The 57671-nt window shown below is 36.3% G+C and carries 51 protein-coding genes (2 of these 51 cut by a window edge); 27 read left to right on the top strand and 24 right to left on the bottom strand.

The window, feature by feature from the left end; translation table 11 throughout:
- Positions 1 to 826, bottom strand: the 5' portion of a protein-coding gene (locus AC3CH7_RS21085; protein ID WP_036217775.1) for a YfcC family protein. It extends 587 nt beyond the left edge of the window; only the first 826 of its 1413 coding nucleotides appear in the window; the start codon lies at positions 824 to 826; its stop codon lies beyond the left edge, outside the window.
- Between the two features lie 579 nt (positions 827 to 1405).
- On the opposite strand from AC3CH7_RS21085, the gene helD reads away from it, so the two are divergent.
- Entirely contained in the window at positions 1406 to 3712 is a 2307-nt protein-coding gene (gene helD, locus AC3CH7_RS21080; protein WP_012296128.1) for an RNA polymerase recycling motor HelD, read from the top strand.
- A 118-nt stretch (positions 3713 to 3830) separates the two neighbouring features.
- Here the strand turns inward: helD and AC3CH7_RS21075 are convergent, their stop codons facing one another.
- The 5 genes from AC3CH7_RS21075 to AC3CH7_RS21055 form a co-directional block, all read right to left on the bottom strand.
- Positions 3831 to 4586, bottom strand: coding sequence for an amino acid ABC transporter ATP-binding protein (locus tag AC3CH7_RS21075; RefSeq protein WP_012296129.1), 756 nt, complete (start codon positions 4584 to 4586; stop codon positions 3831 to 3833).
- Between the two features lie 13 nt (positions 4587 to 4599).
- Positions 4600 to 5301, bottom strand: coding sequence for an amino acid ABC transporter permease (locus tag AC3CH7_RS21070; RefSeq protein WP_012296130.1), 702 nt, complete (start codon positions 5299 to 5301; stop codon positions 4600 to 4602).
- Positions 5302 to 5313: 12 nt separating this feature from the next.
- The gene (locus AC3CH7_RS21065) at positions 5314 to 6021 is read right to left on the bottom strand and encodes an amino acid ABC transporter permease (RefSeq protein WP_031416758.1); all 708 of its coding nucleotides are present in this window, start codon (positions 6019 to 6021) and stop codon (positions 5314 to 5316) included.
- Positions 6022 to 6105: 84 nt separating this feature from the next.
- Entirely contained in the window at positions 6106 to 6969 is an 864-nt protein-coding gene (locus AC3CH7_RS21060; RefSeq protein ID WP_012296132.1) for a transporter substrate-binding domain-containing protein, read from the bottom strand.
- A gap of 31 nt (positions 6970 to 7000) precedes the next feature.
- A complete protein-coding gene (locus AC3CH7_RS21055) occupies positions 7001 to 8167 on the bottom strand; it encodes an acyl-CoA dehydrogenase family protein (RefSeq protein WP_197223665.1) in 1167 nt (388 codons plus the stop codon).
- Positions 8168 to 8436: 269 nt separating this feature from the next.
- Between AC3CH7_RS21055 and AC3CH7_RS21050 the strand changes: the two genes are divergently transcribed.
- Entirely contained in the window at positions 8437 to 9183 is a 747-nt protein-coding gene (locus AC3CH7_RS21050) for a hypothetical protein (protein ID WP_099805444.1), read from the top strand.
- A 97-nt stretch (positions 9184 to 9280) separates the two neighbouring features.
- Here AC3CH7_RS21050 and AC3CH7_RS21045 read toward each other — a convergent pair whose 3' ends face one another.
- Complete coding sequence (locus tag AC3CH7_RS21045) at positions 9281 to 9655, bottom strand: VOC family protein (RefSeq protein ID WP_012296135.1); 375 nt, start codon at positions 9653 to 9655, stop codon at positions 9281 to 9283.
- Between the two features lie 205 nt (positions 9656 to 9860).
- Here AC3CH7_RS21045 and AC3CH7_RS21040 point away from each other — a divergent pair, with 205 nt between their 5' ends.
- Together AC3CH7_RS21040 and AC3CH7_RS21035 are read left to right on the top strand one after the other, a co-directional pair.
- Positions 9861 to 11810 (top strand): methyl-accepting chemotaxis protein, encoded by a 1950-nt coding sequence (locus AC3CH7_RS21040; protein ID WP_207889548.1) that lies wholly within the window; start codon positions 9861 to 9863, stop codon positions 11808 to 11810.
- Between the two features lie 255 nt (positions 11811 to 12065).
- Positions 12066 to 14015, top strand: a complete 1950-nt coding sequence (locus tag AC3CH7_RS21035; RefSeq protein ID WP_012296137.1) for a methyl-accepting chemotaxis protein — start codon at positions 12066 to 12068, stop codon at positions 14013 to 14015.
- 44 nt (positions 14016 to 14059) lie between these two features.
- On the opposite strand, the gene AC3CH7_RS21030 is transcribed toward AC3CH7_RS21035, so the two are convergent.
- On the bottom strand, positions 14060 to 14479 hold the full coding sequence (locus tag AC3CH7_RS21030) for a VOC family protein (RefSeq protein ID WP_031416763.1): 420 nt from the start codon (positions 14477 to 14479) through the stop codon (positions 14060 to 14062).
- 236 nt (positions 14480 to 14715) lie between these two features.
- Here AC3CH7_RS21030 and guaC point away from each other — a divergent pair, with 236 nt between their 5' ends.
- Together guaC and AC3CH7_RS21020 are read left to right on the top strand one after the other, a co-directional pair.
- The gene (gene guaC, locus AC3CH7_RS21025; protein WP_012296139.1) at positions 14716 to 15699 is read left to right on the top strand and encodes a GMP reductase; all 984 of its coding nucleotides are present in this window, start codon (positions 14716 to 14718) and stop codon (positions 15697 to 15699) included.
- A 192-nt stretch (positions 15700 to 15891) separates the two neighbouring features.
- Positions 15892 to 17625, top strand: a complete 1734-nt coding sequence (locus AC3CH7_RS21020; RefSeq protein ID WP_447402624.1) for a methyl-accepting chemotaxis protein — start codon at positions 15892 to 15894, stop codon at positions 17623 to 17625.
- A gap of 56 nt (positions 17626 to 17681) precedes the next feature.
- Here AC3CH7_RS21020 and AC3CH7_RS21015 read toward each other — a convergent pair whose 3' ends face one another.
- Positions 17682 to 17906, bottom strand: coding sequence for a hypothetical protein (locus tag AC3CH7_RS21015; RefSeq protein WP_008177853.1), 225 nt, complete (start codon positions 17904 to 17906; stop codon positions 17682 to 17684).
- A gap of 218 nt (positions 17907 to 18124) precedes the next feature.
- On the opposite strand from AC3CH7_RS21015, the gene psiE reads away from it, so the two are divergent.
- Complete coding sequence (gene psiE, locus AC3CH7_RS21010; RefSeq protein WP_036162460.1) at positions 18125 to 18580, top strand: phosphate-starvation-inducible protein PsiE; 456 nt, start codon at positions 18125 to 18127, stop codon at positions 18578 to 18580.
- A 15-nt stretch (positions 18581 to 18595) separates the two neighbouring features.
- Here the strand turns inward: psiE and AC3CH7_RS21005 are convergent, their stop codons facing one another.
- On the bottom strand, positions 18596 to 19891 hold the full coding sequence (locus tag AC3CH7_RS21005) for a GNAT family N-acetyltransferase (protein WP_227256947.1): 1296 nt from the start codon (positions 19889 to 19891) through the stop codon (positions 18596 to 18598).
- A 78-nt stretch (positions 19892 to 19969) separates the two neighbouring features.
- On the opposite strand from AC3CH7_RS21005, the gene AC3CH7_RS21000 reads away from it, so the two are divergent.
- On the top strand, positions 19970 to 21001 hold the full coding sequence (locus AC3CH7_RS21000) for an HAAS signaling domain-containing protein (RefSeq protein ID WP_200990769.1): 1032 nt from the start codon (positions 19970 to 19972) through the stop codon (positions 20999 to 21001).
- Between the two features lie 136 nt (positions 21002 to 21137).
- Positions 21138 to 22283, top strand: a complete 1146-nt coding sequence (locus AC3CH7_RS20995) for a SpoIIE family protein phosphatase (protein ID WP_012296144.1) — start codon at positions 21138 to 21140, stop codon at positions 22281 to 22283.
- Between the two features lie 45 nt (positions 22284 to 22328).
- Here AC3CH7_RS20995 and AC3CH7_RS20990 read toward each other — a convergent pair whose 3' ends face one another.
- Both AC3CH7_RS20990 and AC3CH7_RS20985 read right to left on the bottom strand, forming a co-directional pair.
- A complete protein-coding gene (locus AC3CH7_RS20990; RefSeq protein WP_012296145.1) occupies positions 22329 to 23183 on the bottom strand; it encodes a CheR family methyltransferase in 855 nt (284 codons plus the stop codon).
- A gap of 2 nt (positions 23184 to 23185) precedes the next feature.
- Positions 23186 to 25936, bottom strand: coding sequence for an ATP-binding protein (locus AC3CH7_RS20985; protein ID WP_207889552.1), 2751 nt, complete (start codon positions 25934 to 25936; stop codon positions 23186 to 23188).
- Positions 25937 to 26106: 170 nt separating this feature from the next.
- Between AC3CH7_RS20985 and AC3CH7_RS20980 the strand changes: the two genes are divergently transcribed.
- From AC3CH7_RS20980 to AC3CH7_RS20950, 7 genes are all read left to right on the top strand, one after another.
- Positions 26107 to 27297 (top strand): M14 family metallopeptidase, encoded by a 1191-nt coding sequence (locus tag AC3CH7_RS20980; RefSeq protein WP_031416771.1) that lies wholly within the window; start codon positions 26107 to 26109, stop codon positions 27295 to 27297.
- Positions 27298 to 27471: 174 nt separating this feature from the next.
- Positions 27472 to 27801 carry a PadR family transcriptional regulator gene (locus tag AC3CH7_RS20975; protein WP_012296148.1) on the top strand — a complete coding sequence of 110 codons (330 nt, stop codon included), beginning with the start codon at positions 27472 to 27474 and terminating at the stop codon, positions 27799 to 27801.
- Positions 27798 to 28205, top strand: coding sequence for a permease prefix domain 1-containing protein (locus tag AC3CH7_RS20970; RefSeq protein ID WP_012296149.1), 408 nt, complete (start codon positions 27798 to 27800; stop codon positions 28203 to 28205). The genes AC3CH7_RS20975 and AC3CH7_RS20970 overlap by 4 nt, the downstream gene beginning before the upstream one ends.
- Positions 28206 to 28207: 2 nt before the next feature.
- On the top strand, positions 28208 to 28864 hold the full coding sequence (locus AC3CH7_RS20965) for a hypothetical protein (RefSeq protein ID WP_488381870.1): 657 nt from the start codon (positions 28208 to 28210) through the stop codon (positions 28862 to 28864).
- A gap of 12 nt (positions 28865 to 28876) precedes the next feature.
- On the top strand, positions 28877 to 29908 hold the full coding sequence (locus AC3CH7_RS20960) for an alpha/beta hydrolase (RefSeq protein WP_488381869.1): 1032 nt from the start codon (positions 28877 to 28879) through the stop codon (positions 29906 to 29908).
- Between the two features lie 92 nt (positions 29909 to 30000).
- The gene (locus tag AC3CH7_RS20955) at positions 30001 to 30408 is read left to right on the top strand and encodes a MarR family transcriptional regulator (RefSeq protein ID WP_012296152.1); all 408 of its coding nucleotides are present in this window, start codon (positions 30001 to 30003) and stop codon (positions 30406 to 30408) included.
- A 129-nt stretch (positions 30409 to 30537) separates the two neighbouring features.
- Entirely contained in the window at positions 30538 to 31197 is a 660-nt protein-coding gene (locus AC3CH7_RS20950) for a hypothetical protein (protein ID WP_031416775.1), read from the top strand.
- A 387-nt stretch (positions 31198 to 31584) separates the two neighbouring features.
- Here AC3CH7_RS20950 and AC3CH7_RS20945 read toward each other — a convergent pair whose 3' ends face one another.
- From AC3CH7_RS20945 to AC3CH7_RS20930, 4 genes are all read right to left on the bottom strand, one after another.
- Positions 31585 to 32661, bottom strand: coding sequence for an ankyrin repeat domain-containing protein (locus AC3CH7_RS20945; protein WP_197148776.1), 1077 nt, complete (start codon positions 32659 to 32661; stop codon positions 31585 to 31587).
- Between the two features lie 224 nt (positions 32662 to 32885).
- Positions 32886 to 34367 (bottom strand): malate:quinone oxidoreductase, encoded by a 1482-nt coding sequence (locus AC3CH7_RS20940; protein ID WP_012296155.1) that lies wholly within the window; start codon positions 34365 to 34367, stop codon positions 32886 to 32888.
- 378 nt (positions 34368 to 34745) lie between these two features.
- Positions 34746 to 35519, bottom strand: a complete 774-nt coding sequence (locus AC3CH7_RS20935; RefSeq protein WP_031416778.1) for a nucleotidyltransferase domain-containing protein — start codon at positions 35517 to 35519, stop codon at positions 34746 to 34748.
- A gap of 175 nt (positions 35520 to 35694) precedes the next feature.
- On the bottom strand, positions 35695 to 35844 hold the full coding sequence (locus AC3CH7_RS20930; RefSeq protein WP_227256946.1) for a hypothetical protein: 150 nt from the start codon (positions 35842 to 35844) through the stop codon (positions 35695 to 35697).
- Between the two features lie 152 nt (positions 35845 to 35996).
- On the opposite strand from AC3CH7_RS20930, the gene AC3CH7_RS20925 reads away from it, so the two are divergent.
- A complete protein-coding gene (locus AC3CH7_RS20925; protein ID WP_031416779.1) occupies positions 35997 to 36488 on the top strand; it encodes a hypothetical protein in 492 nt (163 codons plus the stop codon).
- 54 nt (positions 36489 to 36542) lie between these two features.
- On the opposite strand, the gene AC3CH7_RS20920 is transcribed toward AC3CH7_RS20925, so the two are convergent.
- Positions 36543 to 36821 (bottom strand): hypothetical protein, encoded by a 279-nt coding sequence (locus AC3CH7_RS20920; RefSeq protein WP_031416780.1) that lies wholly within the window; start codon positions 36819 to 36821, stop codon positions 36543 to 36545.
- A 176-nt stretch (positions 36822 to 36997) separates the two neighbouring features.
- Positions 36998 to 37207 (bottom strand): hypothetical protein, encoded by a 210-nt coding sequence (locus AC3CH7_RS20915; protein ID WP_241740608.1) that lies wholly within the window; start codon positions 37205 to 37207, stop codon positions 36998 to 37000.
- Positions 37208 to 37442: 235 nt separating this feature from the next.
- Here AC3CH7_RS20915 and AC3CH7_RS20910 point away from each other — a divergent pair, with 235 nt between their 5' ends.
- Genes AC3CH7_RS20910 through gnd form a run of 4 tightly spaced genes read left to right on the top strand, consistent with a single transcriptional unit; the run spans position 37443 to position 42498 of the window.
- On the top strand, positions 37443 to 38174 hold the full coding sequence (locus AC3CH7_RS20910) for a GntR family transcriptional regulator (RefSeq protein ID WP_012296161.1): 732 nt from the start codon (positions 37443 to 37445) through the stop codon (positions 38172 to 38174).
- Positions 38167 to 39708, top strand: coding sequence for a gluconokinase (gene gntK, locus AC3CH7_RS20905; RefSeq protein ID WP_036162469.1), 1542 nt, complete (start codon positions 38167 to 38169; stop codon positions 39706 to 39708). The genes AC3CH7_RS20910 and gntK overlap by 8 nt, the downstream gene beginning before the upstream one ends.
- Before the next feature lie 15 nt (positions 39709 to 39723).
- The gene (locus AC3CH7_RS20900; protein ID WP_036217787.1) at positions 39724 to 41070 is read left to right on the top strand and encodes a GntP family permease; all 1347 of its coding nucleotides are present in this window, start codon (positions 39724 to 39726) and stop codon (positions 41068 to 41070) included.
- Positions 41071 to 41097: 27 nt separating this feature from the next.
- Positions 41098 to 42498: a decarboxylating NADP(+)-dependent phosphogluconate dehydrogenase gene (gene gnd, locus AC3CH7_RS20895; protein ID WP_207889554.1), complete on the top strand. Its 1401-nt coding sequence runs from the start codon at positions 41098 to 41100 to the stop codon at positions 42496 to 42498.
- Here the strand turns inward: gnd and AC3CH7_RS20890 are convergent.
- Together AC3CH7_RS20890 and AC3CH7_RS20885 are read right to left on the bottom strand one after the other, a co-directional pair.
- Positions 42469 to 42801 carry a nucleotidyl cyclase domain-containing protein gene (locus AC3CH7_RS20890; RefSeq protein ID WP_243432637.1) on the bottom strand — a complete coding sequence of 111 codons (333 nt, stop codon included), beginning with the start codon at positions 42799 to 42801 and terminating at the stop codon, positions 42469 to 42471. The genes gnd and AC3CH7_RS20890 overlap by 30 nt on opposite strands.
- A gap of 101 nt (positions 42802 to 42902) precedes the next feature.
- Entirely contained in the window at positions 42903 to 43064 is a 162-nt protein-coding gene (locus AC3CH7_RS20885) for a hypothetical protein (protein ID WP_012296166.1), read from the bottom strand.
- Between the two features lie 398 nt (positions 43065 to 43462).
- Here AC3CH7_RS20885 and AC3CH7_RS20880 point away from each other — a divergent pair, with 398 nt between their 5' ends.
- Positions 43463 to 43792 (top strand): BRCT domain-containing protein, encoded by a 330-nt coding sequence (locus AC3CH7_RS20880; protein ID WP_031416783.1) that lies wholly within the window; start codon positions 43463 to 43465, stop codon positions 43790 to 43792.
- Positions 43793 to 43868: 76 nt separating this feature from the next.
- Here the strand turns inward: AC3CH7_RS20880 and AC3CH7_RS20875 are convergent, their stop codons facing one another.
- Positions 43869 to 44516, bottom strand: coding sequence for a peptidylprolyl isomerase (locus tag AC3CH7_RS20875; protein WP_012296168.1), 648 nt, complete (start codon positions 44514 to 44516; stop codon positions 43869 to 43871).
- A 703-nt stretch (positions 44517 to 45219) separates the two neighbouring features.
- Between AC3CH7_RS20875 and AC3CH7_RS20870 the strand changes: the two genes are divergently transcribed.
- On the top strand, positions 45220 to 47997 hold the full coding sequence (locus AC3CH7_RS20870; protein ID WP_031416784.1) for a bifunctional diguanylate cyclase/phosphodiesterase: 2778 nt from the start codon (positions 45220 to 45222) through the stop codon (positions 47995 to 47997).
- A gap of 33 nt (positions 47998 to 48030) precedes the next feature.
- Positions 48031 to 49671 carry a thiamine pyrophosphate-binding protein gene (locus tag AC3CH7_RS20865; RefSeq protein WP_488381868.1) on the top strand — a complete coding sequence of 547 codons (1641 nt, stop codon included), beginning with the start codon at positions 48031 to 48033 and terminating at the stop codon, positions 49669 to 49671.
- Positions 49672 to 49737: 66 nt separating this feature from the next.
- Here AC3CH7_RS20865 and AC3CH7_RS20860 read toward each other — a convergent pair whose 3' ends face one another.
- Both AC3CH7_RS20860 and AC3CH7_RS20855 read right to left on the bottom strand, forming a co-directional pair.
- A complete protein-coding gene (locus AC3CH7_RS20860) occupies positions 49738 to 50328 on the bottom strand; it encodes a hypothetical protein (RefSeq protein ID WP_488381867.1) in 591 nt (196 codons plus the stop codon).
- Positions 50329 to 50433: 105 nt separating this feature from the next.
- The gene (locus AC3CH7_RS20855) at positions 50434 to 52308 is read right to left on the bottom strand and encodes a leucine-rich repeat domain-containing protein (protein WP_325882152.1); all 1875 of its coding nucleotides are present in this window, start codon (positions 52306 to 52308) and stop codon (positions 50434 to 50436) included.
- A 263-nt stretch (positions 52309 to 52571) separates the two neighbouring features.
- Between AC3CH7_RS20855 and AC3CH7_RS20850 the strand changes: the two genes are divergently transcribed.
- Positions 52572 to 53549 (top strand): tRNA dihydrouridine synthase, encoded by a 978-nt coding sequence (locus AC3CH7_RS20850; RefSeq protein WP_325882153.1) that lies wholly within the window; start codon positions 52572 to 52574, stop codon positions 53547 to 53549.
- A gap of 68 nt (positions 53550 to 53617) precedes the next feature.
- On the opposite strand, the gene AC3CH7_RS20845 is transcribed toward AC3CH7_RS20850, so the two are convergent.
- The gene (locus AC3CH7_RS20845; protein WP_197223653.1) at positions 53618 to 54445 is read right to left on the bottom strand and encodes an MBL fold metallo-hydrolase; all 828 of its coding nucleotides are present in this window, start codon (positions 54443 to 54445) and stop codon (positions 53618 to 53620) included.
- Positions 54446 to 54741: 296 nt separating this feature from the next.
- On the opposite strand from AC3CH7_RS20845, the gene AC3CH7_RS20840 reads away from it, so the two are divergent.
- Together AC3CH7_RS20840 and AC3CH7_RS20835 are read left to right on the top strand one after the other, a co-directional pair.
- On the top strand, positions 54742 to 55920 hold the full coding sequence (locus tag AC3CH7_RS20840) for an MFS transporter (protein WP_036162474.1): 1179 nt from the start codon (positions 54742 to 54744) through the stop codon (positions 55918 to 55920).
- Positions 55921 to 56298: 378 nt separating this feature from the next.
- Positions 56299 to 57671, top strand: the beginning of a protein-coding gene (locus AC3CH7_RS20835; RefSeq protein WP_488381866.1) for a S8 family serine peptidase. 2824 nt of this gene lie beyond the right edge of the window; only the first 1373 of its 4197 coding nucleotides appear in the window; its start codon is at positions 56299 to 56301; the stop codon falls past the right edge of the window.

Below are 57671 nucleotides of genomic sequence, written 5' to 3'. Positions count from 1 at the left end.
CTACAATTAGTGCAACAAAATTACCTAGTAGTACGAATAATGCTAGTAAATGTCGTGTACTTATCTTAAAGTCCAAATCTATTTTTATACTTTCCTCCGGATTAAACTTGCCATAAATCCCTTGGGATGGATCAACTTTTACTTTTTTTGCATGTTTATATATAAAAAGGACTGTCAACATATAAAATACAACAAACACGACTATTCGATAGGACATCCCTGAATACATCGGAAGCTCGGCAATCGTTTGAGCAACACCAATGTTAAAAGGGTTTGTAATGCCCGATGTAAAGCCTGTTGCTAGTGTACCGAGCATGACAATCGCAAAACCTGTCATCGCATCCATCCCTAGCGCCATCGTTAAAGGGATAATAATGGCTATATATACAAGCGTATCCTCCGCAGAGCCAATTAATGTTCCTAAACTTGCAAATATTAATACGAGAATAGGGATTAATACGTACTCTTTCTTCCCAAACTTAGAAGCCATTACTTTAATAAACGAATCAATAGCACCAGTTTTTTGCATGATCCCTAAAGCTCCACCAAATAAAAAGACGAACAAAATAATAGGAGCCCCTTCAAGCATCCCCAAATGCACACTATTAAATATTTCTAGAAAACCAACGGGATTTGAGCTTATATATTGAAAGGACTCAGGATCAACAATCATTCTCCCATTACTCTCAACTCTTTCATACTGTCCTGCCGGTAAAATATAGGTCAATAACGACATAACCAAAATAATAATAAACATTAATACAAATGCATTAATTCCCTTTATACGTGGTTCATCTTCTTTTTTTTCTTGATGCAGGTTTACCATAACTGTCTCCCCCTACTATTTATTATTCTTTGAACCGAGACATAGACAACGTAGCAATTAAGCAAGGGTTTATACACCCATCATTTTCCGTTTAACGGAAACACGTTCCGAATAACGGAAACTTTATACACAAGAATAAAAAATAGAATACAAAATGTCAATATATTTTGATAATTCAAATAAATATATTTTGATGAATAGGAAACATAATTAATAATCATTTCTTTAAAAGGAGGAATAATTGGGGACTTTTCTACATATAAAAAAGACTGCTCCACCTTTTCGTAGAGCAGTCTATGCATATCAATATTTTATCAACTTATACCATTATTGTATCACAAATTTACAAAAATTACTAGACTATACTTCTTACTGAAGTAGATGTATGATAAATTTCCTGATTCAATCACCATACCAAATCTCCTTGAGATAATTACATTGGAAGACTTTTCTATTTATTCAAAGAATCAGTGTTCAACCATTGAAAAGGAATCACAATTACCTACATCCCACCATCTATATAGGTAAGGGTTCATGCCGAACGAAAATAAAAACTATGGAAAGGAATGTGAGTAAACGTTGGAAAATCAAAATGAATGGATTGAAGAAAAGCAGCACCTTGAGCATTGTTTAACTATCATTGATGACAAAATGAAGGAATTACTGCTTAAAGAAAAAGGGTTTAAAGAAAATGCTGTCTCCATCAAAAAAACTTTCTGGAACGATGTCAGAGTCAATTTAGATACTGCTGAGGATGTTGATGAAACCTTTTTTGCCATTAAGCAACAAGTAGAGCTTCTTTCAGATTCAGAACTTGCACAGCAAAGGGCGATTCGAAATGCGAAGGTTTATGAACGTTTACAGCAGTCACCCTATTTTGCACGAATTGATTTTTTACAAAGCGAGCATTCTGAACCTCTAAAAATTTATATAGGTGTTGCCACACTTTTGGATGAGCTAGATGAAAACATCATCATTTATGACTGGCGTGCACCCATTTCTAGTATGTATTATGATTGCACACCTGGTGAGGCTTCCTACGAAACTACGACGGAAAACATTCACGGAGAGATGCTACTTAAACGGCAATTTATTATTAAAAACGGACAGCTACAATCGATGTTTAATACAGGTCTTACCATTGGTGATGACTTATTGCTTGATATCCTTGCACAAAATGCAAACGAGCATATTCGCAGTATCGTTGCAACTATTCAAGCCGAACAAAATAAAATTATTCGCCATATCCACTCACGTTACCTCATAGTAGAGGGTGTTGCAGGAAGTGGTAAAACGGCCGTTGCTCTCCAACGGGTTGCTTATTTATTATACCGATATCGTAATGAAATGACGGCAGATCAAATTCTACTGATTACACCTAATCAGCTTTTTAATCAATATGTTCACACTGTGTTACCTGATTTAGGTGAAGATAATATGCAACAACTAACATTTATTGAGTATGCTGAAAAGCGTTTAGGTCGTCAGTTCCAATTAGAATATCCTTATGAGCAACTGGAAGATCTTTTAACAGAAAAAGATGAGGCACAATATTTAACAAAATTAAATAGTATATCTTTTAAAGCCAGCCTGACTTACAAACAATTGATCGACCAATATGTAAGCTATTTGTCAAACAAAGGCTTATTATTTAAAAATATTGTTTTTCGTGGGGAACGAATTATTACTGCACAGGAAATTACGGAATACTTTTATTCTTTCCCATCCTCCATGTCGATACCAAATCGCCTACAATTAGTGAAGGAATGGTTATTACAGCAATTAACCAAAATTGAAAGAACTGAACGTATGAAGGATTGGGTAGAAGAAGCTACTGAGCTATTAGACAAGGAAGACTACTCCAAGTCTTACAGTGAGCTCTTATATGAGGGACGCTATACAGAAAACTCATTTGATGATTTTGATCATGAACGCAAAAAATTAGCGAGACAAATTGTAAAAAAGCATTTTAAACCATTACGAAACTCTGTCAATCAATTAAGATTCGTCCATATATTAGGTACCTATCGTCAACTCTTTGATATGTCTAATACTCTCTATCAAGAATTTCAGCGGCTTGTGCCAGACAATTGGGAGGACATCTGCCAAAACACTCTTCCTAATTTAGCAAAACGATGGATTTCTTATGAAGATGCAGCTCCATTTTTATATTTACAGGATAAAATTGAAGGACAGCAGACAAATACGACCATTCGCCATGTATTAATTGATGAAGCACAAGATTATTCACCATTCCAACTAACTGTCTTACAGCAGTTATTCCCTAAAGCTCGTATGACCATTTTAGGCGATGGACATCAAACCATTCATCCGCATACCTTTGATAATCCTTCTCTGCTCGACCCTCAATTATATGGTGAGCATGCAGAAAAGATGATTTTAACAAAAAGCTATCGTTCGACAAAGCAAATCATTCAGCTCACGGCTAAAATTTTAAATGATGGTAGTGAAGTAGAGGCCTTTAACCGAAATGGGCTAGAACCTACGATTACAATTTTGCCAAATGAATTGGAGTTAAACCAACAGATTATCCAGAGCATTAACACGCTAGCTCATAAATTTGAAACAATTGCTGTTATTTGTAAAACCGCAGCGGAATGTTCTGCGGTTTTTGAACAATTAAGCAATCACGTTGATATTCAGCTCATTACTCACAATACTAAGCAATTTAAAAAAGGGATATTATTACTCCCTGCCTATATGGCAAAGGGGATTGAATTTGATGCAGTTCTTATCTATAATGCATCCGCCGCCAACTATTCACGTGAAACAGAGCGTAATTATTTCTATACAGCCTGCACAAGAGCTATGCATGAGCTGCACATTTATTCTATTAACAAATTAACGTACTTCCTTCAATCATAGAAAGGTGTTTCATTATTGCTGAATAAACGAAGGGATTTCCATTCAGGTCTATATCTCCCGCTCTCAACCATCTCTTTGAGCATACATTGGAGCTGAGTCTGAATGGAAATTATCCTCGTTATATATAGAACGTATAGTCTTCTGGAATGACACGTTTTAAAAATCTCTTCGTCCGTTCCTCTTTCGGGCTAACAAAAATATCATGAGGGCTACCTTCCTCTACGACAACGCCTCCGTCCATGAAAATCACACGATTTGCTACATCTTTTGCAAAACCCATTTCATGTGTCACCACAAGCATTGTTGTCCCCTCAGCTGCAATATTTTTCATGACCTGTAGGACCTCACCGACTAATTCAGGGTCAAGTGCAGACGTTGGTTCATCGAATAAAATAATATCCGGATTCAACGCTACCGCCCGCGCAATCCCTACCCGTTGTTGCTGACCTCCGGATAACTGACTTGGATATGCGTCATATTTTTCAGATAAGCCTACTTTATCAAGAGCCTTTTTGCCAATTTCTACTGCCTCTGCCTTAGGAACTTTCCTTCCAATAATTAGTCCCTCTGTGACATTTTCTAATGCTGTTTTATTCGTGAAAAGATTATAATTTTGGAAAACAAATGCTACACGCTGGCGAATTGCATGTACGTCTTTTTTCTTTACATGTTGAAAATCCACTTCAATGTCTCCAAATGTCGCATGTCCTTGATCTGCTTTCTCTAAAAAATTGATACAACGTAATAATGTTGTTTTTCCTGAGCCACTAGGACCTAGAATAACGACTACATCACCTTGATCAATAGCTAAATCTACACCCTTTAGAATTTCATTTTCACCAAATGATTTATGAATATTTTTAATTTCTAACATGCTCATTCACCCCTTAGGCATTTGCCGCTTTATATTTGCTTAAATATTTTTCATATCGCTTGAACAAGTATTCGACGGTGCTACATAAAATTAAATACACAATAAAGATATCAAGATAGGCTTCCACGTAATTGTAGCCGACATTTGCAGCAACCTTTGCCTTCAGTGTGATTTCAGGTAAAGACATTGCGTACCCTAGGGAAGTTGCTTTAATCAAATTGACTGTCGCTGTACATATATTCGGTAGCGCAACAACTAATGCTTGAGGAATAATGATTCGGGTATACGCTTGGAATGTTGTCAAACCTATTGAATATGCTGCCTCCAGTTGTCCCTTTTCAATGGTACTTAACGCAGAACGAAATACTTCTATTAATATGGCTGTTGAACTAAATGCGAACACGATAAATGCATACCAGATTGGATTGATTTTATATATATCATACGTAATATGATATTTTTCAAAAATAACTTTTAGCATAAGCGGAATACTACTATAAATAATAAAAATTTGTATAATAATAGGTGTTCCTCTCACAAAAGATACATAAATTTTTGCTATATGATGTATAACTGGAATTTTATTTATCCTTGTTAACGCCAGCAAAAATCCTAGTGGCAGAGCAATGAGCAAAGCTACAACTGTGACAAGGAGTGCGATGGGAACACCTGATAATGCAACAAAAAATGTTTCAAATAAAAATTGATAATTCATGGTTACGCCTCCTTACGTTGTTTCTAAGGTCTTTTTACCCCTACCAAATACCTTTTCTAATATAGAAAATATTTTTTCAATAATAATAGATAGTACCCAATAAATAATAGCCAAGGCAATATAAATCTCTAAGGCATGAGCATTAATATTACTAGCTATAATTAAATTGGCCTTCCCCACAATATCAATTAATCCGATTGTATAGGCCAAGGCACCTTCCTGTAATAAAGCAATCATGCCATTTCCAAAGTTCGGTAATGCAACGACAAGCGCCTGTGGGAAAATGATTCTTCGGTAAGCTTGTATAGGTGTTAACCCTACACTAACAGCTGCTTCAAACTGCCCTTTTGGAATGGCTAAATAAGCCGATCGCATCACCTCTGACATAATTGCTGCAAATTGTAATGTGAATGTTACTACCACGAAAATAGCCGTTTCAATGGAATGGAGATTGAGACCAAAGTTTTCAGCTAATGCTGGTACACCATAATAAACAAGGAATAATAAAACAATGGATGGTGTACATCGCATAATTGTTGTATACAGGTTCGCTAATTTTCGTAATAGCTTAACAGAAGAGAGCTTAGCGGCTGCTAGTAATAAGCCAAATATTGTGCCTAAGACAATAGAGGACCCTGCAACTAAAAACGTGATTTTTAAAAACGGTAATAAGACGGGGATCGCGCTCCAAATATAGGTCGCGTCAAAGTATTTATCCATTTCCTCACCAACTTTTGTTTTATGAATAAAGACTGCTGAGCGTGCCAGCCTCAACAGCCTTAATAATGGTCAATATGCATTAAATTAACGATTAACAGATTCCAACACTTCAAATAAATCACGGCCATAGAATTTCGTGCTCAATTCGTTTGTTTTCTTCTGTTCTTTAATTTGAGCGATGGCTTTATCGTAGGCATCAGCAAATTCTTGTTCTTTTTTATTGAAAAGAGGCCACGTTTTAATAACAGAAAACTCATTATAGACTACTTCATCTTTCAAGTTATTATATGGTCCATCTTCTGCAAGTACTTGCTGTTTAAAAGGCCCCTCAATCATCACGCCACCATCGACGCGCCCTTCATTTACCCACTGCACAACGTCAACCGTAAATGCGTCACCAGCTTGAAGTTTTACTTTATTGTCAGGGTTGGCAGTATTATACTCATCAATAATTGTGTATTGCGCGTTATTAGCTGCAATAGGTGCCAACGAATAGCCCTTTTTCGCAAAATCAGCTAACGTCTTTATCCCTTCATCTTCTTTACGTAATACTAGTCCTGCACTACTTAATCCCAAAAATTCCTTTGGGAAAATAAATTTCTCTGTGCGTTCCTGTGTAAAGAATGCGTTTTTCACCCCAACTTGATATTTTCCTTGCTCTACACCAATTAATAAATCATCACTTGTCGTTCCTACATATTCAAATTTATAGTCAGGTAATAATTCATCTACTAATTTCATTACCTCTACGTCATAACCTGTTGGATTTCCATTATCATCTATATAACTAATAGGCTTTGAGGCCTGATCGTAGGCAACTTTGACTGTACGAACTTTGCCACCATCATCTGCATTCTTATCAGCTGATTCTCCAGAATTACAGCCCGCTAAAAGTGCGATAGAAGCTAATCCAATCATGGCAAATTGTAATATCTTATTCTTCTTCATATAACATTTCTCCTTATTATCCACATTATTATTAATGGTCATTTAATTTCTGCTGTTCAATAGCAGCCGTTGCTAATTTAATTATGGTCATATCATCCATTGGCGGATTATGAAGCCCTGCACGTACATTTCGATAATAGCGCTGTAGCGGGTTTGACAATTGTAAGCTTTTCGCCCCGACTACACGCATCGCCTTATCAACAATGTCAATTGCGATATTCGTTACGGTATGTTTAGCAACAGCCATTTCATTTGTTAAAATGACGCGTCTTGCTGGATCATCGTATGCCTCAGCTACCCCATATAAAACAAAGCGTGCTTGATGAAGCTTCAACTCTATGTCCCCTAAAAGCTGTTGTACATTCGGTAATGTACTAATTGGAGCATTCAAGCTATTAGGTTGATGATGATTGGCAAAATGTACAGCATAGTCACGGGCAGCTTGTGCAATGCCTAGGTATGTGGCTGGTATATGTAATATCCAGCCATTTATCTTACCGCCACTAGGATGACTTGGTAATTCGACTAAATGCTCTTTAGCCACAACGACATCTTTTAATACAAGATCATGGCTGCTAGTGCCTCGCATTGCAGACATTTCCCAATTCTCTTCAATCGTTAATCCTATTGAATCTTTATGGATGAGGAAGAAACCAATTTGTTGCTTTTCTTCAATCCAAGCAGAAGTGAGGAAATAATCTAACACTGGAGAAGCTGTTGTAAAAATTTTGCGTCCATTTATGCGCCATCCGTCTTTTATAGAAACAGCATTTGTTCCTGGTTTTCCCCCACGTGTTGGGCTCCCAGTTGCTGCTTCACTTACAGCCCTATTAATCATGGCGCCTTTCTTTATTTCCTCCGCGAATGCCGTTAATGCATCCTTTTTCCATAATTTAGTATCATATATCTCGCCAACAACACCTAATGTCCATCCGAGGGAGAGCGAGGCATTCTCGTCATAGCTTGCTAATGTTTCTTGTACAAGTACCATGTCATAGACTGATAGGCCCTCTCCTCCATATTGTTTCGGTAAAGTAAGCTGCGGATAACCAATTTCCTTGAGTAGTCGATGCGCTTCGAACGGGAAACGAGATTGTTCATCTACCTCAGCTGCCTCAGCCTTAATAGGATTTGAGATGGCTTCTAACTTATCTAACCAAAATCGTTGTTGCTCCGTTTTAACAAATAAATTCTTCAAAAAATCTCCTTCTTCCCAATATATATAAATCTTATATATTTACTAAGAATTAATAATAAAAAAAATCCCGCGCTACAAATTTGTAGTGAGATAGCATCTGGTACTGAATTTTCTGATACGTTGACATTTATATTACTTTTCACCTTTAAAAATGTCAATGGGTTAAATTTAAGTTTTTTTGTCTGTTTAATATGATTTAGACCTCTTCGAATTTTTATGCACCAAGCTTTTTTTACAACATATGCTAAGACTATGAAAGAGGTGTATATATGACTAATAACATAAATTCTGCGCAAGGGGCAGGCTACGCATCCCATTTAGCACCACAGGTTATTCAAACTAAATTTGGAGATATTAATGGGGATGGCTTCTTTGAAACGATTTTTTTAATGGGGACTCAAAAGACTGGTAGCCCTTTATGGGAAAACCTAACCTTAACCATTTTTTATGGGCAAACAGGGCGAATTGAACAAATCCCGCTAAAAGAAAATGTGGGTTATAACCCAACCATTTTTCTAGGAGATTTTACTGGTAATCATATAGAAGATATTTTGGTTATTTCTGATACAGGAGGTAGCGGAGGAATTATTAACGGGGAAATATTCTCCTCTACCAATAATCAAGTACACTCCATTTTTGACACAGAATCATTTAATAATAAGCTCCACTATACTGTCAATTATGCCAACAACTATAAGGCAATTGTTCAAAGTAAGACACCTGCAAAAAAATATATAATTGATCTACACTATAAAGGGCCTGAATATTTAGCAGAAATCTATCATCCGGATGGAACATTAAAGCAACCGATTGAGGGTTGGGTTGACCCCATTAGCGGATTATATCCTGTTGATTATGATCGGGATGGGACATATGAAATTTTAGCTTATCAAGAGATTGCAGGTAGGTACCATGCAGATGGCTTAGGGTATGTGGAAAATATTTTAAAATGGGATGGCCATGAATTTGTAGTAGATCGACAAACAGTTAGTATTTTCGGAGAAGATTTAGCATAGAGAACTAACTAACATTTATATAAGAAGAAACCAAACAAGAATCTGCTTATTTTTTAATTAATTCACAACAAAAATAAGCAGATTTCCTCATTTATTATTATTTTTCAACTAATGCAAAGTAATTGTTTTCTGGATCCGCAAAATTAAAGACTCTACCCATCGGCATCATGACTAAATCGCCCACCTTAATGCCCTTTGCCTGAAAATCCTGGTACATCTCTTCAATTTGGTCAGCGTAAAACATAATAGAGGGTGTTCCCAAATTTAATTCTGGCTGCATTTTAGCAATGATTTCTTTATTGTGTAGCACAAAGGATGTTTGAGCTTCCCTCGCTGGCGCAATTTCAATCCAACGCATTCCAGCCTCCTCCTGCTCATTTATAATAATAAATCCTACTTTTTCTGTCCAAAATTTAACTGCAGCATCTTGGTCGTTAACATATAACATGACTTGTCCAATTTGATGAATCATGACTTTACTCCCTCCTCATTTATGCATTAGTATACAACAAAACAAGGCATTATATAGCTTCTAACGAATTTGTTTAGCGAAATTTCTAAAAATTGATAATAATATCTATTAGGGCTTACCTTTTACTTTATTTCTGTTAGAATGAGAATTATTTACCTTATAGGGAAAAGTATAGAATAAAAAATATTATGTGAGGATAATACAAGTGAAACAACTAAGTGTAAGAAAAAAGCTTATATTTTCGTTTTTAGCAATGCTTCTCATTCCAACACTCTTAATTGGAATAGTGTCGTACCAAAGCGCTGAAAAGCAAATTTCTGAAGAACAGCAGGCTAGTGCAGCTGAAAGCGTACGCATACTTAATACTAATATTACGAACACGATTGAACCAAAATTAAAAGATGTACAATATTTCTCAAAAAAGTTCAATGAATCTTATTTGCAGGAAAATAAAATTCCTGAGCTTAAATCACTGCTACAGGAATATGTTAATATGCATCCTGAAGTAGAGCTTATTTATTTGGGAACTGCAGATGGCAGACTACTGGATGAGCCTGCTCAAGTGTATGCTGAAGACTTTGACCCTCGTACAAGACCCTGGTATAAGCAGGCTTTAGAAAATAATGGCCAAGTCTCAATAACGGCACCTTATGTTACAAAATCTACAGATGACATTGTCATTACCATCACTCAAGCTTTACCGGATGGTTCAGGGGTAATAGGAATAGATTTAAATATTTCTACAATAAGTGACATTACCAATGAAATACGCATCGGCGAAACGGGCTACGCCTCTCTTTTAGATAACAATAAAATCTATATTGCTCAGCCTGAGAAGGAAAGTGGGACTGAGGCAACAGAAAACTATATCGCAAAAGTTTATGAGCAACCAAGCGGGACGATTATTGAAAGAGATCGTCATTTACAGTTTGTCACTAATGAACTTACAGGTTGGAAGGTTATTGGTACAATGTTTACCGCAGAAGCCGCAAAGGCGGCTGCCTCCACATTAAATATCAACTTAATGATCATTGTTGTCTCAATTGTAGTTGGTGTAATCTTCATGCTCTTGATGATTAAATCTGTTGTCAATCCAATAAATAAGCTGAAACATAGCGCGTTAAAAATTAGCGAAGGTGATTTAACTGAGTTTATAGACATTCATTCCAAGGATGAAATTGGACAACTTGGAGAAGCCTTTATCTCTATGAAGGTGAGCTTAAAAAAACTGATTCGCAACGTTGACCAAAGCTCGCAGCATGTCCAAACATCAGCTCAAGATTTATCTGCTAACGCTGAGCAAAATATTGCTGCCTCTGAGCAGGTTGCTGACGCTGTACAGCAGATGGCTATCAGTACAGAGAAGCAGACTACTGCTATTGACCAAAATGCTATGTCAGTGGAGGAAATTGCTAAAGGAGTTGTGGAAGTTGCAGATAGCTCTATGCAGGTATCTGATCTTTCTAGCCACGCTATCCAATTGGCAGAGGAAGGCGGTCAGGCGGTAGAACAAACTGTTAAGCAGATGAACTCGATTCATGAGTCTGTTACACAATCCGATACAATGATTAAAACTCTTTATGATCGCACAAAAGAAATTGGCTCCATTTTGGAAATGATTAGTGCGATTTCAGACCAAACAAATTTACTTGCCCTGAACGCCGCTATAGAGGCAGCAAGAGCAGGAGAACATGGAAAAGGTTTTGCCGTAGTGGCCGATGAAGTTCGAAAATTAGCAGAGCAATCACATCACTCAGCAGAACAAATTTCTGCACTCATTACAACTATTCAGCAAGATACAGCTAAATCTGTACAAACAATGGTAAAAGCTTCTGCAGATGTCCAAGATGGCTTACAACTAACGGAGGAAACGAATAAAAAGTTTGCGAGTATTATTGCAAGTCTTCGAAACATTGCACCCAAGATGGAGGATATCTCAGCCTCCTCTCAAGAAATGTCAGCAGTCGTGGAAGAAGTTTCTGCAACAGCCATTGAACTATCAGACCATGCTAAATTAAATGCAGCTTCTACAGAGGAAGTTGCGGCTTCAACTGAACAAACCCTATCCTCCATGCAGGACATAGCTTCCGCTGCTAAAACGTTACTTGATATGGCGGATGAACTACAGGGTCATGTAAATCGTTTTCACTATTAAGGTGCTTCATTTTAAAATCTGAGTTCAGAACTTCATGGAACTCAGATTTTTCTTTTGTAAAGAACTACAAAATAGGACATTTTTCTTTAAATATCACCAAAACATAACTTTATTTTCCAGATTTTTCAGAAAATTATGTTGATTATTCTCCCTTTTCCTCTTAGAATCATATTACAACAGGAAAGACTAATTAATGATTATTAGACTTCGTCCATTATCTACAAACTTATCATGATATTTAAGGGGGAATAACCTATGAAACAACTTAGTTTAAGAAAGAAACTCATCTTTGCCTTTTTAGTCATCCTTCTCATTCCTGCACTTTTAATCGGCTATACCTCCTTTAAAAGTACTAAAAGTCAAATTTTAAAGGAGCAAGAAGCAAGTGCTACGGAAAGTGTCAGAATGCTTAATACCAATATTACAAATTTGATTGCACCTAAAATACACGATATTGAATATTTTGCAAAAAAGTTAAATCTATCTTATTTACAGCCAGAGAATCGTGATGAATTGAATAATCTTTTTCAAGAATACATCCATACACATCCAGAGGTAGAATTGCTTTATATAGGTACTGCAGATGGAAGTATGTTTGATGCACCTGTCCATGAGTATGCTAGTGATTATGATCCGCGTGTTCGACCTTGGTATACGAAGGCTATGGAAAACAAGGGACATGCATCGATCACTTCTCCTTATCTATCAAAATCTACAAATAACATTGTAGTGACGGTTATGCAAGCTCTTCCCGATGATTCAGGTGTCATTGCCTTAGATTTAAATATCTCTGTTTTAAGTGCACTAACAGATGAAACACGTATTGGGGAAACTGGCTTTGCGGCCATACTGGATAGTAGTCAACTATATGTAGCACAAAGGGATAAGGAAAGCGGAACCGAAGCTACAGAAAAATATATATCAAAGGTTTATGAACAACAGGAAGGAATCATTATTGAAAAAAACCGTCATTTACGCTTTGAGACAAATGAACTGACAGGATGGAAGGTTATCGGAACAATGTTTACCGTAGAGGCTACAGATGCTGCCTCTGCAACATTTACTATCACCTTACTAATCATTGCAGCTTCCATTATTGTTGGCATTATCTTTATGCTTGCTATGATTAAATCCATTGTTAACCCTATTAAACGATTACAGCAGAGCGCATTAAAAATTAGTGAGGGAGATTTGACGGAATATATTGATATTCATACGAAGGATGAAATTGGACAGCTTGGTGAGGCATTTGTCTCCATGAAAGTAAACTTAAAAAAGCTAATTCGCAATGTTGATCAAAGCTCTCAGCATGTTCAAACTGCTGCACAAGGTCTTTCAGCAAATGCTGAGCAGAATATCGCTACCTCTGAACAAGTGACAGAGGCTATGCAGCAAGTAGCTATGAGTACGGAAAAACAAACAACGGGCATCGATCAAAATGCAATCTCCATTGAGGAAATTGCGAAAGGGGTTGTAGAGGTAGCAGATAGTGCACTACAAGTATCTGATTTATCCAGCCAGGCTATCCATTTAGCAGTGGAGGGTGGGCAATCTGTCGAGCAAGCGGTGAATCAAATGGTATCCATCCATGAATCTGTAGCACAGTCTGATAGCACGATTAAATCACTATTCGATCGTACAAAAGAAATAGGCTCCATCATCGAAATTATTAGTAACATTTCAGATCAGACAAATCTTCTTGCTTTGAATGCAGCTATTGAAGCAGCACGAGCTGGCGAAAATGGCAAAGGCTTTGCAGTTGTGGCAGATGAAGTACGTAAATTGGCAGAACAATCTCATCAATCAGCGGAGCAAATTGCCTCACTAATTACAGGCATTCAACAAGATACAGCTAAATCTGTTCAAACAATGATGCAGGCTTCTGCAGATGTCCAACAAGGCTTGCAGCTGTCTGAGGACACAAAAAAGAAGTTTATAAGTATTATTGAGAGTTTACGTAACATCGCTCCTAAAATGGAGGATATATCGGCTTCTGCTCAGGAAATGTCTGCTGTCGTAGAAGAAGTTTCGGCAACAGCCATTGAACTGTCAGATCATGCTAAACTCAATGCAGCAGCATCTGAAGAAGTAGCTGCTTCAACCGAACAAACATTATCATCCATGCAGGAAATCGCATCATCATCAAAAGCATTACTCGATATGGCGGATGAATTACAGGGCTATGTCAATCGTTTCCATTACTAAATATAAAGCACGGTGATCTATCACCGTGCTTTTAATTGTATTAATTATTCAATTACCTCATGGCTAAACTGCCACTCTACACCAAATTTATCTGTAAGGGAGCCGTAACATTTACTCCAAAAAGTTTCTTGAAGCTCCATAACAACTTTCCCACCATCTTTAAGCTTATCAAATGCTTTTCGCATCTGCTCTTCATCATCAGAAACAACAGCTAATGTAACATTGTTTCCAACCGTAAATGGTGAGCCTGGAAATGTATCTGAGAACATAATTCTACTACCGAATACGGAAAGTCGTGTATGCATAACAAGATCTTTTGCTTCCTCTGGTAATGGATAATCAGGGTTCTGTGGTGAATCCCCAAATGTCATAATTTCAGCCTTGTCCGTACTAAAAGCATCTTCGTAAAACGCTACTGCTTCTCGACAATTTCCGTTAAAAATTAAATATACCTCTACCGCCATTTCCAACACTCCCTTAACATTTTTTGAAACAATTATATTGTACATGGATTATAAATCATAACACAAACTAAATGATAAAGATTTCATCTATCACATAAGAATTGTAGCCTTGTTTTCCATTTTTTCATTTATTTTAGCAAAAGCTTTGACTTTTTCTTAAAAATCATGTAAATTACCAAATGGCGAACAATTTAAAATAAATCTTTAAAAATATTCGTATTTTAGGAGTGTATATAATGGATAACGTATTTGACTATGAAGATATTCAACTAATTCCCGCAAAATGTATCGTAGAAAGCCGTTCAGAATGTGATACTTCCGTTACTTTAGGAGGGCATACTTTTAAACTTCCTGTAGTACCTGCTAATATGCAAACAATTATTGATGAAACTCTTGCTAAGAAACTTGCTGAAAACGGTTACTTTTATATCATGCACCGCTTCCAACCAGAAGCACGCGTAAATTTCATCCAAGATATGCATGGCAGTGGTTTAATTGCTTCAATTAGCGTTGGTGTAAAAGAAGAAGAATACGCGTTTATTGAAGAATTAGCAGCGACAAATTTAGTACCTGAATTCATTACAATTGATATTGCACATGGCCATTCTAATGCTGTTATTCGTATGATTCAGCATATTAAAAAACACTTACCAAATAGCTTTGTTATTGCTGGTAATGTAGGAACACCAGAGGCTGTTCGTGAGCTTGAAAACGCTGGGGCTGATGCGACAAAGGTTGGAATTGGTCCAGGTAAAGTATGTATTACTAAAATTAAAACAGGATTTGGTACAGGTGGCTGGCAGTTAGCTGCACTTCGCTGGTGTGCAAAAGCTGCTACAAAGCCAATCATTGCTGATGGTGGTATTCGTACACACGGCGATATCGCTAAGTCTGTACGTTTTGGCGCTTCAATGGTGATGATCGGTTCTTTATTCGCGGGTCATGAAGAGTCACCTGGTCAAACAATCGAAGTCGAGGGTAAAAAGGTAAAAGAATACTTCGGCTCTGCTTCAGAATTCCAAAAAGGCGAACGTAAAAACGTCGAAGGAAAGAAAATGTTTGTTGAGCATAAAGGAAGTATAAAAGATACATTAATTGAAATGCAACAAGACTTACAATCATCTATTTCTTATGCTGGTGGCACAAAGCTGGATGCTATTCGAAATGTTGATTATGTTATCGTGAAAAACTCTATCTTCAATGGAGATAAAGTGTACTAATAAGTTACAACTCCCACTTCTGAACATTCTGGAGTGGGAGTTTTCTATTTTTCCATCACCCAATTCCTCTACAGACACCCAGCCTGCAATATAAAATACCTCCTTTATTATCAGAATTTTCTATTTTATTAGAAAATTTTGTATTATACTATCATTATACTGCATTACTTTGAGGGAACGGAGGTCTTTTCTATGATTAAATCAGTACGTAATAAGTTAGTCGCTCTAGCCATTATTGTTATTCTCATATCTACAGCACTCGTTGGAACAGTTAATTATTTTGTAGCAAAAAGCGAGATGGATCAGGTAGGTAGACAAAGTCTTAAGAATGGTACACTTGGCATACTTGAATTAATTGCACAATTGGATGAACAAGTTCGAAATGGGAAATTAACGATAGAAGAAGCACAAGAAAGTGCTAGAACACAGATTGTTGGTAATAAAATTGAAGATCATAAGCGATCTATCGATAACCCTGTAAAATACGGTGATAATTTTTATTTCTATGCCTTTAAGGACAATGGGTTGGTTGAAACTCATCCCTCTCTCGAAGGTCAAGATATCTCCGACTTACAAACAAGTGATGGTCGTTATTTTGTGAGGGAAATGATTGAAACTGCACAAGCAGGTGGCGGATATGTGCGGTATGACTGGGCACTACCCTCCAATCCTGATATAGTTGCTCCTAAAATTACTTATGTGGAAATGGACAAGCATTGGGGGTGGATTATCGCGGCTGGTACATATGAAATGGATTTTAATGCTGGTACTAAAAATGTTTTATATTACACACTTGGTACAACCATCCTAGCTACTATCATCGGTGTCATGCTTTTTTGGTTCTTCACTGGACAGATGACTGCCTACATACGAAAAATTATGGTAATTACATCAGATATTGCTAAAGGTCAGCTAACAGGGGAGGACATCCCCGTTACGACAAAGGATGAGCTTGGCACACTAGCGAATAATGTCAATAATATGAAAAGAAGCTTACATGAGATGGTCAACAATACAAAGAATAGTGCATCCCAAATGAGAGTTTCTTCAGAAATGCTAAGTGCGATTACGGAGGAAACTACCGCCTCTGCTGATGAAATCCACCAAGCTATCAATGACATTTCTAAAGGAGCTGTTGTGCAGGCAGAGGAGGCTGAATTGGCCATTAGTAAAGTGGAAACATTATCAACACTGATTTCTAATGCTACAAGTCAATACAGTGAAATTACCGAAAATATGAATACTATTAATCAATCACAAGAAAATGGTAGACAAAAAGTTGAATTATTACTGCAAAATTCTCATGAATTCACGCAAGTAATCGAAGAGTTAAGAACTAATTTTTCAAGTTTAACAAGCCAGATGAAAGAAATTCATCAAGTAGTACAAACGATTACTTCCATTTCAGAGCAAACTAATTTATTAGCGCTAAATGCAAGTATTGAAGCAGCTCGTGCAGGTGATCAAGGTAAAGGGTTTGCTGTAGTTGCCGAAGAAGTACGAAATTTATCAGAGGATACAAATGAAGCGACTAATCGTGTCAGAAATCTATTACAGCGCATCGAGATCGATACGGTCAATTCAGATACAAAAATGATAAACACCCTTCAGCTTTCACAAAGTCAGGCACAGTCGATTACAGAAGTAAAAGGAGCTTTTACTTTCCTAGCCGACTCCATTCAGGACATAACAGAGCACCTTGTTTCTCTTAATGAGGGTATGAACGAAATGGCACAAAACCGGGTAGTCGTTATTCATGCTATCAACGAAATAGCAAGCGTAGCCACAGAATCTGCTGCAGCAACCGAACAAATTAATGCATCCATTGATGAGCAAAAGTCAGCCGTTACGTCTATCATGCACTCCTCACAGGAGCTCCATACAGAGGCAGAGCGCATGTATGAATTAGTAGAACGCTTTACGTGACATGTAACAGCCTATAAAAAGAATGCTACGAATAGGTCATAGCATTCTTCTTTTCCTTATAGTTTGTTAATAACTGCGTGGATTGTTTCCTTTAGTTCTGCATCATAGCTAGAAAGATCAACAAGGTTTCCTACACGCTCACGTAATACTGGGCGCTCAATTACTAGCTTCTCATCAAGAACTTGTACAAGTAGTTCGATAATAAGACGATCACGAACAACTAACGCTTCTTCTAAACGCTCTGGTGTAATTTTAGCATCCGTTTTTGCAGATTTTGCCATCTTTAAAACCCCTTTTTAATTTTATATTCATGCACATCTATTTTAGCATACCACTAAATTATTTTGAAAACTTTCTTTCGCAAAAATATACCAAAACTTTACAAATACTAAAAGAAAGATTTACGACATATTGTTATATTCATATCATAATACTTTCGTATTTTGCCATATGATAAATGTGTTTATGCTTACCATTCAAAACTGATTGGAGGAGTTATATGAATCAAAAAAATTCACCCTACATACAGCTCATTAAAGCTGTACCTAAGTCATTGCAACTCTTTTTAAATGTTTGCCTTGTACTATTAGCACTCATTCTAGCGTTTTTACTCTTTAAGGAGCTAATAGAATTTCTTAAAATATTACTCTTCACTAAGGAAGGTGGTGATTATAAGCTATTCCTTGCTAACATCCTTATATTCTTTCTGTACTTTGAGTTCATCACGATGATTATTAAATATTTTAAAGAAGATTATCATTTTCCGCTACGATACTTTATATATATAGGTATCACGGCAATGATTCGATTAATTATCGTTGAACACGATCATCCACTGAATACATTAATTTATTCAGTCATTATTCTCATACTCATCATTAGTTACTTTATTATTAATATCACACCGCTTGAAAGACCGACACGATCATCTCTTTTTATGAATAAAGAGCATTAACCTAGCACCAACATTCTAAAATGCCGTCATACATTTTGGTTTTTCAAACACAAAGAAAAATTTCTGTAATGCCTGTAAATATTGCTCATGACTGATCTTTATTCGCTGAAGCATATACAGTTCTTGGACCGTTATGACTCCCATTACCAGTGAGGAAAGCTCAGCCACATCTACAATTATTTCTACATCATAGGGACCACTTTCATTCATGTTAATTGTACCTTCAACAGCCTGGATAATGAGTTGCTGATTATTTTCAGCAAGTAATGAGTCCGTAACTGTTAATTTAAATGTCAGTGTTACACCATTAAAATGGTGTGTCGTTAATTCTTCAAAAAAACCTTTCACATTAATAATGCGGTACATCAGTCCAACTCCTGACACAGCATTTTCATGGTAAACACTTGGAATTAAATGATTTGAACCATTTCTGACATCACCTAAAAAGAAATGTACATTGTCTTCTTGTGTATTCCACTCAATGCGGTTTACTTGATCTGCCTGACTGTTTAAAAACGTACTAAGCTCTAACAAAGCCTGTGGTGTCTCATATACCCATTCCTTAATAACTAAATTATTCAACATAAAATTACTCTCACTTTGCTTTTTAAATGAAAAAACGATATAGCCTTGCACGCTATCGTCCTTTTCCATCGCAATCACATAGTTTTCGTCGTTTTTAAAAATAGAAGAAAGCTCTGACTTTGTTTTGAGAAGCATCCCATGCTGTTGAGACGCTACCCTGTTATAACAATCTGTTAGCTGTTGCTGATTTTCCACTGACAAATATTTAAGGTGCTCCTTCGTTTGACCTTTAGGAAAGCTTAAGGGCTCTACTAAATATTGGTACATTTTCGGTCCATAGCCAAACCCCATTTTCTTATAAAAATCTGGCCTAAACGGATATAAAGCGACAAAGTGAATACCCTTTGCTAAAAAAAAGTTAAAGAATTGATGGATTAGCTCCTTCGCAACCTTTTCCTTTTTATGTAACAAGTCAACTGCCACAAGCCCTACTCCACCAATTGGTATCATTTTAGAGAAAAGGTTCATTTGAAAATCATGCAATCGCATGCCGCCAATTAGGTTGCCTTCTTCCCAAAGCCCAAAATAATTTAGGGATTCATCATGATTCTGATTTTCCATAAAAAGATTTTTCAACTGCTCTTTTGTTGTCTGAGCTCCGTTCACTATTCCAGGGTAGGCTCCTACAACGATACTCGCAAAAGTTAAAAAGTCTTGCTCTTTTACTAACCTCTCTACCACTCTCATTAATTCCCCTCCATTTTCAAAGTATGACATGTCGTTCATATTCATTTTCCACCCATAATAACATATATTACCACTGCACATGTGAACAATGTAAATGATTAAAGGAGGAATAAGGAAATGACTTTAATTGATGCGTATATTGAAGAAGTATCTAAAAGACTACATAAAAATAGACGTGAAAACATAAAGCTTGAGCTTAAAGCTACTATTGAAGATATGTTGCCAGAACCCTATTCAGAAGCAGATATCATGAAAGTGCTAAAAGAGCTTGGAAGCCCTGCAAAAGTTGCAGCTAGCTACCAGGATACGCCTCGTTTTTTAATTGGTCCAAACGTGTTTGATCCATACACTAGAACCATTAAACTCGTTTTCCCTTGGGCTATTTTTATAACGGTCATTGTTCAAGTGATTGAGAGAATTTTTCTCTATTCTGGAGAAGAGGCCATGCTCTCCACTATCATTTCAACATTTGCTATGACGATTGTTACCATTATTTCTGTATCATTTCATGTATTGTTCTGGATCACCGTTTTTTTCATCGTCCTAGAACGCTCTGATCCGAGTAAAATTCAATTATTGCCTTTCTTGAATGACACCAAGGAATGGACACCCGAAAGTTTAAAAATTAAAACCGTTCCTAAGGAAAAAATCATCACTTTAAGTGATACAATTTTTAGCTTTCTAGGGGCTATTATTTTTACCTTTGTTTATTGGAACGCCAATCGTCTTTTAGGTATTTATACAACAAATGGAAATGGTAGTTTAAAATTTGTTATGCCTATTTTGAATCAAAATCTTTTACAATCCTATGCCCTCATCGTCATGCTCTGTATAATTCTTAGTCTTGCCTTAACCTTTTTAAAATGGCGTACTGGGCAATGGACTATGACGATTGCTATCATCAATGCATTACTTCAAAGTGTGGGAACTATTGTATTTATTCTCATTGCTGTTCATCAGGATTTTATCCATAGTGCCTCCATTCCGTACATTGCAGCAATCGTAGAAACTAACAAAGAAAATGTCTCATCTGTCATAGATAAGATCCTGCTTGCCAGTATGATTATTGCTGTTTTAGCCAATGCATTTGATATATATCAAGGATTTAGAAAAGCTAAAATACCAATCTCTAAAAGTGATAAATTGTAAATATATGATTGAAGGCTAATCTCAAATCGCTAAAATACCTTTCTCCTCTAATGTTTTGTATAATAATAAAGTTGGAAATAATTTATATACACGAATAATAATCTGCACAATTCAATTAGAGTAAGGGGAAATAACTATGACCATTCTTCTAGTAGATGACAATCAAGTCAATTTATTTGTCATTGAAAAAATACTGAAAAATGCAGGTTATGAACACTGTGTTTCTCTTTCATCTGCTAATGAGCTATTTGATTATTTACAATTAAATGAACCAAATCCAACCGGAAGCTCAGTTGATTTAATTTTATTGGACATTATGATGCCTGAAGTAGATGGTATAGAGGCCTGCAAACGTATTAAGCAAATTGAAAGATTAAGAGATATTCAAATTATCTTTGTTACAGCCCTTGAGGATAAAAACAAACTCGCAGAAGCATTAGATATCGGGGGCGTAGATTATATTACAAAACCGATTAATAAAACCGAATTGCTTGCTAGAATCCGAGTTGCCCTACGTTTAAAAGCTGAATTAGATTGGCACACACAACATGAGAAGAAAATCCAATATGAATTGGATTTAGCCACTCATGTACAAAGAAGCCTGCTTAGTCCACCTTTAAATGAAAAAGATATTCGTCTAGAAGTCTCTTACTTACCATCCTCTAACTTGGCTGGTGATATGTATTATTGGCATAAAATAGACGATCATCGTTATGCTATTATTTTATTGGACATGATGGGCCATGGTATATCTGCAGCGCTAGTTTGTATGTTTATCTCCTCGGTTTTGAGGGAGGCCGTTAAACAATTAAACGACCCTGAACTTGTTATTAAAGAACTGAATCGTTATATGGCCCTCTTACAGGATGGCAAGGATGAAAATCTTTATTATTTCACAGCGATTTATTTAGTAATTGATACGAAACAAAAAACAGTCGAATATATAAACGCTGGTCATCCTGCAGGATACGCCTTAGTTGATGAAAAAACATGTATCCCATTAAATCAAGGTAGTTGCGCAGTCGGCTTTTTCGATGAAATTAAAGTTAAAAAACAATATATTCAATATGAAAAAGATCTACAAATTGTTATGTTTACAGATGGAGTATTAGAGGCAATGGGACCTTGTGAAATAGAATCAGAAAAGCATTTGCAAACGCTAACATCTTCTAAATGGAAGTATACCCAACCTCTGATCGACAACCTATTGCCTAAAGACAAACAAGACAATCAACCTGATGATATGTGTGTATTAATGATTCAAGCAAGTGCTACAGTATAAATAAAAGAAAAGAGGCTACCGAGTGATGGCGGTAGCCTCTTTCTTTTAATCTATTTTCTGGTAAATTCTTTCGTTACCAATAAATTCCCTATAATTCGAAATAACCTCTTCAAAGCGCAATGTTTCCTTATCGCCTAAACATAAAAACCCTTTGTCACTTAGGCTTTCATAAAACAAACGATGGACCTGACTTTGCAGCTGCGGCGAAAAATAAATAAGGACATTTCTACATAAGATAACATGGAATTCGTTAAATGATTGATCTGTCACTAGGTTATGCTGAGCAAAAATAATATTTTTCAATAATGTTGAATGGAAATAAGCATATTGATAATCCGTCTTATAGTATTCCGAAAAAGCATGGGCTCCCCCTGCAAGCATATAATTTTTCGTATATGCCTGCATTTTATGAATAGGAAAAATCCCCTTTTTAGCCTTTTCTAATACCTGCTCATTCATATCTGTTGCATAAATGACAGCCTTGTCTATGAGCCCTTCCTCCTGAAGCAAAATGGCCATAGAGTATACTTCCTCACCAGTTGCACAGCCAGCATGCCAAATACGGATTTCCTGGTATTCACGTAAGGTTGGAATCACTTTTTCACGGAATGCCTTAAAAAAGCTTGGGTTGCGGAACATTTCTGTGACATTGATTGAAAAATCGTTTAATAGCTGCTCTAAAAACGCCTGATCATGAATGACCTTTTCCTGAACGCGAGAAATAGTTGGAATGCTATTTATTCTCATCCTATTAAAAATTCGACGTGAAATGGAAGAACGGTTATATTGCCGAAAATCATAGCCTGATAATCGATAAATAGCCTCTAATAACAAATCAATTTCTAAATTTGTTTGTTTATTCAATTGTATATTTTGCTCCAAAGGCTCAAAATGTTCCATCTTTATATACTCCCTTTAGAAACTAACCATACTCTTAAAACGGATATTAATTGATCTAAATTTAATGGTTTACTAATATAATCAGATGCACCAGCTTGCAATGATTTATCCCGGTCATTCTTCATAGCCTTCGCCGTCAGGGCGATAATCGGTAATTCAGTCCGCTTCATTTGTTGACGAATAATAGTCATTGCTTCATAACCATCCATATTCGGCATCATAATATCCATAAGCACTAAATCAATCTCATGATGAGCTTGCAAAACCTCTAAACATTCAAGTCCATCTTTAGCCACTAAAATGGTCATGCCTCTTGTTTCAAGTGCTGTTTTTAAGGCATAAATATTACGGTTATCATCGTCGACGATTAATATATTTTTCCCTTGAAAAACCTCTACCTCATCATGCTTTAAAACTTCCCTATTATCCTGCGATGGCTCTTCTCTCGGTACATCTTCCTCAATTGTCACAGCTACCTCATTCAAAGCAGCAAGCTTATCGCAATGATCCTCTTCGACTCCATTTGGTAAGCTTGGAATCGTTAACGTAAAGCTACTACCTTGTCCCTCTTCACTTTGCAATGTAATCCAACCACCAAGTAGTTTCGCAAACTCCTTACAAATTGAAAGACCAAGTCCTGTTCCACCATATTTTCGAACGGTAGCACCGTCTGCTTGCTGGAATGACTCAAAGATCAATTGATGCTTGTCTTTTGGAATTCCTATACCGGTATCTGAAACAGTAATTTCTAGCCAATCATCGCTAATATCTTGCATATTACTTGTAAGCTGGCTCTGTGCAAGCTGATTAATCGCTAAAGTTACAGATCCATGCTCCGTAAACTTAAAGGCATTTGATAATAAGTTCTTTATGATTTGCTGAAATCTCTTTTCATCTGTATAGAATACGTCGACAACATGATCTGCCTTTGAAATATGGAAATCTATATTTTTCTTCATCGCGACAGGTGCAAAAGTATGCTCAATTTGAACAGGTACTTCACTCATATTCACTTCATTAAAGATGATATCTAGCTTCCCTGCCTCCACTTTAGATAAATCTAAAATATCATTAATCAATGCAAGTAAATCCTCACCTGAGGAATGGATAACCTTCGCAAATTCCGTTTCCTCATCTGTTAAGTGGTCTTGGCTATTCTCTGCTAACATCTCTGACAAAATTAAAATGCTATTTAAAGGCGTTCTAAGCTCATGTGACATATTTGCTAAAAACTCAGATTTGTAATTAGAATTAAGTATAAGCTGTTCTGCACTTTCTTCTAATTCTTGCTTAGCCTTTTCTAGCTCACGTGATTTGGACTCTGCCTCTTTCGTTCGCTCTTCAAGCTGCTCGTTAATCATCGTCAGCTCTTCTGTCTGCATTTGTAATTCTTCAGATTGTGTTTGAAGTTCCTCTGATTGAACTTGTAACTCCTCCGTCATTGCTCTTGACTCATTTAATAATCGAACGATCTCCATACGCCCCAATACACCATTTACAGTTAAGCCAAAGGTTTCAGTAACCTGCTTCACTAACTCCTGTTGCAATGCATTAAATTTAGTCATTGTAGCTAACTCGACAACCGCTATAACTTCATTTTCGAAAATAACAGGAATCAATAAAATATGCTTGGGTCTTATTTCACCTAGCCCTGTTCTAATTAAACGATAGTCCTGCGGAATATTATCATAGAATAAAACTCTTTTTTCTAATGCACATTGACCGATTAAACCTTGTCCTACTTTAAAGCTCTCCATACCGACACGATCATCTCCGTCAGCAAAAGCCGCCTTTTTTATAAATAGTACTTGTTCCTCTGCCTCTTCCCGAACATAGAATGCTCCAAGAGACGCCTGTGTTTTCTGTGCCATTTCTGACAGGAAGGTTTCAGCCAATTTGGTAATAGCTGAAATACCTTGATATTTTGTTACAATATCAGCAATATTGGTTTGTAACCACTCTCTCTTCTCTACCGATTCCAATAATATATTGGTTGCATCAGCAAGCTCATTAATTTCATCATTTGTATTCACATGTATTCTTCTCTTGAAATCACCCTTCGTGGCAGCCATTTCCTGAATCGTTTGTGTTACTTCTGTTATAGTTTTGACAATGGAACGGGAAATGCCACTTGCTATAACAATAGCAATTACAGAAACCAAAATTAAAATCCCAAATAGACCACTTGTTAATTGACTATTTTGTTTGTCTAACTGAGCGGCCTTTGCTTGTGTATAAGTATTTTCAGTTGCACGGAATGCATCGAATAATTTGCGCATTTTTTCCATGTCTTGGCGTCCATTATCAACTTTGAAAAATTCCGTTAACGCTTTTGTATTACCGTCCTTTTTATATTGAATAGTTGGCCCACCCGTTGTTTCAACCCAATGATCGATCGTTTCCTCTATCTCTTTCAATTTTTCCTGCTGGGTTGGTTTATCTTTCATTTGCTGATAAAGATCATTAAAATCTATTTTCCAGTTTTCCGCTCCATTATCATAGGGCTCCAGATAACTAGGTTCACCCGTAATAATAAAAGCTCGCTGACTTGATTCCATATCCAATATATATTTTTCAATATCATTGGTTAATGTTTTCACATTAGAGTCGTACTTAATAATAAAATTTCTTTCCTTTTGCAAAGAAGTAATTTGATTATTTAGGATGATCACTGATGCAAGTAAGCAAAGAATGATGATAATATAACCCAATGTAATCTTGGAGCGTATACCCAATTTTAATTTATTTAACATTTGGTTTTCCTACCTTTACCTTTCCTAAACTCTATTTTTGTTATAAATGTGACTAGAATACCATCTTAAACATTCTTATAAAGAAATTTTACGGCTTTAGCATTAATAAGTATTAATTTCTCACATATACATTTTATATTGAACTATTTCTAACTAAGGAGAGAATGCATGTGGATATATTCGTAAGGCCAGGAGATTCACTTTGGCATTTCAGTGAAGTATTTAAAATACCTCTTCCACTCATTTTAGATTCCAATACCAATATAAATCCTCAATTTTTAAGAGTTGGGCAACGCATTCGTATTCCTGGATTTGTGACCATTAACTATCAGGTGAAACAAGGGGATTCCCTTTGGCAAATTGCACAGCGGTATAATCTACCACTTATTGCCATATTACTTGTAAACCCAGGTCTTCATCCAAATCAATTACAGATTGGCCAGATGATTCATATACCACAACGCTTAACATGGCGCTTAATTGACGGTAAACAAAATTATACGTACAACATCATGATGAATGATATTCAAAGGCTAGTTGACGCCTATCCATTTCTTCGCAGTACTACCATTGGTAGCTCCGTTTTAAGTAAGGAAATACCAGAGCTATTAATTGGCAATGGAACTAAACGTGTTCATTATAACGGCTCCTTCCATGCAAATGAATGGATTACTACTCCTATTATTCTAACATTTTTAAATGACTATTTGCTCGCTCTCACTAACCAAAATAATATGAGTGGACTTTCTTTATTTCCTCTTTATCAGCAAACGACCCTATCCGTAGTACCAATGGTAAATCCCGATGGGGTCAATTTAGTCATACAAGGTCCCCCAAATGATGAATCATTAAAAAATCAGCTCATTTCATGGAATAATGGTAGCTCTGATTTTTCTGGCTGGAAGGCAAACATCCATGGCGTTGATTTAAATGATCAGTTTCCTGCCAAATGGGAATTAGAAAGCGCCCGTAACCCGAAAACTCCTGGTCCTAGAGATTATGGCGGGGAAAGGCCTTTGTCTGAGCCTGAAGCCATAGCTATGGCTGATTTGACCAAGCAGCGTGATTTTGCAAGAGTACTAGCCTTTCATACACAAGGTCGCGTTATCTATTGGGGCTTTGAAAATCTTGAACCACCTGAATCAGAGGTGCTTGTTAATGAGTTTAGTCGAGTGAGTGGCTATGAACCGATTCAATCTGCTGGGAGCTATGCTGGCTATAAAGATTGGTTTATCCAAGATTGGCGTAGGCCAGGCTTTACCGTTGAATTAGGAAGTGGCACAAACCCTCTCCCGATAAGTCAATTTGATGATATTTATGAGGAAGCTAGGGGAATTTTTCTTGCAGGGTTATATATGTAGAGAGGTATGATCGTTAACTCCATTTGCTATGAAATTGTCCTTTTGGGCACTTTCTAGTGAATGGAGTTCTTTTATCGTGCTCTAAAAAAAAGAAAATAAATTACTTTGACAGGCAGAGTAATGTTTGCTAATATTACTCTGACAGATAGAGCAATAAAATGAAGTAGGTGACTTATGGTTCGCAGTGATATTATCCGAGGACACTTGGATTCGATTATTTTACGGCTCATTTCAGAAAAAGACCGCTATGGCTATGAAATTTCTCAGGAAATAAGTCTCCGTACAAATAATCGATTTCAGATTAAAGAAGCAACTTTGTATGCTGTTTTTCAACGTCTTGAGAAAAAAGAAATTATTGAAGCCTATTATGGAGATGTTTCACATGGTGGCAAAAGAAAGTATTACCGTATTACCTCATTGGGTAAGGCCTATTTAAATGAGTTAGCGAAAGAATGGTCGGAAGTAAAAGAAATTATTGATTTATTTATGGAGGGCGTCGAATGAAGAGAATAAAAAACCATATTGATGAGCTGTTTAAGGGTATTCCTCGCAACAACGAAACGGAAATGGTTAAACAAGAAATTATTGAAAATCTTGAAGAGAAAGTCTTTTATTTGATGGATCAGGGAAAAGAACAAGAGGATGCCATCAATAAAGCAATTGTAGAGTTTGGAGACATAGAAGATTTAAAAAAGGAACTAGGCGTTAAGGTACCTGCTAAGAAAAACATGGCTAAATTAAATTTAGAGTTCTCTCTTTGGGGTAGTGGCTTAATTATTGCATTTTTTATTTTTATTAATCTTTATTACACACCACAAACAATTTGGGCAATCTATCCAATATTCGCTATCCTTTGGTGGCCATTGTCCATGTACTTTGTATGGTCACGTAAGAGATGGGGTGAATAAATATGAAGAATTTTATTAACTTTTCATTAGCTGGGAGCATCATGACAATGATTTTTTTAGGTATCGTCAATTTCACGACATCGCCCCAAACAATGTGGTTTATCTATCCTTGCTTACTGCTGTTACTTTGGCCAATTACGATCATCTGTATGTATAAAAAAATGTATAAACAATATTCAATTATTTGTAGTACGATGATTATCGTGTTTCTTATTATAGAAAACTATATTTACACACCAGATCATCCATGGTTCATTTACGCCATTTATCCTATTGTCTGGTGGCCCATTCTGATGTACTTAGGTGAAAAAGCAAAAACGCTAAAAATCGCACTAATAGGCTGTGCTTCTACTATTATTTATTATGCTTTAGTAAACATCATTTTATCACCTCAATACCCTTGGGCAATTTATCCTGCATTTTTAGTTATGTGGTGGCCCTTAGCCTTATACCATGCTCAACGAAAAACATTTGTGGCTTTCTCCGTCACTGCTACATTTTTAATAAGTATCTTTTTTATCATCGTCAATATTGTTTCTTCACCAGGAGTTATATGGGCAATCTACCCTATTTTTGTTACGCTTTGGTGGCCTCTGAGTATGTATTTTTATGTGTATAAAAGAAGAATGTATCAAGCGACATTCGCGAAACGCATGTAAAGGAGAAATCCGATGAAGACATCTATTAATTTTATTAAATATATGGTGATAGTCATTGTACTTTTACTACTATTGATGCTGCTCTTCCCAACATGGACCTCCTCCATAAAAGGCTCAACCAGCATTAGCGCTTTAGAGCAAGTTGAAATTAATGGCACTGGTCATGAAATAATGATCCGAGGTCAGGATAAAGCTAACCCTGTTATTATTTTTGTTCATGGCGGACCTGGCTGCTCTGAAATACCCTACGCAAAAAAATATCAGGATTTACTAGAAACGGAGTTTACGGTGGTCCATTATGATCAGCGTGCTAGTGGGAAATCCTATCATTTTTTCGAGGACTATTCTAATCTTTCTTCTGATTTGCTTGTGGAGGATTTATTAGGACTGACTGATTATATAGCTAAACGACTAGACAAAGAAAAAGTCATCTTAATTGGCCATTCCTATGGTACATATATTGCTACACAAGCAGCCGCTAACGCCCCTGAAAAATATGAAGCTTATATTGGGATAGGACAAATGAGCAATACAATCGAAAGTGAGAACGATAGTTTAAATTTCACAATCAATCAGGCTCAACTGCAAGGCAACAAAGAAGATGTTTTATATTTACAACAGATAGCTGATGCCATTAAAAATGGTACAATGTTTACGCCTAGAAATTACGTAAACAAATATGGTGGTGCTACCAGATTAATAGATAATCCTGATGGAAATATGCTAGGAATGCTGTTCAGTAAAGAGTATAATTTGTTAGATATTATCCGCTATAACTATGGCTTATCCTTGTCTCAAGAGGCTTTATTAAAAGAGGTCATGCAGCACCCCATTCCAACAAAAGTCCAAAAGCTTGATTTACCCTTCTATTTTTTAATGGGCAACTATGATTATCAAACATCCTCACACGCAGCAAAAAATTACTTCGACCAAATCAGGGCAGAGAAAAAAGAATTTATAGCTTACGAGCAATCTGCACACTATCCACAATTCGAAGAAAAGAAAAGATTCTTTGAATGGATGCACGCAACTTTTAAACAATAAAAGCTTATTTCTTTAGAGATATTGTATTCTTGGAAAGATATATTCACTTGCTATATAATTCAATTATTAAATATTTTAACGGACGTGATTATATGGCTGACAGTCTACATAATGTTGAAATCATTATGAAAGAAATGCTAGAAATACAGCAAAAATCGAAAATGTTTGTAGACCTTTTATCTGAAGGAGAAGCGCTATCACAAAACCAGCTAATCCTACTTCTACAACTTAAAATCAATAGCGGTATGAAAGCGACAGAAATTGCAGATTTCTTTAGTGTGACACCTGGAGCTGTAACCTCTATGTGCGATAAACTGGAAAAACTAGCGCTCATTCAACGAATTAGAGAAAATAATGATCGTCGCGTGGTCAAAATGGTTTTAACAAGTACTGGTGATGAAAAGGTCCAAGAAATCTTTTTAAAATTTTCCCAAGATAAACTCATGGACATGGCCACGATCTTAAGCGAAGTAAACAAGCTAATGAATAAAATCTTTTAGGATTTCAATAAACTTGAAATCCTTTTTTTATTGGTTGGTTCTTGACAAATGGAAGTTGCATATAATTTAATTAATATATATTTTATTTATTAAAATATATATTAATTAAATTATAATGAGGTGACTTTTATGTTTCAAAATCTCCGCACCCTTACACTAACAAACGGTCGTATTAAAAATTTGGATGCTGATTACGAGCAATTAAATATTCGAGGTGCTGTAGCAATTCAACAAGAGGTACGTCTAAAAAAAGTGTCTACTCATGGCCATAGCTCCTTTTATTTTCCTGTTATCGTCCAATCATTTACTAGTACAGGATCTTGTACTTTAAAGGATTATTGCGAAATGGAAGCGCTCATGAATGCCGGAAACATAAAATTATGTAGTGGTCATATTCAAAAGATTAGTAGCTCTGGAAAGCTGTCGGCTGAAGGGAAATTACAGTGCGGGAAGCTCGATGCTATTGGAATTGTAAAGGCTGCAGAAATAACGGCTGAGCATTTTCACTTAAAATTGTCAGGGGAGAGTGAAATTAACCTGTTAACGGCTAAAAATATTTCGGTAGAAAAGGATAGGGTAACACTACTTTCATTTTTGAAGAAAAAATTAAGTTGCCATACTATTAGCGGCAAACACTTGAAACTAGCTTATACAAAGGCAAAAATTGTGGAAGGTGAAGTTGTTATTGTAGGGGAACATTGCCATATTGAAACTCTATACTATTCAGATGACTACTCTGTTGCTTCTAACGCAAAGGTGCAACACATTATACGGAGGGAAAAAGAGTGATATTTCTAAAATGGCTACAAGCTTTTTTTTGTTCATTAGCACTGGTTGTATTATCGGTATTATACGCTGGCCTATTGTTAAGTGGCATTCTTTCCATACTAGCTGGCTTTTTAAGAACATTTGGATTTCATCAAATTAAGATGAGCATCTGGTATGGCGTAGAATTACCTGTTATAATCAGCATTCCTCTATCCTTGCTAGTAGCTATACTGCTGTTCTTTTGTGCAAAATATGTAAAACTTCCTATAACTTTTTGCTTCTCAAAGATTAAAAGTTGATACGAAAGAGCGTTAAAGGAACAGAACTTCAACGCTCTTCTACTAGCTTATTTTGCATGTCTTTACTACCTATCTGGAAGAGGGAACGCATGAAGTAAATTTTGCTATATTATGAGAGTTCTCCTTCAAGAAATTGAATCAGGTACATTTCTGGCCTAGCAAGGAATTCTGTAAAGCTACTTAAATCTGCATATACCTCATGCTCCAAATCGTAACACCCTACCTTTCCCTTTGGGTTCCAAACCAATTGCAAATCAGAGTACTGATCGATAGTGGCTGAAAGACGTAGCATTTTTTGACGGCCAATCTTCATCTCAATTGTATCCGTTAGTTTGAAAAAATCGATGTACTGAATATCATAATTATTGACTGCAAGCTTAAGATGTAATTGATTGCCTGTCAGAAAATGAAGTAGCTCCTTCGGTAATTTATATTTTTTTAATGCATCTTTTTTATTTTCTACCTGATGAAGCTCAGCAGGCTCTAGCTCTTTCAAATATTGAGCTAATTCTAAATTTTTTACACTTACTGCAATGGTGTACGCTCTTTCTCCATCTTTCTCCTTCAATGATATATCTGCCCCCCGCTCGACCAAATACTTCACCATTGCTAGATGACCCATACGTGTTGCAACCGTTAATGGTGTCGGCTCATACGGATAAACCATATCGGGCTTTTGATCATTAATATCGACTCCCTGATCAAGTAAATAGGTAACCATATTTTTGTCATAATTTGATACTGCCTGACGTAATACTGCCCCACCATGCTGCTTTATATCAAGCCCGAGTTCATGAATAAGTGGGATATTTTTCTTATTGCCATAGTAGGCTTGCGAGTAGGCACCAGAACCCACACGATTATGTCCATCTAATTTTGCCCCATGTGCAACAATATAGCGAATTATATTTTCTTTACAATATCGAACAGCTCTTAAGAAAGAAGGATTTTGATCAACATTCAAATTAACATGATAGTCGATTAATAGCTTTACAACATCCAACTTTTCAGCAATCAGTGCTAGATCTAAAGGACTTAACGATATGTGTTTACTTAAAATAATCTCTTCTTCAATATCCCAGCCATTGACTTTTGCAGCCTGTAATGCAGCTATATTACTAGAATAGATATGCATCGCAATTTCCGGCATTGCCGGAAATGTTCCGATATCTTTTAATTTAATCATCCCACTTAGCTCCCTTCCTACGTTTATAAAAAAGTATAGAAAATAACACCCTATTAAACAACGGGGCATAATGCTTACAGTTTAATGCCATTCAATGAGCGTGGAAAAAGATTTATATTAAAAAGGGAAACTATTTATCAAAAATTTCCCAGGAAAAGATGATCACAAAAAAGCTCCTAATCGCTAAGGATTAAGAGCTCTTTAAACATCTATATAATTGATCTTTACTTCAAACGAAGTGCTTCATCTGTTGTTGCATTAATTTCTTTTAGAAGCTCTGGGTTTTCTGCTAATGATAAACCGTAAGAAGGAATCATTTCTTTAATCTTTGCTTCCCACTCTTTAATATGTTGAGGGAAACATTTATTAATAACTTCTAGCATTACATGTACAGCTGTAGAAGCACCTGGTGAAGCTCCTAGTAAAGCAGCAATTGATCCATCGGCTGCACTTACAACCTCTGTACCAAATTGAAGCGTTCCTTTACCGCCTGCTTCTGTATCTTTAATAACTTGTACACGTTGACCAGCTACGATAATATCCCAATCATCACTCTTCGCATTTGGAATGAATTCACGTAATTCTTCCATACGTTGCTCTTTTGAAAGCATAAGCTGTTGGATTAGATATTTTGTTAATCCCATTTCTTTAACGCCTGCCGCTAATAAAGTTGTGATATTATGCGGTTTTACAGAGGCAAATAAATCCATATTTGAACCTGTTTTTAAGAATTTCGGTGAGAAACCTGCAAAAGGTCCAAATAGTAACGACTTCTTATTATCAATATAACGTGTATCAAGATGCGGAACTGACATTGGTGGGGCACCCACTTTTGCTTTTCCGTACACTTTTGCATGGTGCTGTTCAGCCACTTCTGGGTTATTACATGCTAAGAATAATCCACTAATCGGGAATCCACCAATATGTTTCCCTTCAGGAATACCTGATTTTTGTAGTAATTCTAGGCTACCTCCACCAGCTCCAAGGAAGACAAATTTTGCTGAATGATATTCCATTTTACAGCCGTCTAAATCATGCACTCGTACTTCCCATGAACCATCACTAGCTTGTTTTAAACTTTCAACACTATGATTGTAGTTAACATCCACGTCTTTTGCTTTTAAGTGGTCAATTAACATGCGTGTTAAAGCACCAAAGTTAACATCTGTACCAGTGTCAATTTTTGTTGCAGCAATGTCTTCACCAGCTGGACGATTTTCCATAATAAGTGGAATCCATTTTTTTAGTGTTTCAGGGTCATTTGAAAATTCCATTCCTTCAAATAAAGGATTTTGAATCATTGTCTCATGACGTTTTTTTAGAAACTCAACATTTTCTTTCCCTTGCACTAAGCTCATATGTGGTAAAGGCATAATGAAGTCTTGTGGATTATTGATCAGCTTATTGTTTACAAGATACGACCAAAATTGTCTTGAAACCTGGAACTGTTCATTAACATTAATCGCTTTTTTGATATCGATTGATCCGTCTTTTTTCTCTGAAGTGTAGTTCAGCTCACATAGTGCAGCATGTCCAGTTCCCGCATTGTTCAATTCGTGAGAACTTTCTTCGCCTGCTTTCTCAAGCTTCTCAAACACTGTAATTTTCCAATCTGGTGCTAATTCTTTGAGGATTGTTCCCAAAGTTGCACTCATGATTCCGGCACCAATTAAGATAACATCTGATTTTATTTGTCTGTTACTCATTTTTACCTTCCTTATATGTTAAGATTTGCAGAAAGGATGTAAGCACTCCTGCTTTAGAAGTACTGTAAGCCATGGAGCAACCCTCGGAGCACACCATTTCTGTATCAATTATTACCTTATTGCAGTTTATCACAATTAGTTCAAGAATAAAATATCAACTATTTATATGAGAGTTATCAGCTTTTTTCGAGCCTTTATCATCATAATTCAAGCAAAAAACTCACTTTTTATTAGACACAAAACTAGGATATTTTAAGTTTTATGGAATAACGGGCCTAAAAATGGTTGACATTTTCATAAAAAATATATTCTATTTTATTATTATATTTATATAGTAACATAAAAACTGACACGCGTCTCATATCAGAATGAGGCAGATTAACCTTCTATTGGGCTTTTTACATGCCAGCCATCTATACAAAAACCACCCATTTGTTGTAACACATAACTAACCAATGCCTCCAATGATTTCAACATCTGTTCAGCATTGTTCTCTTTCAGGGCATGCAGAAACATTTGTTTAAAGCGCTCATCAGGAAAGGCTGACTTCATATACTTTTGCAGATAGATAGGATCTACAAGATAGGAATGAATTTGATGAATAGGAATTGTATCGATTTGTAAAAACTGACTATACTCCATAAACAAAAAAGCTAATGCATTATGATAAACAAAGATAAAGTCTCCTTTCTCTTGCTCGTAACAATCTTTTACATTATCCAAAGCATCCCATAATCCATATTTTTGTATTTCTTGAACTGTTTTATCAATTGCTTCATAATTTTTCTCTAGCCATGCATCTGCCTCTAATTTCAATTCATTTATTATTCCAGTATAATCAAATAAAATTTGCCCTGTTTGAAATTGTACCATCGACATTGTCCTATGTTTTTTAAAATCATCTTGGAAATAGCGCCGAATTTGACCTGGTGGATTAGCAAAGTATTCGATCAGAAAGCCATCAATTATTTGATTACCCCTTTCTCGCCATGTCACATCATTCGATAAAATAATATGCACATCTATATCAGACCGTTCGGAAGGATTTCCTGTAACATAACTCCCACAAACTAACGCACCTACAACTTCATCTCTGCTCTGCCAATCGTTTAAAAAAAGTTCTAGTGCTTTTCTCCAATTTTTCAAGAACATCCACTTCCCATCTTTATTATGCATTTGTTTGTCGTATTCCATTAACAAAAACAGATAACCTAGGATTTTTAATAATTGCTTAGACCTCCTTCAAATAGTGGGTAGAATAAAGAAGGAAAACGAAAAATCCTTCGAGAGTGAACTTCTGGAAGGATTTTGATATGGTCTTTAGCTATTAAAATAAATCAGATAAAAAACTTTGCATAGATGGTGGCAATAGTTGATAGAATAATCCCTCATATTTGATATCGAATATACCCGCAATGATAATGACAACCACTACTACTAATAAAAAGGCCTTCTTATTTTTAGAAATCCACTTCAATAGATTCCACTCCTCTAACTTTATAGTAAACATGTTAAGTATAGATGAGGATCATGCAAAATAGTAATACCTATTTATGAGTCTGTCACCTCAACCTACAATGCTACATAAATTAAATAAAGGAACAAGAATGATTTTAGAAGGGAATGGCTATGGTAAATTTTAAATCGTTTCGTGGTATCATCACACAAATTAGTGATTTTCCAGTGGGGCAAAATGGGGACAGAGATGGTTGTTATAAAATGATGAGTGTCGAAGATGGTGTAGGCGGAGTCGTCAACTTTGTCATTTCTCCTTCTACTTATTTTGTGAATCAAGAAGTTGTTACAGCAGGTGAATGGATCACTGGATATTATGATGGGGATGCACCTGTACCTATGATTTATCCACCGCAATATCGTGCATTAATTGTAGTAAAAGAAAGTAACCTTCAACATGTAAAGGTAGATTTTTTTAATCAACAATTGGTGAGCAGCGATGGGCAATTACAATTAAACCTTACTCCTTCAAGCGTTATATCACTTAAAAATGGGCAACCGTTTACAAAAAGTCCTGCTAATCGAAACCTAATTGTTATTTATGGTCCTACTACTAGAAGTATACCTGCCCAAACTACTCCATACGAGATTGTCGTTTGGTGTTAAGAAAAAGTTTGACGGCCTAAGTCCATTCACTTGGACTTAAGCCGTTTTTGGTTGTTACTGACCCGACATATTTTCTTTCATTTCATGTAGCTGCTGCTTGATCTGCTCTAGATAATCTTTATTTTGCTGCACTGTATCCAAATGTTCACCATATTGCTCTGCATTAAGACGCGCATTTTCTGCATGTTTGATTTGGTCAAATGCATGCTCGATAGCCATTTCCTCAGGATGTGATTTTGCATGCTTTAACATACGATCTGCCTTTTGCACCGAGTTACTAAATAATGTACTTGGATGATCCTGTTTCCAACTTGTGTCTGAGTGTTTTGCCAATCTATTCTCTTCCCTTCCTAAAAAAGTTTTCATTGCTCAACTGTAGTATTATGAAATGTTTAGAAAATATGTATGGAAAGTATATTAAAAAACACAATATTTCCCAGGCTATAAGTGAAGAACTAAGGAACCTACCCTAGTTCTTCTCATTGTGTTGAATAGTTGTCAAATATAAACTAGTGCCATGCAGTACGCTCACTGACTGGTTGTTTGATACCTGTTTTCCCTTTAGTTTCAGCAAAATTATTAACCTGAGCTGAAGATGTATCAAGTTCAAATTCCGAACTAAACTCTTCCTGGAGCATTTGTCGAGGTTGGTTTGTTATGCTTGCACTTCTCGTTTCTTTTACTTTTGCATTTTTACGATTTGTATTCATATTTGACATAACCATCCTCCACTAATTATTTGAAAAGCTTTAAAACATATATGTGTTTTAAGAACTTCTCACTGTAAAGTTTGTCCATGTTAAAAGAAAGCATGTGCCATAAATACAAAGTATTATTGTAGAAGCTCTTTCCTCGATGTCTCATTGTTATTCCTTTTATGTTGCTTGCAATCTTATTTTCTTTCTGATTATAATACTTGTATACAAGTATACTTATGATAAAAAAGGTGATAGTATGAGCGAATCTAAGGATTATTTATATCCTCAAAAATGGCTTTCTAAGGCATCAACTGGCGATCGTGTAGCTTATGAGCTTAGAATGCGTATTATTTCAGGATTAATTGAAAGCGGTACCATTCTTTCAGAAAACAAATTAGCAGCCGATTTTGAAGTAAGTCGTTCACCCATTCGTGAAGCCTTAAGGACATTGGCATCTGAAAACATCATCAGACTTGAGAAAATGGGCGCTGTTGTCATTGGTTTGTCGGAGAAGGAAATAGAAGAAATATATGATGTTCGTTTGCTGATTGAGACATTTGTGTTTGAACGTCTTATCAAGATGGATACAACTAACCTAACACTGGAACTTAGCAAAACATTAGAAATGATGAAGGTTGCTATCAAATATAATGATGCAGATGAATTTTCTTATCAAGATGTTATGTTCCATGAAGCTATTATTCGCTCCATTGGACATTCCTATATCGCGATGATCTGGAATAATTTGAAACCAGTAATGGAAGGGTTAATACTATTATCCATGCGCATGCGCTTTATTGAAAAATACGATGATTTCACTCGTATTGTGAAAAATCATGAGCTATATATAGATGCTATCCGAGCTAAAGATCGAAAGCTCATGATTAAGTCTTTACATGACAATTTTGACGATGTTCAAGGGACTGTGGAAGACCTATGGAGGTCACAGCAAATGCTATCAAAAGGGGTTGAGTCACACGATGACTAACTATATGTTAGGTGTGGATATAGGGACTACTAGCACAAAAGCTGTATTATTCAGCGAGCAAGGTGAAGTAATTCAACAAGAAAATATCGGGTATCCACTATATACACCTGATATTTCTACAGCGGAGCAAAATCCAGAAGAGATTTATCAGGCTGTACTACAAGCAATGTCAAATATTATGAAGGTCCATTCGGGCAAGCCATTATTATTTGTATCCTTTAGTAGTGCCATGCATAGTGTAATCGCTATAGACGAAAATGACCAACCGTTAACTCCTGTCATTACTTGGGCGGATAATCGTAGTGAGGCGTGGGCACATAAAATTAAGAATGAATGGAATGGACATGAAATTTATAAAAGAACGGGGACCCCTATCCATCCAATGTCCCCACTAAGTAAAATTACATGGCTTGTAAAGGAACACCCTGAACTAGCTAGTAAAACAAAAAAATATATTGGCATTAAAGAATATATTTTTAAAAAGTTCTTCAACGAATATGTCGTAGATTATTCATTAGCCTCCTCTATGGGAATGATGAATCTTCACACTTTAGATTGGGATGAAGAAGCTTTATCAGTAGCTGGAATTACAAGTGCACAATTATCAACGCTCGTACCAACAACTAAATATTTCACTAACTGTAATCCAATTTTAGCTGAGCACATTGGCATTGAGCCACAAACACCTTTTGTAATTGGTGCAAGTGATGGTGTACTTTCAAATTTAGGAGTTAACGCCATTAGAGAAGGCGAAATTGCCGTTACAATTGGGACAAGTGGTGCCATTCGTACGATTATTAGTAAACCCAAAACGGATGTCAAAGGAAGAATTTTTTGTTATGCCTTAACAGAAAACCATTGGGTTATTGGGGGCCCCGTAAACAACGGTGGCATGGTTCTTCGTTGGATTCGTGATGAGTTTGCCTCTTCTGAGATTGAAACGGCTAAAAGATTAGGCATTGATCCGTACGACGTGTTAACGAAAATTGCTGAACGTGTAAGACCCGGTGCTGATGGACTACTGTTCCATCCCTACTTATCAGGTGAGCGCGCTCCTCTATGGAATCCAGATGTACGTGGTTCATTTTTTGGTTTAACCATGTCACATAAAAAGGAGCATATGATACGTGCTGCTCTTGAAGGGGTTATCTACAATTTATATACCGTGTACTTAGCATTACTTGAATGTATGGAAAGCCCCGTTACACGCATTCAAGCAACAGGTGGTTTTTCACGATCAGAGATTTGGCGACAAATGATGGCTGATATTTTTGAATCAGAGGTAGTAGTACCTGAAAGCTATGAAAGTTCCTGCCTTGGTGCATGTATTTTAGGCTTATATGCAATTGGCAAAATTGATTCCTTTGAAGTGGTAGCTGATATGATTGGTGACACTTATAAACATACACCTTTAGAAGAGGCAGCAAAAGAATATAGACAGCTACTTCCTATTTTCATACGTTTATCAAGGGTATTAGCAGACGATTATGCGTCTATTTCTCAATACCAAAGGAGCTTAATAAAGCCTGACTAAAAAGGAGGAAAATATATGCCTTTAGTTATTGTAGGAATTGGTATTATTGCACTGTTAATTTTAATAATGGTCTTTAAATTAAATACGTTTATCTCTTTAATCATTGTTTCATTTGGTGTCGCCTTAGTTCTTGGAATACCTGTAGATAGTATTGTGAAAACGATTGAAACCGGATTAGGCGGTACACTAGGTCACTTGGCATTAATATTTGGACTTGGCGCAATGCTAGGTAAGTTAATAGCTGATTCAGGGGGCGCACAGCGCATTGCTATGACCCTTGTGAACAAATTTGGAGAAAAAAATATTCAGTGGGCGGTTGTTGCGGCATCCTTTATTATCGGAGTTGCTCTTTTCTTTGAGGTAGGGCTAGTCCTATTAATACCTATTGTTTTCGCGATTTCGAGACAATTGAAGGTTTCTATCTTGTATCTAGGTATTCCGATGACAGCTGCTTTATCGGTCACACATGGATTTTTGCCCCCACATCCAGGTCCTACGGTGATTGCAGGTGAATATGGGGCAAACATCGGGGAAGTATTACTTTATGGTTTTATTATCGCCGTTCCAACTGTTATTTTAGCTGGGCCATTATTTACAAAGGTAGCTAAAAAATTAGTGCCTGAATCATTCAATAAAACTGGGAATATTGCCTCTTTAGGAGAGCAAAAGACTTTTGAGCTGGAGGATACTCCTAGCTTTGGTATAAGTGTCTTCACTGCATTGTTACCCGTTATTTTAATGTCCATCGCTACTATAATTACGCTGCTACAAAAAACAATAGGCTTCGAAGATAACAGCTTATTAGCAGGAATCCGCTTCATTGGAGAGGCTGGTACTGCCATGTTAATTTCCTTATTAGTAGCTGTTTATACGATGGGTATAGCAAGAAAAATTCCAATTAAGCAAGTAATGGAATCATGTACAACAGCAATCTCGCATATTGGCATGATGCTGCTGATTATTGGCGGTGGTGGTGCCTTCAAACAAGTATTAATCGATGGTGGCGTTGGTGATTATGTAGCTGAACTATTCCATGGAACTACCTTATCACCCATACTATTAGCATGGATTATTGCTGCTATTTTACGCATTTCATTGGGGTCAGCTACGGTTGCCGCTTTAACAACAGCTGGGCTAGTAATCCCTATGTTAGGCCAACATGATGTGAACCTTGCATTGGTGGTTCTTGCGACAGGTGCGGGAAGCTTAATTGCTTCCCATGTTAATGATGCTGGATTTTGGATGTTTAAGGAATACTTCGGGTTAAGTATGAAAGAAACGTTTGCCACATGGACGTTGCTAGAAACAATTGTATCTGTAGCTGGTCTAGGATTTATTTTATTACTAAGTTTATTTGTTTAAAAAATGGAAAAGAAGGAGCGAGCATAAATGTTAAATACAATAGGCGTTATTGGTTTAGGTGTTATGGGCAGTAATATCGCCTTAAACATGGCTAATAAGGGCGAGCAAGTAGCAGTTTATAACTATACACGTGATCTAACAGACAAACTTTTACAAAAGGTCGAAGGACAAGCGCTTACTCCTTACTATGAAATAGAAGATTTTGTGCTTTCTTTAGAAAAACCAAGAAAGATCTTTTTAATGGTGACTGCTGGTAAAGCCATTGATTCAGTCATTGCTTCCTTAGTGCCTTTCCTTGAAACAGGCGATATCATTATGGACGGTGGTAACTCTCACTATCAAGATACAGAGCGTAGACATGATGAACTGATGGCTCAAGGTATTGGCTATTTAGGCATTGGCATTTCAGGTGGTGAGGTTGGAGCATTGACAGGTCCTTCTATCATGCCTGGTGGCAATCGAGAGGTCTACGAAAAGGTGGCTCCTATTCTTACGAAGATTGCAGCGCAATTTAAAGGCAATTCATGCTGTACGTATATGGGGCCTAAAGGTGCAGGTCATTTTGTCAAAATGGTCCACAATGGAATCGAGTACGCTGATATGCAGCTTATTGCAGAGGCCTATACTTTTTTAAGAAAAAATGTAGGATTATCTGTTGAGGAAATTGCTGAAATCTTTGAAACATGGAATCAAGGGGAATTAAAAAGCTATTTAATTGAAATTACAGCTGAAATTTTACGAAAAAAAGATGATGTCACAGGCTTACCTCTAATCGATATGATTCTTGATAAAGCTGGTCAAAAAGGAACTGGCAAATGGACGAGTATGCAATCCATCGATAATGGTATTCCAACATCGATAATTACAGAGGCTTTATTCGCTCGCTATATTTCATCATTAAAAGAAGAACGAGTTCATGCAGAAGCAGTATTAGCAGGTCCAAGCAGTACACAGCCAAATCTAGATAAAGATGTGTGGGTAGAATATGTCAGACAAGCCCTCTATATGGGGAAAATCTGTGCCTATGCACAAGGGTTTACACAATATAAAATGACCTCCGAGCTCTATAATTGGAACTTACCATTAAAGGATATTGCGCTCATTTTCCGTAGTGGGTGCATTATACGTGCAGAGTTTTTAAATGTGATAAGCGATGCTTATCACAAACAACCTACACTCGCCAACCTATTAATAGCTCCTTACTTTGCAGAAAAAACAAAGGACTATCAAAGTGGATTGAGAAAAATTGTATGTGAGGGTATACAGGCAGGGAATGCATTCCCATGCTTAAGTGCCTCGCTCACATATTATGATAGTTATCGGACTCGTTCATCTAATGCTAACCTGTTACAGGCACAGCGCGATTATTTTGGTGCTCATACATATGAGCGAACTGATTTAGCAGGTGTGTTCCACACAGATTGGTAAATAAAAAGCTAAAATATACATCATCGTATCATGATTGTATATTTTAGCTTTTTCATTATCTCTATACACATGTACTCGATTACGTTCTGCTTGTTTTGCTGAGTACTGTGCTTTATTTGCTTTGTTTAAGAGTTGATATAATGTCTCTTCCCCATTTGTACCTTCAGCAACCCCAAAGCTAATCGTAGTCTTAAGCGGTTGTAGCTCCATACTTTGATAATTCATATCCACTAGCACCACTGTAAATGGGGATGACCTCCCTTTCGCCTCACCATACGCTTGATTACATTGTTGAAAAAACACACAGCGAACCTGTTTTTCTAACATTTTTTAGTAAGAACCAGCACAAACTCCTACCTCTTCACCACGCTCTCCCATGTAACGGGAATCGCTGCCCTGTTACCTCAAGTTTTTACCTTCGCAAAGCGCATACCGAACATAAATCTTGTTAATGGTGGGATTATCTTATTACAGGCTGGATCAAATTGTATTAATCTATAGCTTTCATCTAATACGATAACGCCATCATTGATACTATGAAATATAGCATCCTTAGCAACCGGCATTCCTCTAAATAAGCATGAGGAATAAATAGACCAAAAGGGGGAAGTCCAGAAAATAAACAAATGCTGTTATAATGGGAATCAACTGCCCACACATTAACGCAATTAATGGTGGTCGATAGGACCTAGCTGTTTCCTTCCAATGGGTCAGTACTAATAAAAGTACTAACCAACATGCTGGAAAAAGTAAATATGCCATGAATGATATCCATTTCCGGGTGAATATAAGGAGATCCTAAAACAGGGTCAATTTCAAAAAACTCGATAATGAAGATGATGGATATCATTTGTAGCAACGATTACTAAACTAGTAGAAGGTATAACAAAAATTCCCATGAGCTCTTTTGTGGATGTATTTATCACAGCTACCACCCAAAAATTTAAGAAGTCAGGAGGGCAATATGACTAATAAGGATAGCCTAGATATCATCTTTTCAGATCCAATCGAAAGCCCTTCCCACCCCTTTTATCATAAGCAAATTGTGTTTACAGGTGCTCTTTCCAAGATGACTCGCTCAGAAGCAGCTAAACACGTAAAGGCTTGTGGTGGATTTTTACAAGGCACCGTTACACAGCAAACCGATTTTATTATCCTTGGAGACAAACGTCGTGGCATCAGTACTAAACAACGTAAAGCCGAGCAACTCATTAACCTTGGTCAGGATATTCAGATACTTATAGAAAGCGATTTTTTATGGATTATTTCAATGCCAAAGGTAGTTGAAAGATAAAAAAGAGTATGTGCGAGTTAATCGACATACTCTTTAATCCTAATTGATTTAGCCTTTTTAACTTTTATGAAAGGAATTACTTATTTACTTTAGGTGCTGGGTAATTAAAGCCCTTCGTATCTACTTCTACTTTTTTCATTTGCTGATCTTCTAATGGTTTATCTGTAGCATCTCGCTCAGCAGCAACAATGGCATCCACAGTTTCCATTCCTTCAATTACTTTCCCAAAAGCAGCATATTTACCATCTAGATCTGTTGTCTCTTTTACCATAATAAAAAATTGTGATCCTGCAGAGTTTGGATCTTGCGAGCGAGCCATTGAAATAACACCACGTTCGTGTTTCAGGCTATTGTCCCAACCGTTTGAGGAAAACTCGCCATCAATTGAATAGTCAGGTCCACCTGTACCATTACCTGAAGGGTCTCCACCTTGAATCATAAAATCAGGAATAACGCGATGGAATATAAGACCATCATAAAATCCTTCTTCCACTAATGAAATAAAGTTAGCTACAGTATTTGGTGCTACTGTAGGCTCTAATTCAATAACAATTTTTTCATCATTGCTCATCGTAATAGTGACAATCGGATTTTCTTTCACCTTTGATGCGTAATCCACCGTTTCTGTTTTCTTACTGTCCTTTGCTGTACCACAGCCCGTCAATACAAACATAATTGCTAGTAATGATAACACTACATAAATACCTTTATTACGTGTATACATCTTTTCAACTCCTCTTATTTACCATCAATTCATTATAAAACTATCCCATGGTTAACCACAATCAATCACACATCATGTCAGGACGATCTCTTGTTACAAACTCACACCCGTTAATTAAAATACGTTTTGAATAATATAGCATTCTAATAATCAGAATATTAAATCAACAAAGAGATGAATGCTCATTTGTATAGAGGAATTTTTAATGGTCTGTAGAATAAAATTAGGAAGCACTCTAATGTTGTATTAATTCCCATGTTTGGAAAAATACTCTGAGGAGGATTCATTCTGATAGATGAAAGCAAATAGTAATAATAATATGTTACTATTCTTCATTAAGTTATGACGACCGTTTTAGAAACTGGCCCTTTATTTTCCCCTGACAATTCACAATTTACATGTACAAGCTGTTTGCATTTTTTTGGATGGAACATTTACTTTTCATTCCTAGTAAAAACCTAATAGATCATTATCGTCACTGTAGAATGTGTTTAATTTTAATCAAAGGATTCTAGTCCTACATAAAAAGAGTAATGGCTAAAATCGCAACATACTCTTAAGGAATTTTAACTAATTTATACATTTTTTTACCTACCTGTTTATTACTACTGTAAAATACAATAATAAGACATTCGATACGAATAAAGCAAAAATTTAACATTTTTTCTACAGGACAATGACAAAAAATTGGGGGTTCATTTACATGTCTATAGAACAAACGAGATATTCTCGACTGGCCAATATAACGAAAATGATAAACATGAAGTTGGATTTACGTGAAGTATTGGAGCAGGTAACAATCGCAATATCTGAAGAAATCGTCAACTGTGATTCAGTGGGAATTTATTTGCCACAAGAAGATGGAACATTCAGAGGATATGTAGGAAAACCAGAGGTGATTAACGGCTGGACATTAAATATGCATGTCATTGAAACCGAAATAGATTTGCTGGCAAAGGAAGTGATTGAAACAAAGAAAACAATCTATATTCCTGATACTTCAAGAGATAATCGCCCTGACCCTAGAGCCGTTGAAGGATTTCATATTAAATCTTTATTAGCACTTCCTATTTCCTTTGAACAAGAGTTATTTGGCCTTGTTTTTTTATTTGATTATGGAATTCCAATGAATTTAACTGAGGAAGAAATTCAAACGGTTGAAGCCTATGTAAATATGGCTGCGGTTGCCATTCAAAACGCAAACAACTTAACTTATAAAGAGCATCTTATAAATGAAAAGCAGTTACTGCTCGATGTTACACGTGATTTATCCATGTGCTCTTCACTACAGGAGAGCCTTGATAAATGCTTTTTCTACTTAGAAAAGGTTTTAGATAATAAAAATATAGGTGTTCACTTATTAGATCCTTTAGCAGAAAAAAGTATTAAACCGGCTAAGTTGAGTAAGGATAGCGATTGGACCGAAGAGAATTGGCTTAAAACACATAACAAAATACAAATTGATGAGAGCAATGATTCTGTCATGCAGGAGGTTTTTGAAACGAAAAAAGCCATTCTTATTCCAAATGTATTTGAAGATGACAGGCCAAATCATGAGGTTTGTCGTAATTTCGGCATAAATGGTTTAGTGATGTTTCCTTTGATTTCAATGGGTGAAATTTTAGGACAAATTTCCATTGTTAATCTTGAAAATAAACCATTTTTCTATTCAGAGACTCAATTACAATTAGCTCAGTCCATTGTTGATACTACTGCGTCTGCATTATCTAATCAGTTATATATGGAAAAACAAGAGATTATAATCGAGGAGAGAACATCGGAAGTAAGAGACAAAAATAAAGAGCTTGAACGTGTTGTCGCTGAGTTACAGCAACTTAGCCGTGAAAAAGAGTTAATTCTCAACTCGGCAGGTGAGGGCATTTTCGGATTAGATCTTGACCGAAACATTACGTTTTGCAATCCAGCCGGTGCGCTCATGCTGGGGTATGAAACAGATAGAGATTTGATTGGAAAATCAGTTGAAATTATTATGAGTGGTTGTGAGGCAGAGGTCAACATTCCTGTTTCACCCTTTTTAAATACAAATTTTAACAGCTACGAAGTGTTTTTTAGAAAAGATCATACCTACTTCCCCGTCGAATACGTCACTTCTTTTATAAAAGAAGGCGATAAGGTCGTAGGCGAAGTGATTACATTTAAAGATATAACGCAAAGAAAGCAATTAGAAGAAAAAATTAAATACCATGCCTATTTCGATAGTTTAACGGATTTGCCCAATAGGGTTCTTTTATTAGACAGACTAACGCAGGGACTGAAGTATGCAAAAGTAAATGGTGAAAAATTAGCTGTGCTCTACTTGGATTTAGATCGTTTCAAGTTAGTAAATGATTCGTTAGGTCATAGTTATGGGGATTTATTGCTTCAAAGTGTTGCCAAACGTTTAAGTGCCTGCGTCCCAGAAGATGCAACTGTATCAAGGCAAGGTGGGGATGAGTTTACAATCTATTTACCTAATATTAAGTGTGAGAATGACATTTTAAAAGTTATAAATTGTATCAATGCTTCTTTCTCTCAACCATTTAATTTGATTGACAATGAAATATATATTAAAACAAGTATTGGTATAAGTTTATTTCCTGAAAACGGCGATACTACAGACACGTTAATCAAAAATGCAGACACAGCTATGTACAAATCAAAAGAAACGCCAGGTACTAGCTACCATTTCTTTAGTGAAGGAATGGATACAAGGACTTTTGAGAGTATCAAACTTGAGAATGATTTATATAAGGCTTTAGAGCGTGATGAATTGATGATCTTCTATCAGCCTCAAATAAATTATAAAACAAATAAAATTAAGGGTGTAGAAGCTTTATTAAGGTGGAATCATCGAGAACATGGCATGATTACCCCCGATAAGTTTATTCCACTTGCTGAAGAAACAGGATTAATCGTCCCGATAGGTGAATGGGTTCTTAAGGAAGCATGCAAGCAATTAAAAGAATGGCATAATCAAGGATTTCCTTTAATCAGTATGTCTGTGAATTTATCTGTCCATCAGTTCGAACAGAATAATTTATTTTCTATTATTGAAAATGTTTTACATGAAGCCGATCTGTCTCCTGAATATTTACAGCTAGAGCTCACAGAAAATCTAATTGTAAAAAATACAGAGGTAACCTTAAAAACGATGAAACAATTGAAGGGACTTGGGGTTAATTTAGCTATTGATGATTTCGGTACAGGTTATTCATCTTTAGGATATTTAAAAAATTTACCAATTTCCACATTAAAAATTGATAAATCCTTTGTACAAGAAATGTTAACGGATGATGCAGCAGCTATTACAAATACAATCATTACCCTAGCTCAAAATTTGAAACTGGAGGTTATTGCTGAAGGAGTCGAAACAAAAGAACAAGCGGACTATTTATTGGTACAAAATTGTCATTTAATGCAAGGATATTTTTTCAGTAAGCCTATGAAAGCTGGAGAAATTATGAAAAAATATTTCTGTTAGCCTATTACATTATTATGCAAAGGGGAAATGATGATGAAAGCAGCTCGCACAGTCTTAGAGTATTTAAAAAATAGTGGTGTGCAGTATATTTTTGGTATTCCAGCAGGCTCAGTCAATGCATTTTTTGATGAACTCAATGATATGAGTGAATTAACACCTATTGTCACAAAACATGAAGGAGCAGCATCCTATATGGCTGCAGCTTATGCAAAATACTCCAATCATTTGAGTGTTTGTATTGGTTGTAGTGGCCCTGGAGGAACAAATCTAGTAACAGGTGCCGCAAATGCTATGCGGGAGCATTTACCGGTTTTATTTTTAACCGGTGCTGTTCCTGTTAACACGAACGGTTTAAATGCCTCTCAAGAGTTAGATGCTGAACCAATCTTTCGTCCAGTTACTAAATATAGCGTAACGGTTAAAGAATCGAAGGATTTACTCAAAGAAATAGTAAGAGCCACAGAAATTGCCCTATCTGGCGTGCCAGGTCCTGTACATATTGCTATACCAATAGATATTCAACATGAAACAATTTCACATGTAGAAATACCAGCTCCACCAAAAAGAACAGCCATTGTTCCTGAAATAGATACCATTAAAAATGTAGCTGAAGAGCTATTAGCAAGAAGAAGTGGCTATATTTTGGTAGGGCAAGGCGTAAAAAACTCTGTTGAACAATTACTAGAGTTAGCAGAAATTCTAAATTGGCCAATTATAACAACACCACAGGCAAAAGGGTATATTCCAGAGGATCATCCTCTCCTAGTTGGTGTTTTCGGCTTTGCGGGTCACGAGGCTGCCTCAGAATTAATAGCTGATGGCGATGGGCAAGTATTATTAATTGTCGGTTCAAGTTTAGGTGAAACAGCCACGAATAACTACAACTTAAATCTTACTAAAAATCGTTTTTCGATACAGATGGACTTTGATCAAACCGTGTTCAACCGAAAATATGAGATTGACTTACCTGTGCTAGGTGATATCAATGTGAGTTTACTATTGCTTATTGAAGAACTACGAGCTAACGGTCTAGCAAAAACTCCATTTAAGGTTAAAGAAAATAAAGAGATTTATAAAGAAGTCACAGGGGAATATAACACGAAAAATGTATTGTTAACTATTCAAAAATATTTACCTTCCTCCACAAGGTACGCTATTGATATTGGTGAATTTATGTCCTATGTCATTCATCATATGAAAGTAGTAGATTATGATACGTTTAATATTAATGTCCATTTTGGAGCAATGGGAAGTGGGATTGGATCTGCCATTGGTTCAAAGTTAGCCGAACCTGAACGTCCTGTTGCATGTATTACAGGAGATGGTTGCTTTTTCATGCATGGGATGGAGATTTTGACAGCAAAAGAATATAATCTACCCATATTATTTATTGTCATGAATAATGCTCGTTTAGGGATGGTATACCATGGACATGCTTTACAGTTTAAGCGCACTCACCCATCCTTTGAGCAGCATCCCATTAATATTAGTGCTATGGCTTCAGCGATGGATATACCAAGCTTCCAAGTAACTGAGCTACAAGACCTTCATCATGATATGCTTCATCACCTAATGAATTTAAATGGTCCAGCTGTATTGGAAGTAGTTTTAACTGACAATAATACACCTCCCATGGGCGATCGAGTTAAATTTTTATCCTCTTTTGGAAAATAAACGTTATCACTAATGAAGAAAAGTCATATAGTTGGATGAATACATCCTCTATATGACCTTTTTTATTTATAAATGCGAGAATGACTGTTGAATGACTCCGAGTATTGCTCCCATTGTTTTTCCTTTAAAAGCATTTGAAACTGCTTCACCCGTGGGATTGGAGAAATAGTAGCTATCCATTGTATCATCGAAATAATATCCGATACTTGCTAGTTCATGTGTTAAGTTAGTTGGTAACTCCTTAAGTCCAGTTTGTTCAAAAAAATAATTTGTAGAATAGACTTTCACATCTATATCTCCAGCTCCCGTATGTACGACAAATAAATCTTTTTCATGCTGAACAATCCATTGACCCTTTGAATATAAAGATATTCTTGCTCCTTCTAATGAGGATATGGCATCTAAATTAACACCAAACATTTCATTTAGAATACTCCGAACCCTTGCCCCTGTTATATCTCCCGCATATTGTTGTAGAAAGGAGTCTATTACCTCTCTTCCTGAGAATGCAGAGGTTCCTACCATCTCTTTATTTACAATAGGAGTTTCATCTAAATTAATCTTATAAATTAAATCTACAACATGCCAAATATCGGTACTACTAGCCTTTCCTTTATAAGTATCTAAATACTGATCCATCATTTCTGACTTCTTCATCTTCCGGTCCTCCCATAAAAACTATTCTATTGCTTCTCACATGTGTACCACTACGAGCTTTCATGAAATAAACTATAAAATATTTTATATTGCACGCACATGTCTTTAATAAATCACAATTCCTTTATCTAGAGCGGATTGATTTTGTACCGGGTTTCCTAAAATATAAAGCTTTTTCAAATTGGGTAGATTCACTAAAGGCTCTATGTTTGAAATAGCGTTGTTTTCTAAATGAAGAACCTCAATTTGTTGCCAACTCTCCATAAAATTCAACGATTGTAATGAACTATCCTGTAAAGTAAATGAACGTAGAGCTGAAAAACCAGCAAAGAAAGGCATCACCTTATCATCCTCATGCACCCAATCACCATTACCTACTCGCATCGATACATCATTTAAAGTTAAATGCAACAGCACGCTGTTCGTTAATGGATGTTCACTATTAAATTGAAAATTACATTTTGAACAATTTAATGTTTTTACATGTTTTAGATTGAATAGTTCACTCGTTTCTTCATCAAAAAATGTCTCGTCTAAATGTAGTGTTTGCAAATTGGGTAAGCCATTTAAAGAGCTAATCTCTGTAAAAACCCCATACTCTTTCGCCGTCAGTTGTTCTAGCATTGGGTATTTAAGTAATTCTGCACCATTTAATGTCGAATCCTTTCCACTTATATAGACAGTCAAATCTTTTAAACTAGGTGCCTCTAGTTTTGGTATAAAAGAACCTGTAATTTCAGCCTTCTTTAAATGGGGGGCTACAATCGGTGATGTATCGCCATAATAATCAGTTACCGTTAACTCCGTTAGTGATGTTAGACTGTTCACAATATCAAGTAATTCCAATTGACCCGGAGAAGATAAACGTAGCTTTGTTAAAGATGATTTATTTCTTAATTTTTCTAAATTGGCGATGTTCATATATTCAAGATCGAGTGATTGTAGATTAGGCATGTTTTGTATAAAATCAAGTGTTTTTAAATTTCTTACCGATGTAAGCTTCAATTTCTGTAATTGATTCAGTGAATAAAAAGAGCTAAAATCTGTCGCCTCACTAATATCGATTGTTAATGATTCTAAATTCGTTAAAGTAGACAGCCAATTTAAATCATTGGTGAATTTTAATGACAGAGATTTTAGCGGCAATTTATTTAGAAGCTGGAAATCTGTGACCTCCTCCGTCATATACGATATTTCTAGGGATTGAAGATTAGGAAACTCTAACAATAAGGCAAGTTCATTATTATTTCGAATTTGGATAGAGAGTTCTGAAACCATTGATTTATCGCTAAAGTATTCCGCAATTTTACTAAAAGATTCATTAAAGCTTCCTGTATAGCTTTTCAAGTTTTTCAAATGTCGAAAGCTTACTTTTTCACTTTGCGATATTTCATAATCATTCATCAGCTTCAATACAGTCAATCCAGTAAATGCTTCGAAATCCTTTTGTTCAATTTTTTGCGTATTTAATAACTTATCCTGAATAGTATAGGTCACAATTTCTGCTTCCTTATTTGTAAACGGATCGTCCAGACTGTAATCAAAATGCCATTGTTCCTCCGAAAAATAGGCAGCCAAATAACGAATACTTGCGATTTCCTCTTTACTTGGCATTACTTCCCCCTTTTCAAAAACATCCTTTAAAAAGTGTAGTAGAACCTCACTTTCAGGTATTGTTCGTACAGATGTTACTCCATAATTTCCTTCTTCTTTTTGATTATTGGTTAAAAGTAAATAAGCAAAAAATATACATAGAAAGACAATCGGTATAAGAAGAAGTGCTTTTAAATTCGTTTTTGGTCGTATCGTAGTATGAGGAGCAGTTGTCCCATAATAGTTATTAATCGTTTGATCTACATAGTAGACTTTATTTTCTTTTAACATTATTTCAGTATCACAATACGGACATTTGAATGATTGCCCCTCTTTAAATTCAATTTTCCCATTACAATTAGGACAATGTAATGTCACAAATTCCACTGGCAATCCTCCTCCCTGCTCTATTTCCAATTAAGCTTAGTGGTCTGAAAAATAAATGTCAATATTTCTTATAAATACTAATTACATCCCCCTTTAGATTAACAATAAAAATGCTGTGAAGACCTACATTTAATCCTCACTAATTTAAAGAAGAGCATCTCTGAAGTTTCTCGTATTAGGCTAGGCCATTTAATTGTGAAGAAATAAAGGAAATATGTTATCTTTTTGCAAGGTAGTATTTTGGAAAGAGAGGATATTCATCAATGAACGAAAATAATTTCTGGCTTGATTTACCACGGCCATTTTTCATTTTAGCACCTATGGAGGATGTGACAGATGTTGTATTTCGTCATGTCATTAGTGAGGCAGGTCGTCCCGACGTATTTTTCACGGAATTCACCAATACGACAAGCTATTGTCATCCAGACGGTATGGATAGCGTTCGTAACCGCTTAGCTTTCACAGAAGATGAACAGCCGATGGTTGCCCATATTTGGGGAGACACCCCTGAACATTTCCGTCAAATGAGTATCGGCATGAAAGAGCTGGGCTTTAAAGGTATCGATATTAATATGGGTTGCCCCGTCGATAATGTGGCTGAGCGAGGTAAAGGAGCCGGCTTAATACTTCATCCTGCATTAGCATCAGAGATTATCCAAGCCGCTAAAGCTGGTGGTTTACCTGTTAGCGTAAAAACAAGACTTGGTTTTACAGATGTAGCAGAGTGGCGTGAGTGGCTCACTCATATTTTAAAACAAAACATCGCTAATCTTTCTATTCATCTACGTACCCGAGAAGAAATGAGCAAGGTCCCCGCACATTGGGAATTGATTGCGGATATTAAAAAACTACGGGATGACATTGCTCCTGAAACTTTGCTAACGATCAACGGAGATATTCCTGACCGAGTAACAGGTTTAAAATTAGCTGAGCAATATGGTATCGATGGGATAATGATTGGGAGAGGCGTGTTTTCAAATCCATATGCCTTTGAACAAGATCCAAAAGAGCATAGTGCTGAAGAATACCTGAACTTGCTATACCTTCACCTTGATCTTCATGATCAATATTCCAAGGAATTTGAAACTCGTTCATTTAAAGCTTTACAACGCTTCTTTAAAATATATGTGCGTGGCTTCAAGGGAGCTAGTCAATTACGCATTCAATTAATCAATGCCCATTCAACTGACGAAGTACGAGAACTACTTGCAGCCTTCACTAGAAACAAATTAACAAAGTAACCCTCATAATAAAGGAGACTGGCTATTGCAAGCCAATCTCCTTTTTGGTTGCTTTGTCATATACTTCATTACATTTTAGAAGACTTCAATTGCTCTTCTAAACTTTCTTTTTGGATCATCTCCTTATTGTCACTATGAATCCTTTTCATCCCCTCAAAAAATGAATACTCACTCCTTAAATATTGTTCTAACTCTCCTTTATCGTGCGGAAGCTTTGTTAAGTAATACTTTGAGCTATCGATCCTTTTTTGAATTTCTTGTAGATTTTGTGTTGTTAATCCGTGACCAGGTATATGGGTTGTGATGGCATGAGTGAGTAAAATCTTTTCAGCCTTATTAATTGTATTTACATAATCCTTATAGCTGCTGAAGATGAATGGAAATTCAACATCCGACAAGTAATCGCCGGAAACAAAAAACCCATATGGCTCTATCACTGTAAATAAACCATCCTCCGTATGACCAGGGGCTTGATAAAAGGTCATCGTAATTGAATCCAACTCTAATGTATAACCATCCTCAGAAATGACAATATCAACTGAAGGGTATACTGGGGAATAACTCCTATGTAAATAATACTTTTGATCAAATTGATGAATTTTTTGAATGCTTTCTACTTTATTCAAATTGTCAGCAAATCGTTTAGAGGCAATTACCTTGGCCTCTGGAAACGCTCCTGAACCAATTATATGGTCAAAGTCGCTATGTGTATAAATAATATATAGTTGCTTGTTACCTTGAATATTGTTTATATAATCTTGAATTTCTTGAATTTCGTTAGGCAACCAATTAGGATCTGTCATAATGATTGCTTCATTCGTTTGAATGATTGCTGAAGTAGTCATATATAACGCACTTTGAAAAACTGTCATAATATTGTTTTGGAATTGAATCATCTTGAACCTTCCTTTTCCCTTTTAAAGGTAGTATTTTTGAGTGAATATGGCAGATATTGAACAAGATTGCTTTATGTAAAGGTTCGTGCAAATTTAGTATATTCCTCCTTCATTGAAAATGGAGGTAGCAGGCATAATGTTTAACAATACTTGATGTAGCTTTTAAAATCAGTAGCTTTATCGAAAGTGTAAATCCAATAATCTCGTGATTTTTCTTGTAAAAATATTATGATATGATGTTTAGGTTGTTTATCTACTCTGTGACACATATATATTCATCTAAGAAAGAGGTATCTATGCACCACACACAATTATCCAAGCGACATTGGTTACTTATTTTAACACTTACTTCATTAACATTTGTGCTGGGGACAAGCGAATTTGTAATTGTCGGAATCTTGACTGATATTTCTTCAAGTCTAGAAATGACGAATGCAAAAGCAGGCACACTCGTTTCTGCATTTGCCATTACATTTGCCGTTGCTACACCACTGGTGATGTCCGCAACAAGTCACTTTCCAAAGCGTAAATGGATGCTGTTTTTGATAGCATCTTTCATTGTCTTTAATGCTTTGTGCATTATTTCTACGAACTACATTATGCTACTGATACTTCGTATTATGACAGCAATTGTAACGGGCGTATTAATTTCTCTAGCCATGATTGTTGCAAGCGAAACCATGCCAATTAACAAACGGGGACTTGCTATATCATTCGTTTTCGGCGGTTTCACACTGGCAAATGTCGTGGGGGTACCGATTGGTATTGTCATTTCCAACTCGTATGGATGGAATGCCGCCTTCATGTTAACCACTCTACTGGGAGGGGTTGCGTTTATGGCATCCTTTTTTGCCTTACCAAATGGACTCAGTCAAGTACGGAGCTCCATACGGGATCAGTTTTCTCTGATACTCAAGCCGCGTATTTTAATGGCCTTTTTCATTCCTGCCCTAGGATTTGGTGCAACATATACAGTCTTTACGTATCTTGTTCCTATTTTGAAGGGAATGGGGGCCCCACATAATTCCATTAGTTTTATTCTTTTTGGCTATGGGTTTATTTCGATATTCAGCAATATACTCGCTGGTAAAATTGCCAATCACAATCCTATCGGTCGCCTTCGGTTTGTTTTTCTCCTGCAGGCAATTGTTCTAATATGCTTATTTTGGACCACCAATCAATTTATTTTAGGACTAGCTAACATAGGCTTAATGTCGCTAATGGCTATCCTGTTAACAACATCTACTCAGCTTTATTTAATTGATCTCGCTGAAATTTACCAGCCAAGTGCTAAAGGATTAGCCGCTTCACTAATGCCTGTAGCAAGTAACGTAGGAATTGCCTTTGGTTCTGCATTAGGCGGCATCGTCTATCATCAAGGGAATTTAATGAATGTAACATGGGTCGGTGGACTCGTTGCAGTCTGTGCAAGCCTGCTAACATTTTTTAGTCATCACTTAGATCAAAAACAATGATACACTTCATCCTGCACTAATAACTAGCGATTAAATAATCGCTAGTTTTTTTATTTCAAGATTACACTCTATAAAGATTCCCCTTCCAGCGCTCCTTCAAATGGTCTCCCTCCTTTTCTCTAAATTACTACACAATCGACAGTACTTTGGTAGGATTACCCAGGCAAAATGTATTAGCATTTCTCATTTGAAAGTTATAACCTTTTATTCCATTACTAGGAAAAAAGATTCAATCTATCATTCATAAAATGATACTAATTATCAATATTTCAGAATATTTAAATATTCCGATATTCGAATTAGTTAGATTGTGATAAATTGGAAATATCACACTAAACTGAAAAGTGTGACAATTAAGGGTAGGGGAGGAAATGCGATTTGAAAAATTTTAAGTTTATGAAGTTTTTAAGTAGTATTCTAGTTTTCGTTATGGTGCTCTCTTTATTGGTTCCATTGTCGAGTGCTAGTGCTGAAGATTCGAAACCATTCAAACCGGATAGTCAAAATGAAAGTATTATCCAACTAAAAGCGGCTATTGCGGAACAGCTAAGCCTGTCTAAAGATGGTCCAACTCTTCACGAAAGCTTAGAAAATGTATCAGGCAATCAACAGGTTCCAGTCATTGTCCATTTATCTGAAAAGCCTGTTGCATTAGAGCAGGGAATAAGCGAAATCAATGGGGAAAAATTCTCTAAGGCTCAAGCAAAAGAAGTTCGCTCCAATGTAAAAGTACAACAAGCACAAGTAAAAAAAGAGTTAGCTACTAAAAAGGTACAGCTGACTCAAGGATACACATTTGATACTGTTTTAAACGGTTTTGCGGCAACTGTAAAAGCAAACGATCTTCCGAAACTGCTTACAGTAGAAGGCATTACATTAATCGAACCTGATGTTATTGTTCACGCATCCGAAGAGGATACGGCGAAATCATCAGAACTTATTAAAGAAGACCTATTAGAAGCTCAAATGAATACAAGTAATTCTTTTCTTGGCATCGAAGAGCTTTGGAAGGAAGGACTTGAAGGACAAGGAATAAAAGTAGCCGTGTTAGATACTGGTATTGATGTAGATCACCCTGAGTTTGCTGGAATTTATAAAGGTGGAAAAAACTTTATTCCAAATTCATCCACTTATACGAAGCCTCGGGCAGATAATGATGCATCAGAAACATCGCCTTCAGAGCGTCCAGCTGGGACACCTGAATTTAATGAAAAAGGAAGCGCGTTCTATACTTCTCACGGTACACATGTTGCTGGAACAATTGCAGCAATCGGTGCTAACGAATACGGCATTAAAGGGATTGCTCCAAAAGTAGACCTTTATGCTTACCGTGTTCTTGGAGCATATGGAAGTGGTGCTACATCTGGTATTGTTAAAGCAATTGAAACGGCTGTCATTGAAAAAATGGACATTATCAACCTTTCACTTGGCGGTGGAGCTAACACTGAAACAGATGCTGGTTCATTTGCTATAAATAATGCAATGATAGCTGGAACAATCGGAGTAGTTGCAACAGGGAACTCTGGTCCAAATCGAGGAACAATGGGCACTCCTGCAACCGCTCGCCTAGGAATCGCTGTTGGTAACACAACAAATCCAGAAACAATGTACAACGGGGAAGTGAAAGTTACAGTTGGCAACTACAACTTAACTAAACAGCTTCCATTAATGGGGACTACTTTCGGGAAAAATGTAGCTACACAGCTTCAAGGAGAATTTGATCTAGTTGCTGTTCCTGGAAATGGAGAAGT

The organism is Lysinibacillus sp. F12 (assembly GCF_057773605.1).
Note: the sequence above shows the minus strand (reverse complement) of the source record. Positions and strands in the feature narration are given on the sequence as shown.

What these genes read in the sequence shown, in the direction of transcription:
- AC3CH7_RS20850 (WP_325882153.1), top strand. Translation starts at nt 52,572, where the DNA reads ATGAACGAAAATAATTTCTGGCTTGATTTACCACGGCCATTTTTCATT.
- AC3CH7_RS21045 (WP_012296135.1), bottom strand. Translation starts at nt 9,655, where the DNA reads ATGATTCATCAAATTGGACAAGTCATGTTATATGTTAACGACCAAGAT.
- AC3CH7_RS20865 (WP_488381868.1), top strand. Translation starts at nt 48,031, where the DNA reads ATGAAAGCAGCTCGCACAGTCTTAGAGTATTTAAAAAATAGTGGTGTG.
- AC3CH7_RS20925 (WP_031416779.1), top strand. Translation starts at nt 35,997, where the DNA reads ATGGTAAATTTTAAATCGTTTCGTGGTATCATCACACAAATTAGTGAT.
- AC3CH7_RS21005 (WP_227256947.1), bottom strand. Translation starts at nt 19,891, where the DNA reads ATGAACGACATGTCATACTTTGAAAATGGAGGGGAATTAATGAGAGTG.
- AC3CH7_RS21075 (WP_012296129.1), bottom strand. Translation starts at nt 4,586, where the DNA reads ATGTTAGAAATTAAAAATATTCATAAATCATTTGGTGAAAATGAAATT.
- AC3CH7_RS20990 (WP_012296145.1), bottom strand. Translation starts at nt 23,183, where the DNA reads ATGGAACATTTTGAGCCTTTGGAGCAAAATATACAATTGAATAAACAA.
- AC3CH7_RS20960 (WP_488381869.1), top strand. Translation starts at nt 28,877, where the DNA reads ATGAAGACATCTATTAATTTTATTAAATATATGGTGATAGTCATTGTA.
- gnd (WP_207889554.1), top strand. Translation starts at nt 41,098, where the DNA reads ATGTTAAATACAATAGGCGTTATTGGTTTAGGTGTTATGGGCAGTAAT.
- AC3CH7_RS20870 (WP_031416784.1), top strand. Translation starts at nt 45,220, where the DNA reads ATGTCTATAGAACAAACGAGATATTCTCGACTGGCCAATATAACGAAA.
- AC3CH7_RS21050 (WP_099805444.1), top strand. Translation starts at nt 8,437, where the DNA reads ATGACTAATAACATAAATTCTGCGCAAGGGGCAGGCTACGCATCCCAT.
- AC3CH7_RS20975 (WP_012296148.1), top strand. Translation starts at nt 27,472, where the DNA reads ATGGTTCGCAGTGATATTATCCGAGGACACTTGGATTCGATTATTTTA.
- AC3CH7_RS20840 (WP_036162474.1), top strand. Translation starts at nt 54,742, where the DNA reads ATGCACCACACACAATTATCCAAGCGACATTGGTTACTTATTTTAACA.
- psiE (WP_036162460.1), top strand. Translation starts at nt 18,125, where the DNA reads ATGAATCAAAAAAATTCACCCTACATACAGCTCATTAAAGCTGTACCT.
- AC3CH7_RS20885 (WP_012296166.1), bottom strand. Translation starts at nt 43,064, where the DNA reads ATGCCGGTTGCTAAGGATGCTATATTTCATAGTATCAATGATGGCGTT.
- gntK (WP_036162469.1), top strand. Translation starts at nt 38,167, where the DNA reads ATGACTAACTATATGTTAGGTGTGGATATAGGGACTACTAGCACAAAA.
- AC3CH7_RS21000 (WP_200990769.1), top strand. Translation starts at nt 19,970, where the DNA reads ATGACTTTAATTGATGCGTATATTGAAGAAGTATCTAAAAGACTACAT.
- AC3CH7_RS21030 (WP_031416763.1), bottom strand. Translation starts at nt 14,479, where the DNA reads ATGGCGGTAGAGGTATATTTAATTTTTAACGGAAATTGTCGAGAAGCA.
- AC3CH7_RS20880 (WP_031416783.1), top strand. Translation starts at nt 43,463, where the DNA reads ATGACTAATAAGGATAGCCTAGATATCATCTTTTCAGATCCAATCGAA.
- AC3CH7_RS20915 (WP_241740608.1), bottom strand. Translation starts at nt 37,207, where the DNA reads ATGTCAAATATGAATACAAATCGTAAAAATGCAAAAGTAAAAGAAACG.
- AC3CH7_RS20970 (WP_012296149.1), top strand. Translation starts at nt 27,798, where the DNA reads ATGAAGAGAATAAAAAACCATATTGATGAGCTGTTTAAGGGTATTCCT.
- AC3CH7_RS20945 (WP_197148776.1), bottom strand. Translation starts at nt 32,661, where the DNA reads ATGATTAAATTAAAAGATATCGGAACATTTCCGGCAATGCCGGAAATT.
- AC3CH7_RS21065 (WP_031416758.1), bottom strand. Translation starts at nt 6,021, where the DNA reads ATGGATAAATACTTTGACGCGACCTATATTTGGAGCGCGATCCCCGTC.
- AC3CH7_RS20900 (WP_036217787.1), top strand. Translation starts at nt 39,724, where the DNA reads ATGCCTTTAGTTATTGTAGGAATTGGTATTATTGCACTGTTAATTTTA.
- guaC (WP_012296139.1), top strand. Translation starts at nt 14,716, where the DNA reads ATGGATAACGTATTTGACTATGAAGATATTCAACTAATTCCCGCAAAA.
- AC3CH7_RS21035 (WP_012296137.1), top strand. Translation starts at nt 12,066, where the DNA reads ATGAAACAACTTAGTTTAAGAAAGAAACTCATCTTTGCCTTTTTAGTC.
- AC3CH7_RS20965 (WP_488381870.1), top strand. Translation starts at nt 28,208, where the DNA reads ATGAAGAATTTTATTAACTTTTCATTAGCTGGGAGCATCATGACAATG.
- AC3CH7_RS20995 (WP_012296144.1), top strand. Translation starts at nt 21,138, where the DNA reads ATGACCATTCTTCTAGTAGATGACAATCAAGTCAATTTATTTGTCATT.
- AC3CH7_RS20910 (WP_012296161.1), top strand. Translation starts at nt 37,443, where the DNA reads ATGAGCGAATCTAAGGATTATTTATATCCTCAAAAATGGCTTTCTAAG.
- AC3CH7_RS20940 (WP_012296155.1), bottom strand. Translation starts at nt 34,367, where the DNA reads ATGAGTAACAGACAAATAAAATCAGATGTTATCTTAATTGGTGCCGGA.
- AC3CH7_RS20935 (WP_031416778.1), bottom strand. Translation starts at nt 35,519, where the DNA reads ATGTTCTTGAAAAATTGGAGAAAAGCACTAGAACTTTTTTTAAACGAT.
- AC3CH7_RS20875 (WP_012296168.1), bottom strand. Translation starts at nt 44,516, where the DNA reads ATGTATACACGTAATAAAGGTATTTATGTAGTGTTATCATTACTAGCA.
- AC3CH7_RS21070 (WP_012296130.1), bottom strand. Translation starts at nt 5,301, where the DNA reads ATGAATTATCAATTTTTATTTGAAACATTTTTTGTTGCATTATCAGGT.
- AC3CH7_RS20845 (WP_197223653.1), bottom strand. Translation starts at nt 54,445, where the DNA reads ATGATTCAATTCCAAAACAATATTATGACAGTTTTTCAAAGTGCGTTA.
- AC3CH7_RS20950 (WP_031416775.1), top strand. Translation starts at nt 30,538, where the DNA reads ATGTTTCAAAATCTCCGCACCCTTACACTAACAAACGGTCGTATTAAA.
- AC3CH7_RS20985 (WP_207889552.1), bottom strand. Translation starts at nt 25,936, where the DNA reads ATGTTAAATAAATTAAAATTGGGTATACGCTCCAAGATTACATTGGGT.
- AC3CH7_RS21020 (WP_447402624.1), top strand. Translation starts at nt 15,892, where the DNA reads ATGATTAAATCAGTACGTAATAAGTTAGTCGCTCTAGCCATTATTGTT.
- AC3CH7_RS21015 (WP_008177853.1), bottom strand. Translation starts at nt 17,906, where the DNA reads ATGGCAAAATCTGCAAAAACGGATGCTAAAATTACACCAGAGCGTTTA.
- AC3CH7_RS20860 (WP_488381867.1), bottom strand. Translation starts at nt 50,328, where the DNA reads ATGAAGAAGTCAGAAATGATGGATCAGTATTTAGATACTTATAAAGGA.
- AC3CH7_RS21060 (WP_012296132.1), bottom strand. Translation starts at nt 6,969, where the DNA reads ATGAAGAAGAATAAGATATTACAATTTGCCATGATTGGATTAGCTTCT.
- AC3CH7_RS20955 (WP_012296152.1), top strand. Translation starts at nt 30,001, where the DNA reads ATGGCTGACAGTCTACATAATGTTGAAATCATTATGAAAGAAATGCTA.